The 57,583-nt window shown below is 40.3% G+C and carries 53 protein-coding genes, 2 tRNA genes, 2 rRNA genes, 2 pseudogenes and 2 riboswitches; of the genes and pseudogenes, 54 read left to right on the top strand and 5 right to left on the bottom strand.

The features are described 5' to 3' along the window. The first annotated feature begins 6 nt into the window (after positions 1 to 6). The 7 genes from rrf (at position 7) to tsaD (ending at position 3,341) form a co-directional block, all read left to right on the top strand. Positions 7 to 123 (top strand): 5S ribosomal RNA (gene rrf, locus DFO73_RS27000). Positions 124 to 321: 198 nt separating this feature from the next. Continuing rightward, positions 322 to 395: transfer RNA gene (locus tag DFO73_RS26995), tRNA-Met, on the top strand. 3 nt (positions 396 to 398) lie between these two features. Beyond that, positions 399 to 475 (top strand) — tRNA-Asp (locus DFO73_RS26990). Positions 476 to 688: 213 nt separating this feature from the next. Further along, positions 689 to 1,144 carry a tRNA (adenosine(37)-N6)-threonylcarbamoyltransferase complex ATPase subunit type 1 TsaE gene (gene tsaE / locus DFO73_RS26985; RefSeq protein WP_110067744.1) on the top strand — a complete coding sequence of 152 codons (456 nt, stop codon included), beginning with the start codon at positions 689 to 691 and terminating at the stop codon, positions 1,142 to 1,144. Then, entirely contained in the window at positions 1,141 to 1,845 is a 705-nt protein-coding gene (gene tsaB / locus DFO73_RS26980) for a tRNA (adenosine(37)-N6)-threonylcarbamoyltransferase complex dimerization subunit type 1 TsaB (RefSeq protein ID WP_110067743.1), read from the top strand. Before tsaE ends, tsaB begins: the two co-directional genes overlap by 4 nt. A gap of 18 nt (positions 1,846 to 1,863) precedes the next feature. Next, entirely contained in the window at positions 1,864 to 2,313 is a 450-nt protein-coding gene (gene rimI, locus DFO73_RS26975) for a ribosomal protein S18-alanine N-acetyltransferase (protein ID WP_110067742.1), read from the top strand. Further along, positions 2,310 to 3,341, top strand: a complete 1,032-nt coding sequence (tsaD, locus tag DFO73_RS26970; RefSeq protein ID WP_110067748.1) for a tRNA (adenosine(37)-N6)-threonylcarbamoyltransferase complex transferase subunit TsaD — start codon at positions 2,310 to 2,312, stop codon at positions 3,339 to 3,341. The genes rimI and tsaD overlap by 4 nt, the downstream gene beginning before the upstream one ends. A gap of 228 nt (positions 3,342 to 3,569) precedes the next feature. On the opposite strand, the gene DFO73_RS26965 is transcribed toward tsaD, so the two are convergent. Next, positions 3,570 to 5,492, bottom strand: coding sequence for an ABC-F family ATP-binding cassette domain-containing protein (locus DFO73_RS26965; RefSeq protein WP_110067741.1), 1,923 nt, complete (start codon positions 5,490 to 5,492; stop codon positions 3,570 to 3,572). Positions 5,493 to 5,746: 254 nt separating this feature from the next. On the opposite strand from DFO73_RS26965, the gene moaC reads away from it, so the two are divergent. The 4 genes from moaC (at position 5,747) to tatC (ending at position 7,917) form a co-directional block, all read left to right on the top strand. After that, complete coding sequence (gene moaC / locus DFO73_RS26960) at positions 5,747 to 6,229, top strand: cyclic pyranopterin monophosphate synthase MoaC (protein ID WP_110067740.1); 483 nt, start codon at positions 5,747 to 5,749, stop codon at positions 6,227 to 6,229. Between the two features lie 26 nt (positions 6,230 to 6,255). After that, complete coding sequence (locus DFO73_RS26955; RefSeq protein ID WP_110067739.1) at positions 6,256 to 6,900, top strand: redox-sensing transcriptional repressor Rex; 645 nt, start codon at positions 6,256 to 6,258, stop codon at positions 6,898 to 6,900. A 77-nt stretch (positions 6,901 to 6,977) separates the two neighbouring features. Then, on the top strand, positions 6,978 to 7,145 hold the full coding sequence (gene tatA / locus DFO73_RS26950; RefSeq protein WP_181396152.1) for a twin-arginine translocase TatA/TatE family subunit: 168 nt from the start codon (positions 6,978 to 6,980) through the stop codon (positions 7,143 to 7,145). A gap of 16 nt (positions 7,146 to 7,161) precedes the next feature. Further along, a complete protein-coding gene (tatC, locus tag DFO73_RS26945) occupies positions 7,162 to 7,917 on the top strand; it encodes a twin-arginine translocase subunit TatC (protein ID WP_110067737.1) in 756 nt (251 codons plus the stop codon). Positions 7,918 to 7,941: 24 nt separating this feature from the next. Here tatC and DFO73_RS26940 read toward each other — a convergent pair whose 3' ends face one another. Then, entirely contained in the window at positions 7,942 to 8,145 is a 204-nt protein-coding gene (locus DFO73_RS26940) for a YdiK family protein (protein ID WP_110067736.1), read from the bottom strand. 149 nt (positions 8,146 to 8,294) lie between these two features. Beyond that, complete coding sequence (locus tag DFO73_RS26935) at positions 8,295 to 9,029, bottom strand: CPBP family intramembrane glutamic endopeptidase (RefSeq protein WP_110067735.1); 735 nt, start codon at positions 9,027 to 9,029, stop codon at positions 8,295 to 8,297. 313 nt (positions 9,030 to 9,342) lie between these two features. On the opposite strand from DFO73_RS26935, the gene groES reads away from it, so the two are divergent. After that, positions 9,343 to 9,627 (top strand): co-chaperone GroES, encoded by a 285-nt coding sequence (groES, locus tag DFO73_RS26930; protein ID WP_009336289.1) that lies wholly within the window; start codon positions 9,343 to 9,345, stop codon positions 9,625 to 9,627. Between the two features lie 63 nt (positions 9,628 to 9,690). Further along, positions 9,691 to 11,322, top strand: coding sequence for a chaperonin GroEL (gene groL / locus DFO73_RS26925; protein WP_110067734.1), 1,632 nt, complete (start codon positions 9,691 to 9,693; stop codon positions 11,320 to 11,322). A gap of 590 nt (positions 11,323 to 11,912) precedes the next feature. Here groL and DFO73_RS26915 read toward each other — a convergent pair. Continuing rightward, entirely contained in the window at positions 11,913 to 12,104 is a 192-nt protein-coding gene (locus DFO73_RS26915) for a hypothetical protein (protein WP_110067733.1), read from the bottom strand. A gap of 714 nt (positions 12,105 to 12,818) precedes the next feature. On the opposite strand from DFO73_RS26915, the gene DFO73_RS26910 reads away from it, so the two are divergent. The 13 genes and pseudogenes from DFO73_RS26910 (at position 12,819) to DFO73_RS26855 (ending at position 25,469) form a co-directional block, all read left to right on the top strand. Beyond that, positions 12,819 to 13,556, top strand: a complete 738-nt coding sequence (locus tag DFO73_RS26910; protein WP_258309894.1) for a GntR family transcriptional regulator — start codon at positions 12,819 to 12,821, stop codon at positions 13,554 to 13,556. Between the two features lie 66 nt (positions 13,557 to 13,622). Continuing rightward, complete coding sequence (locus DFO73_RS26905) at positions 13,623 to 14,465, top strand: fructoselysine 6-kinase (protein WP_110067732.1); 843 nt, start codon at positions 13,623 to 13,625, stop codon at positions 14,463 to 14,465. Between the two features lie 106 nt (positions 14,466 to 14,571). After that, a complete protein-coding gene (locus tag DFO73_RS26900; protein WP_110067731.1) occupies positions 14,572 to 15,864 on the top strand; it encodes an ABC transporter substrate-binding protein in 1,293 nt (430 codons plus the stop codon). A 152-nt stretch (positions 15,865 to 16,016) separates the two neighbouring features. Continuing rightward, positions 16,017 to 16,904 (top strand): carbohydrate ABC transporter permease, encoded by an 888-nt coding sequence (locus DFO73_RS26895; protein WP_110067730.1) that lies wholly within the window; start codon positions 16,017 to 16,019, stop codon positions 16,902 to 16,904. 3 nt (positions 16,905 to 16,907) lie between these two features. Then, positions 16,908 to 17,807, top strand: coding sequence for a carbohydrate ABC transporter permease (locus DFO73_RS26890; RefSeq protein WP_258309878.1), 900 nt, complete (start codon positions 16,908 to 16,910; stop codon positions 17,805 to 17,807). A 158-nt stretch (positions 17,808 to 17,965) separates the two neighbouring features. Beyond that, a complete protein-coding gene (locus tag DFO73_RS26885; protein WP_110067729.1) occupies positions 17,966 to 18,799 on the top strand; it encodes a TIM barrel protein in 834 nt (277 codons plus the stop codon). Between the two features lie 161 nt (positions 18,800 to 18,960). Beyond that, positions 18,961 to 19,926, top strand: a complete 966-nt coding sequence (locus DFO73_RS26880) for an SIS domain-containing protein (protein ID WP_110067728.1) — start codon at positions 18,961 to 18,963, stop codon at positions 19,924 to 19,926. A gap of 95 nt (positions 19,927 to 20,021) precedes the next feature. Then, positions 20,022 to 21,035, top strand: coding sequence for an SIS domain-containing protein (locus DFO73_RS26875; protein ID WP_110067727.1), 1,014 nt, complete (start codon positions 20,022 to 20,024; stop codon positions 21,033 to 21,035). 12 nt (positions 21,036 to 21,047) lie between these two features. Continuing rightward, on the top strand, positions 21,048 to 22,061 hold the full coding sequence (locus DFO73_RS26870; protein WP_110067726.1) for an SIS domain-containing protein: 1,014 nt from the start codon (positions 21,048 to 21,050) through the stop codon (positions 22,059 to 22,061). Between the two features lie 215 nt (positions 22,062 to 22,276). Continuing rightward, positions 22,277 to 23,053 (top strand): annotated as a pseudogene (locus DFO73_RS26865) (ABC transporter permease); the annotation flags it as partial. Between the two features lie 151 nt (positions 23,054 to 23,204). Continuing rightward, a pseudogene (locus tag DFO73_RS29705) lies at positions 23,205 to 23,519 on the top strand (glycine betaine ABC transporter substrate-binding protein); the annotation flags it as partial. Next, on the top strand, positions 23,520 to 23,942 hold the full coding sequence (locus DFO73_RS29700; protein ID WP_309044532.1) for a glycine betaine ABC transporter substrate-binding protein: 423 nt from the start codon (positions 23,520 to 23,522) through the stop codon (positions 23,940 to 23,942). Between the two features lie 339 nt (positions 23,943 to 24,281). After that, positions 24,282 to 25,469 (top strand): M14 family zinc carboxypeptidase, encoded by a 1,188-nt coding sequence (locus tag DFO73_RS26855; RefSeq protein WP_110067724.1) that lies wholly within the window; start codon positions 24,282 to 24,284, stop codon positions 25,467 to 25,469. Between the two features lie 51 nt (positions 25,470 to 25,520). Here DFO73_RS26855 and DFO73_RS26850 read toward each other — a convergent pair whose 3' ends face one another. Beyond that, a complete protein-coding gene (locus tag DFO73_RS26850) occupies positions 25,521 to 26,147 on the bottom strand; it encodes a DUF421 domain-containing protein (RefSeq protein ID WP_110067723.1) in 627 nt (208 codons plus the stop codon). A 205-nt stretch (positions 26,148 to 26,352) separates the two neighbouring features. Between DFO73_RS26850 and DFO73_RS26840 the strand changes: the two genes are divergently transcribed. From DFO73_RS26840 to DFO73_RS26705, 28 genes are all read left to right on the top strand, one after another. Further along, positions 26,353 to 27,351: an ABC transporter substrate-binding protein gene (locus DFO73_RS26840; RefSeq protein WP_110067721.1), complete on the top strand. Its 999-nt coding sequence runs from the start codon at positions 26,353 to 26,355 to the stop codon at positions 27,349 to 27,351. Positions 27,352 to 28,048: 697 nt separating this feature from the next. Continuing rightward, the gene (locus DFO73_RS26835) at positions 28,049 to 28,852 is read left to right on the top strand and encodes a Flp pilus assembly protein CpaB (RefSeq protein WP_110067720.1); all 804 of its coding nucleotides are present in this window, start codon (positions 28,049 to 28,051) and stop codon (positions 28,850 to 28,852) included. A gap of 44 nt (positions 28,853 to 28,896) precedes the next feature. Further along, positions 28,897 to 30,057 carry an AAA family ATPase gene (locus tag DFO73_RS26830; protein WP_110067719.1) on the top strand — a complete coding sequence of 387 codons (1,161 nt, stop codon included), beginning with the start codon at positions 28,897 to 28,899 and terminating at the stop codon, positions 30,055 to 30,057. A 20-nt stretch (positions 30,058 to 30,077) separates the two neighbouring features. Continuing rightward, positions 30,078 to 31,421: a CpaF family protein gene (locus DFO73_RS26825; protein ID WP_110067718.1), complete on the top strand. Its 1,344-nt coding sequence runs from the start codon at positions 30,078 to 30,080 to the stop codon at positions 31,419 to 31,421. Continuing rightward, positions 31,421 to 32,347, top strand: coding sequence for a type II secretion system F family protein (locus DFO73_RS26820; protein ID WP_110067717.1), 927 nt, complete (start codon positions 31,421 to 31,423; stop codon positions 32,345 to 32,347). The genes DFO73_RS26825 and DFO73_RS26820 overlap by 1 nt, the downstream gene beginning before the upstream one ends. Before the next feature lie 3 nt (positions 32,348 to 32,350). Then, positions 32,351 to 33,289 (top strand): type II secretion system F family protein, encoded by a 939-nt coding sequence (locus tag DFO73_RS26815; RefSeq protein WP_110067716.1) that lies wholly within the window; start codon positions 32,351 to 32,353, stop codon positions 33,287 to 33,289. Positions 33,290 to 33,372: 83 nt separating this feature from the next. After that, positions 33,373 to 33,615, top strand: a complete 243-nt coding sequence (locus DFO73_RS26810) for a hypothetical protein (protein ID WP_110067715.1) — start codon at positions 33,373 to 33,375, stop codon at positions 33,613 to 33,615. A gap of 171 nt (positions 33,616 to 33,786) precedes the next feature. Further along, the gene (locus DFO73_RS26805) at positions 33,787 to 35,031 is read left to right on the top strand and encodes a vWA domain-containing protein (RefSeq protein WP_181396150.1); all 1,245 of its coding nucleotides are present in this window, start codon (positions 33,787 to 33,789) and stop codon (positions 35,029 to 35,031) included. 21 nt (positions 35,032 to 35,052) lie between these two features. Beyond that, positions 35,053 to 35,451 carry a TadE/TadG family type IV pilus assembly protein gene (locus DFO73_RS26800; protein ID WP_110067713.1) on the top strand — a complete coding sequence of 133 codons (399 nt, stop codon included), beginning with the start codon at positions 35,053 to 35,055 and terminating at the stop codon, positions 35,449 to 35,451. A 1-nt stretch (position 35,452) separates the two neighbouring features. Then, complete coding sequence (locus DFO73_RS26795) at positions 35,453 to 36,118, top strand: hypothetical protein (RefSeq protein WP_110067712.1); 666 nt, start codon at positions 35,453 to 35,455, stop codon at positions 36,116 to 36,118. 42 nt (positions 36,119 to 36,160) lie between these two features. Then, positions 36,161 to 37,423 carry a hypothetical protein gene (locus DFO73_RS26790; RefSeq protein ID WP_110067711.1) on the top strand — a complete coding sequence of 421 codons (1,263 nt, stop codon included), beginning with the start codon at positions 36,161 to 36,163 and terminating at the stop codon, positions 37,421 to 37,423. Between the two features lie 14 nt (positions 37,424 to 37,437). Continuing rightward, positions 37,438 to 38,292, top strand: coding sequence for a hypothetical protein (locus DFO73_RS26785; protein ID WP_110067710.1), 855 nt, complete (start codon positions 37,438 to 37,440; stop codon positions 38,290 to 38,292). 13 nt (positions 38,293 to 38,305) lie between these two features. Continuing rightward, positions 38,306 to 39,028: a hypothetical protein gene (locus DFO73_RS26780; RefSeq protein ID WP_110067709.1), complete on the top strand. Its 723-nt coding sequence runs from the start codon at positions 38,306 to 38,308 to the stop codon at positions 39,026 to 39,028. Positions 39,029 to 39,099: 71 nt separating this feature from the next. Then, on the top strand, positions 39,100 to 39,543 hold the full coding sequence (locus DFO73_RS26775; RefSeq protein ID WP_110067708.1) for a hypothetical protein: 444 nt from the start codon (positions 39,100 to 39,102) through the stop codon (positions 39,541 to 39,543). Between the two features lie 310 nt (positions 39,544 to 39,853). Next, entirely contained in the window at positions 39,854 to 40,657 is an 804-nt protein-coding gene (locus tag DFO73_RS26770; RefSeq protein WP_110067707.1) for a hypothetical protein, read from the top strand. A 24-nt stretch (positions 40,658 to 40,681) separates the two neighbouring features. Then, positions 40,682 to 41,038 carry a hypothetical protein gene (locus DFO73_RS26765; protein WP_110067706.1) on the top strand — a complete coding sequence of 119 codons (357 nt, stop codon included), beginning with the start codon at positions 40,682 to 40,684 and terminating at the stop codon, positions 41,036 to 41,038. 484 nt (positions 41,039 to 41,522) lie between these two features. After that, entirely contained in the window at positions 41,523 to 41,768 is a 246-nt protein-coding gene (locus DFO73_RS26760) for a hypothetical protein (protein ID WP_110067705.1), read from the top strand. A 74-nt stretch (positions 41,769 to 41,842) separates the two neighbouring features. Beyond that, entirely contained in the window at positions 41,843 to 41,974 is a 132-nt protein-coding gene (locus tag DFO73_RS29545; RefSeq protein ID WP_258309869.1) for a hypothetical protein, read from the top strand. Positions 41,975 to 42,015: 41 nt separating this feature from the next. Then, positions 42,016 to 43,716, top strand: a complete 1,701-nt coding sequence (locus tag DFO73_RS26755) for a transglutaminase domain-containing protein (protein ID WP_110067704.1) — start codon at positions 42,016 to 42,018, stop codon at positions 43,714 to 43,716. 408 nt (positions 43,717 to 44,124) lie between these two features. After that, positions 44,125 to 45,582 (top strand): esterase/lipase family protein, encoded by a 1,458-nt coding sequence (locus DFO73_RS26745; protein ID WP_142669547.1) that lies wholly within the window; start codon positions 44,125 to 44,127, stop codon positions 45,580 to 45,582. 271 nt (positions 45,583 to 45,853) lie between these two features. Next, positions 45,854 to 46,810 (top strand): AAA family ATPase, encoded by a 957-nt coding sequence (locus tag DFO73_RS26740; protein ID WP_110067701.1) that lies wholly within the window; start codon positions 45,854 to 45,856, stop codon positions 46,808 to 46,810. A 1-nt stretch (position 46,811) separates the two neighbouring features. Next, positions 46,812 to 48,029: a DUF58 domain-containing protein gene (locus DFO73_RS26735; RefSeq protein WP_110067700.1), complete on the top strand. Its 1,218-nt coding sequence runs from the start codon at positions 46,812 to 46,814 to the stop codon at positions 48,027 to 48,029. After that, positions 48,026 to 50,230 (top strand): transglutaminase TgpA family protein, encoded by a 2,205-nt coding sequence (locus DFO73_RS26730; RefSeq protein WP_110067699.1) that lies wholly within the window; start codon positions 48,026 to 48,028, stop codon positions 50,228 to 50,230. Before DFO73_RS26735 ends, DFO73_RS26730 begins: the two co-directional genes overlap by 4 nt. Positions 50,231 to 50,312: 82 nt before the next feature. Continuing rightward, a riboswitch (purine riboswitch) is annotated at positions 50,313 to 50,414 on the top strand. 193 nt (positions 50,415 to 50,607) lie between these two features. Next, positions 50,608 to 52,128 carry a glutamine-hydrolyzing GMP synthase gene (guaA, locus tag DFO73_RS26725; RefSeq protein WP_181396151.1) on the top strand — a complete coding sequence of 507 codons (1,521 nt, stop codon included), beginning with the start codon at positions 50,608 to 50,610 and terminating at the stop codon, positions 52,126 to 52,128. An 84-nt stretch (positions 52,129 to 52,212) separates the two neighbouring features. Next, positions 52,213 to 52,314, top strand: a riboswitch (purine riboswitch). Positions 52,315 to 52,460: 146 nt separating this feature from the next. After that, positions 52,461 to 53,789 carry an NCS2 family permease gene (locus DFO73_RS26720; RefSeq protein ID WP_110067697.1) on the top strand — a complete coding sequence of 443 codons (1,329 nt, stop codon included), beginning with the start codon at positions 52,461 to 52,463 and terminating at the stop codon, positions 53,787 to 53,789. 136 nt (positions 53,790 to 53,925) lie between these two features. Next, the gene (glcT, locus tag DFO73_RS26715; RefSeq protein ID WP_110067696.1) at positions 53,926 to 54,768 is read left to right on the top strand and encodes a glucose PTS transporter transcription antiterminator GlcT; all 843 of its coding nucleotides are present in this window, start codon (positions 53,926 to 53,928) and stop codon (positions 54,766 to 54,768) included. A 334-nt stretch (positions 54,769 to 55,102) separates the two neighbouring features. Then, a complete protein-coding gene (gene ptsG / locus DFO73_RS26710) occupies positions 55,103 to 57,163 on the top strand; it encodes a glucose-specific PTS transporter subunit IIBC (RefSeq protein WP_110067695.1) in 2,061 nt (686 codons plus the stop codon). Between the two features lie 355 nt (positions 57,164 to 57,518). Beyond that, positions 57,519 to 57,583 (top strand): 16S ribosomal RNA (locus DFO73_RS26705); the annotation flags it as partial.

Here is a 57,583-nt window from a genome sequence, read left to right as displayed (position 1 = left end):
AAATAGTCTGGTGGCGATAGCGAGAAGGTCACACCCGTTCCCATACCGAACACGGAAGTTAAGCTTCTCAGCGCCGATGGTAGTTGGGGGCTGTCCCCCTGTGAGAGTAGGACGCTGCCGGGCTTTGGTTTTCTAATTGCTATATATGGGCATGTTTTAAAATCAAATAAAGACTATTATCGCGGGGTGGAGCAACGAGCGTTGGTTCAAAGAATATTCTGCGAGTTGTACCGATCGAGACGCATCTTGGTTATGCTTCCTGAGATCGGGACAGTCCTTATGCTATATGTGAGCATAGAAAAATCACATAAATAATACTATCGCGGGGTGGAGCAGTCCGGTAGCTCGTCGGGCTCATAACCCGAAGGTCGCAGGTTCAAATCCTGCCCCCGCAATCCGGTCCGGTAGTTCAGTTGGTTAGAATGCCTGCCTGTCACGCAGGAGGTCGCGGGTTCGAGTCCCGTCCGGACCGCCATTTTTATAGCTTTAATTGAAAGAACGAAACAAGGTTTCGTCTTTTTTTATGTCTTTTTTGGTCTTCGCTCTAGTGCACCGACTAATGAAAGATGGCATGCTTTGCCCATTGATTTAAAATGATGTACACTACATATAGATTATTCTCCTTAGGATTTATCCTAAGGTTTTTTTGTTCATACGCAGATTAAACCATTAAAGGTGATGAAATAATATGAGTCAGTTTGAGTTTATCTCGAACCAGCCGGAGGATACCATTGGATTTTCAAAACGACTTGGCAGCTTGCTCCGGCCGGGGGATGTTCTTGCTCTGGAAGGTGATTTAGGTGCAGGCAAAACGACATTTACAAAGGGGCTGGCACAGGGCCTGGGTGTTACCAGGAATGTTAATAGCCCAACTTTTACGATTATAAAGGAATACCAGGGAAGGTTGCCTCTTTATCATATGGATGTGTATAGAGTGGAAGATTCCTTTGAAGATCTGGGGTTTGATGAATATTTTGAAGGCAATGGGGTCACAGTTGTAGAATGGGCTCATTTAATTAAAGACCAGCTTCCTGATGAATTGTTGACGGTTTATTTATATTTGGGAGACAACGGATCAAGAAGGCTGGTTTTGGAACCAACAGGAAAGAGATATGAGGAATTGTGTAAGGAGATTATGTCATGAAGGTGCTATCCATCGATACATCCAATTATCCTCTAGGAGTGGCCCTCCTCGATGGTGATAAGGTAATAGGCGAATATATTACAAATGTGAAGAAGAATCACTCTATCCGGGTTATGCCGGCTATTGATATGTTAATGAAAGATTGTGATGTCAAACCAGCTGATTTAGATAAGATCGTGGTTGCGAAAGGGCCTGGTTCTTATACTGGAGTCCGCATTGGTGTAACTATAGCCAAAACACTTGCATGGACATTAAATATACCGCTGGCAGGAGTATCAAGCTTGGAGATTTTTGCTGCTTCTGCAGGAAGGTATTTTGATGGGGTAGTATCCCCTTTATTCGATGCCAGGAGAGGACAGATTTATACAGGCCTGTATCAATATAAGGAAGGTCAGTTGGTTTCTCTCGTGAAAGACCAGCTGCTTCTTTCTAAAGATTGGGCTGAACAGCTTTCAGAACAAAATGAGAAGGTGCTTTTCATAGGAAACGATTTGCCGCTGCATCAGGGTGTCTTTGAGGATACACTCAAAGATCAAGCTATATATGCAGCACCCACGGAACACAATCCAAGGCCTGCAGAACTTGCTTTATTGGGCAGAGACCGAGAGGGTGAGGAAGTTCATTCTTTTGTTCCCAATTATATTCGTCTTGCGGAAGCCGAAGCCAATTGGATTGAAGCGAACAAAGAAAAAAAGCTATAGTGATAAGGAAGCGAAAGCATGAATAAGTCCTTAACTTTCCGTTTTATGAATGAGCAGGATATTGATGATGTTTTGGAAATTGAACAAAAATCGTTTGCTACTCCCTGGAGCAGGGAAGCCTTTTATAACGAATTAACACAGAATCAGTTTGCCGTATACGTAGTTTTAGAAGAAGAGGAAAAAGTGATAGGCTATTGCGGAGTTTGGATAGTAGTGGACGAAGCTCATATCACCAATGTTGCAATGCTGCCCGAATATAGGGGAAGGAAACTTGGTGAAGCACTAATGCGCAAGATAATTGAGGTTGCCGTTGAAATGGGTGCCAAAACGATGACCCTTGAAGTCAGGGTATCCAATTTTACAGCACAGTCCTTATACCGCAAACTCGGCTTCCAGGATGGGGCAATTAGAAAGAACTATTATACTGATAATCAAGAGGATGCTTTAGTAATGTGGGTGAATTTATGAATAAAAAAGATCAATGGGTCATGGGAATAGAGACGAGCTGTGATGAGACAGCAGTTGCCATCATTAAGAATGGCCGGGAGATTGCGGCAAATGTTGTTGCATCCCAAATAGAAAGCCATAAACGGTTCGGCGGAGTAGTTCCGGAAATTGCTTCCCGCCACCATGTCGAACAAATAACTATTATATTGGAAGAAGCATTAAACCAGGCAGGAATTACTTATTCGGATCTATCTGCAATTGCTGTAACTGAAGGGCCTGGCCTTGTTGGAGCACTTCTTATCGGTGTAAATGCTGCAAAAGCGATTGCTTTTGCCCATGGGATACCGCTTGTAGGCGTGCATCACATTGCAGGGCATATTTATGCTAACCGATTAGTTGCTGAAATGAAGTTTCCTTTGCTTTCTCTTGTTGTATCAGGAGGCCATACAGAGCTTGTCTATATGAAGGAACATGGCCATTTTGAAGTGATTGGCGAAACAAGGGATGATGCTGCAGGGGAGGCTTATGATAAGGTAGCAAGAACATTGAGCCTTCCCTATCCAGGGGGGCCGCATATAGACAGGCTTGCACATGAAGGGGAGCCTTCGATCAATTTGCCAAGGGCCTGGCTGGAAGAAGGGTCCTATGACTTTAGCTTCAGCGGTTTAAAATCAGCAGTTATTAACACTGTCCACAATGCTGAACAGCGTGGGGAGAAAATTGTCCCCGAGGATCTTGCGGCAAGTTTTCAGCAAAGTGTCATAGATGTACTGGTGACGAAAACGGGAAGAGCTGTGGAGGAATATAAGGTTAAACAACTTCTGCTGGCAGGCGGTGTAGCAGCGAATAAAGGATTGCGTTCAGCATTGGAGGACAAGTTTGCAAATAATCCGGGAATAGAGTTAATTATCCCTCCACTATCTTTATGTACAGATAATGCAGCCATGATTGGAGCTGCAGGCAGTATTTTATTTGTAAAAGGCATTCATTCGGGCTTGGATTTAAATGCAAACCCAGGCTTGGATATTGCTATCCACAATGATAAATAATATAGGTAAAAGTCCCCGGTTGTCCTGGGGGCTTTTTTTGTGGATAAAATGGTCATTTTCTGAATTTTATGTTGATAATGTGGATAAAACACCATGTTTCTGTGGACAATGTGGAAAACCCTGTGGAGACCGAATATAATCGACTTTTGTTTGTGGTTATCTTTGTGGATAATAAAAAAGACTGGCAGTGACTATCCTACCAGTCTAAAAGTTATGAATTTTCCCACATTACTCATCTGCTAAAACTGTCCATTCATCCATCAGTTCTTCCAGCTTTGCTTTCAAATCATCTTTTTCATTTGTTATTTCCAATACTTTTTCGTGGTCTTGATAAACTTCCGGATCGCAGAGAAGCTGATCATACTCTTCGATCCTCTTTTCCAAAGCTTCTATATGCTCTTCGATTTCTTCCATTCTTCTTTTTCTTTGTCTTTCGAGCTTTTTTGTTTCCTTATCAAGCTGATAATTGTTTTTTTCCTGTTTTGAAGGCTGTGCAGAATGAGCATTGTCATTTTGATCGAATGCCTGCAGTTCTTCTTGCTCCTGCTTCTTTTCAACAAAATAGTCGTAATCCCCAAGATATTCAGCTGCACCGCTGCTGGAAAGCTCTATCACCTTTGTTGTTATTCTGTTGATAAAATAACGGTCATGGGAAACGAAAAGAATAGTTCCCGGATAGTCAATTAAAGCATTTTCCAAGATTTCTTTGCTATCCAGATCAAGATGGTTTGTCGGCTCATCCAAAATTAAGAAATTAGCTTTCTGCATCATGAGCTTTGCCAGCGCCAGGCGGGCTTTTTCACCGCCGCTAAGAGTTGATACGGTTTTAAGGACATCATCACCGGAAAATAAAAAATTGCCTAAGATCGTGCGGATTTCCTTTTCAGGCTTAAGCGGATATTCATCCCATAATTCGTTGAGGACTCGCTTATTGCTAGTAAGCTCAGCCTGTTCCTGGTCATAGTATCCGATTGTTACATTGGATCCATATTGTATATCACCGGAAAGAGCCGGTATCTTTTTCACAATCGTTTTCAGTAAAGTAGATTTGCCGATTCCATTCGGCCCTACAAGGGCAATGCTTTCTCCTCTGGCAAGGCGGAAGGAAATATTTTCAGAAACTTTATCTTCATATCCGACAGCGAGTAAGTTTACATTTAAAACCTCATTGCCAGACTGCCTTTCAATATCAAAGCCAAAGGATGCGGACTTCTCGTCTCCAAGCGGTCTGTCCATCACTTCCATTCTCGCAAGCTGCTTTCTCCTGCTTTGGGCTCGTTTGGTTGTAGATGCTCGGGCAAGGTTGCGCTGGATAAAATCCTGAAGCTTTGAAATTTCCTCCTGCTGTTTTTCAAATTGCTTCATTTCGCGTTCAAAGTTTTCCGCTTTTTGGTCCAAATAGGAGCTATAGTTTCCAGGATATTTACGTATTTGGTGCCTTGAAATTTCGTATACCTGTGAAACCACTTTATCCAGGAAATAACGGTCATGTGAAACAATTAGAATGGCACCGTCATAGCTCTGCAAGTATTGCTCCAGCCATGATAATGTTTCAATGTCCAGGTGGTTTGTAGGCTCGTCCAATATGAGAATATTGGGCTTTGTAAGCAAAAGCTTTCCAAGGGCAAGCCTTGTTCTTTGGCCGCCGCTTAAGGATGAAATTTTCGTATCGTAGCTGAAAGAATTGAAGTTCAGCCCATGAAGAATGGAGCGAATATCCGCTTCATATTGGTAGCCGCCATTTTCTTTGAATTCTACCTGAAGTTTATCATAATCCTTTAAGATTCGATCGTATGCATCAGAATTATTCATGGCGTCAGGATCTGACATTTGTTCTTCAAGACGGCGCAGCTGTTTCTCCTGCTTCTGTAAATGCTCGAACACTGTCAGCATCTCATCCCAAATGGAAAGGTTGGATTCAAGGCCGGTATTTTGTGCCAGGTATCCAATCGTTACTTCCTTGGGTTTAATGATGTCGCCGGAATCATACGCCATATGGCCGGCTATTATCTTCAAAAGGGTAGATTTTCCTGCTCCATTCCGTCCGACAAGGGCAATCCGATCCCTAGTTTGTACTTCAAGCTTTATATTCGTTAAAATAGGATCAGCAGCAAAATTTTTGGTTAGCTGATTTACTTGTAAAAGTATCATTTTTTTCACCTCTATAGTATAGAGTAAGTGTAACTTATTCATATATGTTCGGCAATAAAGTGAAACTTCCATCAACGGAATGTTTTACACGTTGGTGGTTAGTTGAGGCCCGCCCGGAGGCAGGCCTTTTATCCTGCAGGTGCTGAATGGAAATATTTTATAGGAAAATAGTAAAGAAATATGTGAAGAAGCATACAAAGCACGTACAAAGATGGGGTAAAATAGTGTATGATTTTGGAGAGAGGTGTTTTTTGATGGCGGATTTTACCCATTTTAATCAAGAGGGCAGAGCAAAAATGGTGGATGTCAGCGACAAGCCTGAAACAGCGCGGACAGCCATTGCCCAATCAAGCATAACTGTTAATAAAGAAATATATGAAAAGATTACATCCAATACTATGAAAAAAGGGGATGTGCTTTCTGTTGCACAGGTTGCCGGCATCATGGCCAGCAAGAAGACATGGGATATTATTCCGATGTGTCATCCGCTGCCGCTGACTGGCGTGGATATTTCTTTTTCATGGAAAACCGGGCAGGAAGAATATATTCTGCTCATCACTGCTTCTGTAAAGACAAAAGGAAATACGGGTGTGGAAATGGAAGCGTTAACAGCAGCTTCTGTTTGTGCTCTAACTGTTTATGATATGTGTAAAGCAGTAGATAAAGGAATGATAATCGGACCAACCTTTTTAATAGAAAAAACAGGCGGGAAAAACGGAGATTTTAAAAGAGACTAATACATCATAGGGACGGAGATGTACGAATGGCCAATGAACCAATGAAAATACCGCAAGCCACAGCTAAACGGCTTCCTTTATATTATCGCTTTCTTAAAAACCTCCACTCCTCAGGGAAACAAAGGGTATCATCAGCGGAACTCAGTGAAGCGGTTAAGGTGGATTCGGCAACAATCCGCCGGGACTTTTCTTACTTTGGTGCGTTAGGGAAAAAAGGTTACGGCTATAATGTAAATTATCTGCTATCCTTTTTCCGTAAAACCCTAGATCAGGATGAACTGACTAAAGTCGCTTTGGTCGGAGTAGGTAATTTAGGGACAGCCTTTTTAAATTATAATTTTCTCAAGAATAATAATACAAAGATAGAAGTTGCTTTTGATGTGGACGAGAACAAGGTAGGGACAAAGATAGGAGATGTGCCTGTCTATCATATGGATGACCTGGTAAAGGTCATTGAAGAAAATGATATTCAGGTGGCTATCTTAACAGTTCCGGCACCGCCTGCCCAGGCGATTACAGATCGGATGGTTAAAGCTAAAATTAAAGGCATCCTGAATTTTACGCCTGCCAGGCTGACTGTGCCGTCGTCCATTCGGATTCACCATATAGACCTGGCTGTTGAATTGCAGTCACTGGTTTACTTCTTGAAAAATTATCCGGCAGAAACGTAAGCCCTGCATTCCAAAAGAAAATACTTGAAGATTGTTATGGATTCGCTATTATAGGTAAGGGGAGGTGTGCGGCAATGATGAATCTTGGACCTGGAAGCCTCATACTCATTATCTTAATTGCATTAGTGATTTTTGGCCCAAAGAAACTTCCGGAATTGGGAAGAGCAGCGGGGAGTACTCTACGTGAATTTAAAAACGCAGCAAAAGGCTTAGCGGAGGATGACGATAAAAAAGATGCTAAGTAAGTTAGGATGAATAGTTATGAGTCATAATGATATGACGATATATGAACATATAGGCGAGCTAAGAAAAAGGATTGTTATTTCAGTCATCTTTTTCTTTATCGCTGTGATATTTAGCTTTTTCCTGGCTGAGCCGCTGATTGTATATTTGCAAAAAGCGGATGAAGCGAAGGAACTGACGATGAATGCTTTCCGGTTAACCGATCCGGTTAAAATTTATATGCAATTTGCTTTCCTGATCGCTTTTATTATTACATCACCAGTGATTTTATATCAGCTATGGGCGTTTATCAGTCCGGGGCTATCAGATAAAGAGCGGAAAGTAACACTTAGTTATATACCCGTTTCTGTTATTCTATTTGTCGGCGGAATCGCATTCGCTTATTTTATTTTATTTCCATTTGTAGTCGAGTTCATGACTTCAATTGCCAATCGGCTGGATATCAATCAAGTAATCGGGATAAATGAATATTTTCAATTTCTTTTCCAGCTGACCATTCCATTCGGAGTGCTGTTCCAGCTTCCAGTTGTGGTCATGTTTTTAACAAGGCTGGGGATTGTCACGCCAATGTATTTGGTGAAAATACGGAAATATGCTTACTTTGTATTAGTAGTAATAGCAGCCTTTATTACACCGCCGGATCTTTTATCCCATATGATGGTCACGATACCGCTGCTGCTTTTATATGAAGTCAGTATTTTTATCTCTCGCATTTCCTATAAAAAAGTATTGGAAGCAGAGAAGCTGCAGGAAATCGAAAGCGAACAATCATAACAAAAAATGAGCCTTATTTCAGGCTCATTTTTTATTTTTATTCTTCAATTTAAAATGGAAGCCAACCATTCGCAGGCCGGTGCCAAAATCGAATGTGGCAATGATGATCAGAAAATAAGTGAAGAATCCCCATGCTTCTTCACGCTGTATATTCTGAATGGCTATAAAGGTAAAAAGACATCCCAGCAGAATGTAAACGATGCCCGAAAACAAAGGTGTGCTTCTCATTAAAATCCTCCAATAAAGTGAAACTTCACCCAGCGAAGCGTTTTTTTTCGCTGAGTGTTAGATGAACAAATCGGGCCTTTACGGGCAGTTGGCCATCATAATCGTACCTCGTCCTATTACCGAAATCGATAGTGTTGGCTTACTGCCCGTTAGACTGCGATAAAGCTGATAAAGCTTTGTACATTTTCCATTTCCTTCAACCACTTCTCCAGGTTGCCCTGATTAAGCTGAATGATTGCAACAAAAGTATTCATGGCGACGTGGGCAAAAATCGGTACGATTATCCGTTTTGTTTTTACATATAGGAAAGCAAAGGTAAAGCCCATGGCCGAATACAGAAGAATATGTTCAGGTTCAAAATGGGCAAGAGCAAAAATTACAGAGCTAATCAGGGCAGATAGGAAGAAGTTAAATCGTTTATAAAGAGAACCGAAAATAATCTTCCTGAATACGATTTCTTCCAGGATGGGCCCAACAACTGAACTAATCAAGATTACGACAGGGGAGGCTTCTATGATCCGGATGATTTGCTGTGTATTTTCAGATCCCATTTCAACGCCGATCATGTTTTCAATGCTTGCAGCTGTAGCTTGAGCAATTAACGCTAAAAATATGCCTCCAATTGCCCAGCCTACTGCACTTGCTGCAGAAGAAGCATCTCTTTGGGCCAAACCTATTTTCATCTCTTTTCTCAGCAAAAGAAGCGTAATAATCAACGTAATAGTGAAACTGATGACCAGCCAGTAGGCTACCGCCAGTATGTGCATGTTATCGGGACTCTGTCCCAGGAAGTCTGCAATTAACATGATCAGCGGAACGCCGAAAAGACTTGAAAGCTGCATAGCTATATAGGCTATTAAAATAATCCAGTATTCCTTCTTCAAAATGTTTACCCCTTAAGATTGATGGTTTTAAGACATGTACTAAAGCCATTTTACTCTTAAAAAGGAGTTGGTTTCAAATCTCAGCACTGCATTTGGGATTTTTTAGCAAAAAAGAATAGAAGTGAAGCATACTTAGGAGGTTGTTTGTGTCGAATTTTGACGTGTTTTGAACGGTGCAAATTTTTTTAAAAAATTTAAGCTTCACCCTTGCAAATAGAAATGAGATTCATTAATATAATAATTGTGTTAGCACTCGATTAGAGAGAGTGCTAATAATAAAAAATTTACATAATATTTGAGGAGGTTGTTTCACTTGTTAAAGCCACTAGGTGATCGAATTATTATCGAGCTTGTTGAAACTGAAGAAAAAACTGCAAGCGGCATTGTACTGCCGGACACTGCTAAAGAAAAACCTCAAGAAGGTAAAGTTGTAGCTGTGGGAACTGGCCGCGTTCTTGAAAATGGTGAGCGCGTTGCTCTTGAAGTTGCTGACGGCGACCGCATTATCTTCTCAAAATATGCTGGTACTGAAGTAAAGTACGAAGGCAAAGAATACTTAATTTTACGTGAAAACGATATTCTTGCTGTAATTGGCTAGTAGCCGAAATACGGTAGATTTTAAAAACGATAAAGAGCTAAAAATCAGAGGAGGTTTTTATAAATGGCTAAAGAGATTAAATTTAGTGAAGAAGCTCGCCGTGCGATGCTTCGCGGTGTAGATTCCCTTGCAAATGCAGTAAAAGTAACTCTTGGACCTAAAGGACGCAACGTGGTTCTTGAGAAAAAATTCGGTTCTCCGTTAATCACTAATGATGGTGTTACAATTGCGAAAGAAATCGAATTAGAAGATGCTTTTGAAAACATGGGCGCTAAGCTTGTTGCTGAAGTTGCAAGCAAAACAAACGATGTTGCTGGTGACGGTACAACAACTGCAACAGTTCTTGCACAGGCGATGATCCGTGAAGGACTAAAGAACGTTACTGCAGGCGCTAACCCAATGGGTATCCGCAAAGGTATTGAAAAAGCGGTTGCTACTGCTGTTGAAGAATTAAAAGCTATTTCAAAGCCAATTGAAAACAAGGAATCAATTGCTCAAGTTGCAGCGATTTCTGCTGCTGACAATGAAGTTGGCCAATTGATTGCTGAAGCTATGGAACGCGTTGGCAACGACGGTGTTATCACAATTGAAGAATCTAAAGGATTCACTACTGAGCTTGATGTGGTAGAAGGTATGCAGTTCGACCGCGGATATGCTTCTCCATACATGGTAACAGATTCTGATAAGATGGAAGCCGTTCTTGAAAACCCTTATATCTTAATCACTGATAAGAAGATTACTAGCATCCAGGAAATCCTTCCTGTTCTTGAGCAGGTTGTACAGCAAGGCAAGCCACTATTGCTTGTAGCTGAGGATGTTGAAGGTGAAGCTCTTGCTACATTGGTAGTTAACAAGCTTCGCGGAACTTTCAATGCAGTTGCTGTTAAAGCTCCTGGCTTTGGTGACCGCCGCAAAGCAATGTTAGAAGACATCGCTATTCTAACTGGCGGTGAAGTGATTACAGAAGAGCTTGGCCGTGACCTTAAGTCCGCTACAATCGACTCTTTAGGACGCGCTACTAAAGTTGTTGTTACAAAAGAAAACACTACAATCGTTGAAGGTGCTGGAGACAGCGCGCAAATCGGCGGACGTGTTAACCAAATCCGCACTCAAATGGAAGAAACAACTTCTGAATTTGACCGCGAAAAATTACAAGAGCGCCTAGCTAAGCTTGCTGGCGGTGTTGCAGTTGTTAAGGTTGGTGCTGCAACTGAAACTGAATTAAAAGAGCGCAAGCTTCGCATCGAAGACGCCCTTAACTCTACACGTGCAGCTGTAGAAGAAGGTATCGTTTCCGGCGGTGGGGTTGCCCTTCTAAACGTTTACAATAAAGTAGCTGCCATTGAAGCTGAAGGCGATGAAGCAACTGGTGTTAACATCGTATTGCGTGCGATGGAAGAGCCAGTCCGCACAATCGCTCACAATGCAGGCTTAGAAGGTTCTATCATTGTTGACCGCTTAAAGCGCGAAGCAGTTGGAACAGGCTTTAACGCTGCTACTGGCGAGTGGGTAAACATGATCGAAGCCGGTATTGTTGACCCAACTAAAGTAACTCGTTCAGCCCTTCAAAACGCTGGATCTGTTGCGGCTATGTTCTTAACAACAGAAGCTGTTGTAGCTGACAAGCCGGAAGAAAATCCAGCTCCTGCAATGCCTGATATGGGTGGCATGGGCGGAATGGGCGGCATGATGTAATTAGGTTTTAAAACCTAATTATATCAAGTCAAAAATATTAATATGCTTTTCTTGTTCTCGGATTTGTCCTCGTTTTCTAAACACCGAATCCAACAAGAAATGAAGCTAACTATAGGAGGAGGCCTTTCGTCAGTTTGCTAAACTGATGGGAGGCCTTTCTTCCATATTGGCGGTCATATGAGAATAGATATTCATCGTAGAATTAATATCCTTATATCCTAGCCGCTGTTGTATTTCTTTAATGCCGACTCCAGCTTTAATAATGAAGTGTGGGTATGTCTAAAAGAGTGTGGAGTAATGTTCTTTTTCTATTTCTGCTTTTTTCAGAAGCCTTTTAAGCCGGGTCTCAACAAACTTTCTTATTTGTGAATGTCCATCCTCTTAGGCGAAAATAAATCCGTTATCTTGATAAACAAGTCTGTTTTTAATTTAATCTCATTTTGTTTAAGTCGATGCTTCTTAAACATGTTTATTAGCATTTCATCAATCTTTATAGTACGGACAGAGCCCTTTGTCTTTGGTGTTAAAAGCTGATATTTTTTTAGGGTTATAAAGAGTTTTAGTAACTCGAATAGTACCTTGTTTTTCGTTTAAATCCCCCATTTTAAGGCCAATATTTCACAAATTCGTAAACCGGTATAGGAAAGTATTGTCAACACAAGTTGATCCATTTCAAGCCCGTCCATATACTTGAGAAAATGAGCAAGCTCTTCTTTTTCACGAAAGACAATATCCTCTTCTTCTTTCTCCAGTTCTTCAATACTTTGCTGCTTTTTGGGCATTTTTGAACTCCTCAGTAGGATTATTTTTTATGAGTTAATGCTTTCCGAAAAATCATTCTTCCACAACCATGAATACCATCCATATAATTTTGGCTGTACTTTTCGTTTAATTCCAGATACTTTTTCGTACATTTTCTTAGTGAAAAAAAATAATCGCAGCAACTATAAAAATTATTCCAGATTACTCTAATTTCTGTTAATGATATTACACTCTCATTTTAATGCACACGGAACCTGCCTTAGGGAAAATCAGGACTAATATCGACATTATTCTTATAAGACTAAAGGCAGAATTCTAGCAATGACAGGGGACAAGGTGAAATTACCAATCCTTAGTTAGGTCAATTTTACTAATATTGTAGATATTTGTTTAGTAGAAAATATATTGACAAGGAGGTGGAATTGAATTATTATATATTTAATTAATAATTCTGATAATTATAAAAACACTACACTGTTGTTCAGTTACTGACAAAATGAACCTCATTCTAAAAATCTCCTATGGTAAACATCATCCTAGAGCCTGTTTTTATTTCAAAACGATTGTAAGCGCTCTTAAAAATTAATTTCCTATTCTCTAATTCCTAGATAGAATGCCCTTAGCTTTTCTTCCAATGGTATATACCATTGGAAGAAACAAGATTTACAAATGAAGTAAAAATACTATATCCTTTGTATATAGATTAAATACGTGAATATACGGGAGAAATAGAGATGAACAGAATGATCAGAGATGAAGAGGATGTTCCTTTTTACAAACAATTAAAAAATAAAATTCTCGATGAAATTGAAAGCGGAAAGCTTAAGCATGGTGATAAGCTTCCTTCGGAACGGGAATTGGCTGAGCAGTTTCAAATCAGCCGGATGACAGCAAGACATACCTTGTCGATCTTGGAGCGGGAAGGTGTAGTGGAGCGGCGTGTAGGGTCGGGAACTTTTATCAACAATAACAAAATCCAATTGGATTTTGTTACGTTTAATAGTTTTACCAAGAACATGCTGAGTAAAGGATTAATACCTAGCACACAGATTCTGTCCATTCGTAAAATGGAAGCCACACCTAATTTAGCTCAAAAGCTTAAACTGCCCCTGGGAGAAAATATGATTGCTATTCAACGGCTTCGGCATGTTAATGAGACTCCGATTTCGATTGAAGAATCATTCCTGCCAGAGAAGCTTTGTCCTAGGCTCGATGAAATTATTACCGACAATGATTCTTTGTATGAAATTTTAGAAAGAGAATATGGGGTTGTGCTTGTCATGGCAAAGGAGTTTATGCAGATCACAGTTTCCGATGAAAGTGAGAGCAAGCTGTTGAAAATACGTTCCGAGAGTCCGTGTATCTTCCAAGAAGCAGTTGCTTTTGATACCAATGAAAAGGAAATAGAATTCTCCACGTCCTTAACGAGAAGTGATATAGTCAAGTTTTATTCTGAATTAAAGTTGAAATGATAGTTAAAATCATTTCAACTTAGTTTAAATGGTATATACCAAAAGTGAGATTTGGAGGTTTTTTTCATGAAGGTAATCGGTGTTGGAGATAATGTGGTTGATAAATATGTTTATAAAAAAACGATGTATCCAGGCGGAAATGCCTTGAATTTCAGTGTCTATGCGAAGCAGTTAGGGATTGAGGCAGCCTATCTTGGAGTGTTCGGCAATGATCGGGCCGCAGAGCATATTATTGCCACCTTAAAAAATTTGAATGTTGACATTTCTAACTGCCGGCAGCATGAAGGGGAAAATGGGTTTGCCGCAGTTGATTTAGTAGATGGTGACCGGGTGTTCATCGGTGGAAATGGGGGCGGTGTTCAAATGGATCATCCGATTGTCCTCAGCTCAGAAGACTTGGAATATATTAAAAGCTTTGATATTGCCCATAGCAGCATCTATAGTGAGATGGATTCAGAGTTAAATAAATTAAAAGAATCCGGGATCCTGGTATCCTATGATTTTTCGAGTGATTATAACGATGAATTGCTAGCGAAGAATTGCTCTCATATCGATATAAGCTTACTCTCATGCGGGCAATTGGCCGAAGAGGAAGTAGAGAATCTATTAAAACGTGCCCATTCCTATGGGAGTAAATTAGTATTGGGCACAATGGGCTCACGCGGCTCGATTGTCTATAACGGTCAATCCTTTTACCGCCAGGAGCCGCACTTTGTGCAGCCGGTTGATACACTCGGTGCCGGAGATTCCTTTTTTACTGCATTTATCTTACATTATCTTTCTGAAAAAAAAGAAAACCCTGAAATTCAGGAAGCCACCCTCCTCCAAAACAGTATGGAGGAAGGGGCCAAGTTTGCGGCAAAGACGTGTCTTGTAGAGGGTGCTTTTGGTTATGGGATTCCCTTTTAATTTCCTTAAAGGGATTAAAATATAAATCCATTCATAGAAGGTTGGGGGGTGAAGGAATACCGCTTTTGTATAGGTTGATTTTATAAAAATAAGGAGGGTTAATGAATTGAGAAGGAAAATAAACGTTTTATTAGCAGTACTGATGGTGTTCGCTCTTGTCCTGACAGGATGCTCTAGTTCCTCTTCTAGCAATGAAGAGTCGGGGAAAGTTGTATTAAAGTTTTTGCATAAGTGGCCGCAGCCAGAATACGCTCCTTATTTTGAAGAAGTAGTGGAAGCCTTTGAAAAGGAAAATCCAGATATCACCATTAAAATGGAAGCGGTTGCAGATGAACCGATTAAAGACAAACTCCGTGTAATTCTAGGCGGTAACGAAGTTCCAGATATTATGTTTTCATGGTCAGGTGAATTTGCCAGGAAATTCGTCCGTGCAAATGCAGCTTTAGATTTAACTCCTTATTTAAATGAAGATCCAGCTTGGAAGAACAGTTTTATTCCGGCATCTCTTCAGCCTTTTATATCAGATGAAATAAATTACGGGATTCCGCTTCGTTTCAATGGGAAATTTTTTGTTTACAACAAGAAGATTTTTGATAAATATCAACTGCAGGCGCCAACTACTTGGGATGAATTTATACAATTGCTAGACACCTTGAAAAAGGGCGGAGAAACGCCAATTATTCTAGGTAACCAAGGTCCATGGGCAGCAATCCATTACTTAACAGGCTTAAACCAAAAGATGGTGGCCCAGGATGTGAGAATGAAAGACTATAATCCGAAATCAGGTGAGTTTACAGACCCAGGCTATATAACAGCCATGCAAATGTTAGCTGATTTGAATAAGAAGGGTTACTTTATGAAGAATGTTAACTCTAGTTCTCATGATATGGGACAACAATTATTTGCAGCCGGTAAGGGAGCAATCTTCTATGTCGAATTAGAAGAATTTCAAACGATCGAGAATAATATGAAAGGAAACTGGGGCTTCTTCCCAATGCCGTCCATTGCAGATGGCAAGGGCAGTCAGAGTTTCATTACCGGAGCACCGGATGGATTTATCGTTTCTTCTAAAACAAAACATCCAAAAGAAGCGATTAAATTCTTGAAGTATTTAACAAGTAAAGATAACGCCTTAAAGCTTGTGGAGCAAATTGGCTGGCCAAGTCCTATTGATGGGGCTACAAACCAAGATACAGCTTTGAAGGAAGTGGCTGAAGGTGTTGAAGTCATGAAGAAGGCTGAAGGTATGGCTGAATGGCTCGACACAGATGTCCATGCGAAGGTAGCGGATGTGTATCTATCCAATATTCAGCTATTGCTTGATGGATCCAAATCTCCAGAAGAAATTATCAAAGATGTACAAGATGTAGCTAAGCAAGTACAAAGTGAAGTGGAATAAGAAAAGCGGAAGTACCCGTTAAGCGACTATTCCACTATCATCTGGGTTCAGGAGCTAGACAGTAATCTATATTACTACATGTTACATTTTTTATAAATGAGAAAGGGTAGGCAGGGCACACCAGCTTACCCCCTCCTAGGAGGAAGTTGGGGATGACAAAAACATTTAAAAACAGCCAAACTGCGATACTTTTTATTTTGCCAGCGCTTCTATTCATCCTTTTTTTTGTATTTTTGCCGATTGTATTAAATCTATATAACAGTTTGTTTCGGTGGAATTCATTTGAAGCTGGAAGAGTGTTTGTTGGCTTAGAGTATTATGGCAGACTTTTCAAAGATCCAATCTTTTTTACTGCATTGAAAAATAATTCTCTGTACGCTGTCATTTCATTGGTTTTTCAGGTAGGTATGGGCTTAATCATTGCAGCCATATTAGAAGATAAATTGATTAGAAGGTTTCAGCCATTTTTCCGGACTGTCTTTTTTATCCCCGCTGTTATTTCAATTGCGGTTGTTGGTTTGTTATGGCAGCTCCTTTATAATCCAGAAGTGGGTTTAGTGAACGGGGTGTTAAATGCAATCGGACAATCGGAATGGGCAATATCTTGGCTGGGTGACAGTAAGACGGCGATTTATGCTGTTGTTGCTGTTTCACAATGGCAGTACACCGGTTATATGGTGATGTTATTCTTACTCGCCATGCAAAAAATCCCTTTTGAATATTATGAAGCGTCTATGATTGATGGAGCTTCTAAGATAAAAACGTTCTTTTTCATCACCTTGCCGCAAATGAAAGAAATGATTCTGGTCGGTACGGTGATTACGGTAATCGGTGCGTTCAAAGTATTCGATGAAGTGTATGTAATGACAAATGGGGGACCCGGCCGTTCAACCGAAGTGTTAGGAACGATGCTTTATCGGGCAGCCTTCCGAAATGATGAAATGGGTTATGCTTCTACCATTGGGACTATTATTTTTGTAGTCACCCTTACTCTTTCCTTAATTCAGCTAAAAATAGGCAAATCGGGACAGGAGGCGTAGGCAATGGCGAATAACAATACGGTAGTTGAGACGAATGAAATAAAAGAAATCAAGACAGGAAGTTCCAAGCTGTCTTTGAAGGTGAAAAATAGAATTTTTCAAACGGTTGTGCTTATATGGTTTAGTCTCTTTGCATTGGTGATCATTTATCCGATCCTTTGGCTCGGCTTGAGCGGACTAAAATCTAATGCTGACTTTTTCTTAAATACTTGGTCGCTTCCGGAAAAATGGCTGTGGGAGAATTACCGGGCCGCTTGGGATGCCGGGATTGGCCAATTTTTCCTAAATAGTGTGTTCATTACGGTGGTATCGGTCGTAATGGTATTACTGCTGGGGTCGATGGCCGCTTTTGGGTTAAGCCGCTTCCAGTTTAAAGGACAGAATATTTTGCTTGTTATTATCCTAAGCGGGCTAATGCTGGCGCCGCAGGTCAGCTTAATTCCACTTTACAAATTACTGCAGGCGATTGGACTGTACAATACTTATTGGGCGTTAATTCTCCCATATGTTGCATTTCAACTGCCGTTTTCAATTTTCTTAATGCGCTCCTATTTTCTGTCGATTCCGAAAGAGCTTGAGGAGTCAGCGATTATTGATGGATGTAATAGCTGGAAGGTTTACCGACATATAATTGTTCCGATGGGAAAACCGATTATTGCCTCGTGTGCGTTATTAACGGGAATGAACGTGTGGAATGAATTTATGTTTGCGTTAGTTTTTGTGGAGGATTCTGCCCTAAGGACGATTCCGGTGGGTCTGATGAATTTGAGAAGTCAGTTGAATACCAATTTCGGAATCCAATTGGCGGGGTTAGCCATTTCGGCGCTGCCAATGATTATCGCGTATATTGTTTTCCAAAAGCAATTTGTGCGCGGTCTGTCGGCAGGTAGTGTAAAAGGATAATAGAAACTTGTAAAGAGTCATAGGGGAGTGAAAAGGAAAGGGTTGGTTCGCTTTCCTCTTCCCTCTCCGTCACTCTAGTTTCGTATGATTGGTTTGAATGGTATATACCAAATGTCATTTTTTAAAAACTACGTTGGGAACCGAAATGGAGGGATTGGATGGGCAAAATCAAGCGGTCGCAAATAACAGGAATGAACTTTCATTATCTGCACTATCCGCTGGACTATTTTTTAGCTGCGATGGTGAAGTATGAGTTTGAAAAAATTGAACTGTGGGGTGCTGCGCCGCACCTGTATGTGGAGGATTCTTCCTTAGTAGAAATCCGTACCATTAAGAAAGAAATCGACCGGCGTGAATTGGAGGTCGTTTGCTTTACTCCTGAACAGTGTATGTACCCGATCAATCTTGCCGCAAAAGAGTCGGCGATTCGTGAAAGAAGTGTCGCTTATTTTAAAAAATCGATCGATGCTGCGCTTGAATTAGAGGCGCCGATGGTGTTAGTTACGGCCGGCTGGGGATACCGCAATGAAAGCAGGCAGGAAGCGTGGAGCCGGACCCAAGATTCATTGGAACAGCTAACCGTTTATGCGGAAAAACAAGGAATCGTTTTAGCCCTGGAGCCATTACAAAAAATTGAGTCCAATCTGATTACTACCTTGCCTGAGTTAAAAGAAATCCTAGCTTCGATTGCTTCTCCTCATTTAAAAGGAATGGTCGATACCATTCCGCTTGCGGTAGAAGGGGAGGAACTGGCCAGCTATTTTCAGCAATTGCAGGGTGACTTGGTCCATATCCACTTTATCGATGGGAACCCGGGTGGACATTTAGCATGGGGGGATGGCAGCCTGCCATTGGAAACATATATGAAAACCTTAGGAAACTACAACTACGATCGTGCCCTTACGATGGAGTTTACTTCTTCACAATACTTGATTGACCCTAACAAGGCGGTTGAAAAGTCCCTGCGAAGTCTTACACCGTTTCTAGAGTAACGGACGGAGAGATTGTTCCGACTAGTGGGCCGTTGGTGCTACTGTATGGATGTATTTTTATTGGTGGATTCGCCTTGATTTGTTTTGGTACCTATCAAAGGCTCCAATATACGCAAAATGAAGTTTCATCTGACAAAGTCATAAAAAAAGGAGGATAAAAAATGTTAGCAGACGTACAAAAGGTTTTGGATGTCTTTAAAGAACGGGACATCGATCGTGTCTATTTCGTAGGCTGCGGTGGCTCTTTATCCCTTATGTATGCAAGTAAATACGTATTAGATCGGGAAAGTGCAACGATTGACTCGGACCTGTATAGTTCCAATGAGTTCGTTCATCGTAACCCACGGAGACTCAACGAGAAATCGCTGGTGATTTTGTGCTCCCACTTTGGAAAAACACCGGAGACGGTAGAGGCAGCCCGATTTGCACGGGAAAAAGGTGCAATTACTGTCTCGTTAACCTTTGACCCGGGATCACCGCTTGCCGAATCATCTGAGTATGTGATTGTTTATGAAGATGGGAAAGAAGCGAAGTATGTGAATGAGTCACCAGCCGTGATGCTGGAACTTGTTTTTGGACTTCTGGCTGCCAAAGAAGGGAATGAAAAGTTTTCTGATGTCGTTTCCTCCTTAGAGAATTTAGATCAAATATTGATACAGGAGAAAGCAAAGTATTTTGATCAGGCAAAGGAATTTGCTCAATCCTATAAGGATGAAAAAGTAATTTACACGATGGCGAGCGGTGCAAATTATGGAACTGCTTATTGGTTTGCGATTTGCCTGCTGATGGAAATGCAATGGATTCACTCCCACGCTCTCCATGCCGGGGAATATTTCCACGGGCCGTTTGAAGTCTTGGATCAAAACGTACCAGTAATTCAGCTGTTAGGTTTAGATGAGACCCGGCCATTAGAAGAACGCTCATTGGAATTTACCCAAAGATATGACGAAAGAGTCGTCGTCCTTGATGCAAAGGACTTTGATCTGACGGGTGTAGCAGAAAGCGTCAAGGGCTACATAGCCCCACTCGTCCTGCAAACTATCCTGCGCCAATACGCAGAAGAACTAGCAACAGTCCGAAACCATCCACTAAGCACAAGAAGATATATGTGGAAAGTGCCTTACTAAAAATGTTGGTGGTGTCATTTATGGTGTCAGGCACCAAAAAGGCACCATAAAAATGTAATCCTAATAATTCTAATAAAAATTTGGAGGTAGTGTACATGTTGAAATTTGATGCTGAGTTATTTTTACAATTGGTTGGAAAAGAGGCCATCGCGAAGAGAGAGGAAATTGAGAAGGTTGTTGATGGTATTTCAGCTAAAGGATTTAAAAACATTTTCCTAATCGGTTCCGGCGGGACGATTGCGATGATGTATCCATATGAGTATATCTTAAAGTCCAATTCCACACTGGAGGTACATGCGGAAATTGCAGCTGAGCTTATGGTAATGAATAATCGCCACCTGACCAAGGATTCTGTTTGTATCTTTGCGTCAGTTACTGGCACGACAAAAGAAACAGTAGCCGCTGCTGAGTTCTGTAAGAGCAAGGGTGCGACAACGATTGGGCTAGTTGCAGAACAAGGTACGCCATTGGCTGAGGCTGTAGATTATTGCATCTCCACTGGTCATGAGAAGCATTCGTTTGACACTTTCTTTATTCACCTGCAGCTGCTTACGTTCCGTTTTATTCATAACAATGATGAGTTCCCGCAATATGATCAGTTTGCAAAAGAAATTTCCCTCTTACCACAAGGTATCGTCGATGCGTTAGAGCAGTTCGACTCACAAGCTGAGCAATTCGCAATCAAACATAAAAATACTGATTACCACATGCTGGTTGGGGCCGGGAATCTGTGGGGGAATACTTATTCCTACGCAATGTGTATCTTAGAAGAAATGCAGTGGATCAAGTCTAAATCCATCCATGCGGCTGAATTCTTCCACGGCACACTTGAACTGGTTGAAGAGGATACAAGTGTGATTTTATTCAAGGGCGAAGATGAAACTCGTCCATTGGTAGAACGTGTTGAACGATTCGCAGAAAATATCACCAACGAATTGTTCATAATAGATACAAAGGATTACCGCTTGGAAGGAGTTAGTGATGAATTCAGAAAGCATTTTGCAATCTGCCTGAACTGGGCACTAACGGGCCGAATTAGTGTATATCTTGAGCGTGAAAGAAATCATCCGTTAGAGACTCGCAGATATTACCGTAAAATGGCTTACTAGGAGGCGACCAGCATGTATAACTTTGATGTGAAAAGATATTTAACCATTCAAAATGGCGCCTTATCTCTTAAAGATGAATTCGATCAGGTAATTGATTCAGTGATACAAAAAGGGTTGAAAAATGTATTCTTTGTTGGAACTGGAGGGGCGGCCATCCTGATGCGCCCGGTTGAATATATTTTAAAAACACATTCCAACCTGCCGGTTTATACAGAGATCTCTTCGGAATTAATGTTGATGGATCATCAGCACCTGGGTGAACATTCATTGGTTATCTTGCCTTCTTTGTCTGGTACAACCAAAGAAACAGTGGAGGCAGCAGCGTTTTGTAAAGAAAAAGGGGCGGTAACGATCAGCCTTGTGGGGCATGCCGCTACACCGTTAGCGAATGGAACCGATTATACTTTTGTCAATTATGCAGCTGATGATACCTCCTGTGAATCGTTCTATATCCAGTCTTATTTACTAGCGTTCCGTTTGATGTATAAGCGGAATGAATTTCCAGTCTATAAGCAATTTGTTGAGGAAATGCGACAACTGCCAAATGCCCTCGTTACGGTAAAGGAAGCGGTAGAACCGCGGGCGGCAGAGTTTGCCTGCAAACATAAAGATACACCGTACCATATCCTTTCAGGAACAGGGATCGATTGGGGTCAAACCTATTATTATGGCATGTGTATTTTAGAAGAAATGCAGTGGATTAAAACACGACCAGTTCATGCCCTTGATTTCTTCCATGGTACCTTGGAATTAGTGGAAGAAGATACGAGCATAATTCTATTAAAAGGGGAAGATCGAACCCGTAAGCTAGCGGAGAGAGTCGAGCGATTTGCTGAACATTACTCGAAGGAAGTAACCATTTTTGATACGAAGGAATATCCATTAGAGGGCATTTCCGAAGGTCTGCGTAGTCTCGTTTCTCCGATTGTCTTTGCGGCGTTACTTGAGAGAGTCAGCTGCCACTTGGAAGAGCAAAGGAATCACCCGCTGACAACGAGAAGATATTATAAAAAAGTACCATTTTAATAGAATCATTGGTTTGGGAGCGGCCTTCACAATAGTGTTGGCTGCTTTTTTATAGTTACTGACCAAAAGAGTACCGGATTTAGAAACTGTTTTGGATGAGAAAAATTAAGAGGGTCAAAATCATCATCTTGTTACTGGTTGTTTGTTCATTGTGGATGGGAAGCTGGCACCAAGTTTCTGCTGCGGCTGCCCCTGTTCAGCGGTAACGGCCAAATACCTTTGGCGGAATGTTTGATGGTATATCAACTGGTGTTGAATTTTTTGTTGAAGGAATAGTTGCAGGTTTAGGCTTTATACCTACTATTCTACTTATTATTCTAGTGTTGCTAGCTTGGAAGGTTTGTAATATAAGAATTGCTTTATTTGCATTATTAGGTTTATTGCTTATTGATAATTTAGGTTATTGGGGAGACATGTTAGAGACGCTTGCTCTTGTATTGACGGCGGTGTTGATATCCATTGTGATTGGAATTCCAGTTGGGATTTGGGCATCACAAAACGAAAGAGCAAGGCAAGTAGTTACACCTATTCTTGATTTGATGCAAACGATGCCAGCTTTCGTATACCTACTGCCGGCAATCTTTTTCTTCAGTATTGGGGTGGTACCAGGGGTTATTGCATCCGTTATTTTTGCAATGCCACCAACCATTCGTTTAACTGTACTTGGAATTAAGCAGGTACCAGCAGATTTAATTGAGGCAACTGAAGCGTTCGGCTCTACAACAAAGCAAAGGCTATTGAAGGTGCAGCTGCCACTAGCCATGCCAACGATTATGGCAGGGATTAACCAGAGTATCATGTTGGCTTTGTCAATGGTGGTAATAGCATCCATGGTTGGGGCTCCAGGGCTTGGTACAGAGGTTTATCGTACCGTTACACAAATTAAAACAGGTGTTGGGTTTGAGGCTGGTTTAGCAATAGTTGTTATAGCTATTTTACTAGACCGCATCACACAAAATATAGGTAGGAAAAAACAAGGGGAAACAGTGTAATGTTTAATAAATTAGTAGGAATCACATCTGCATTAGCACTTACTATTAGTTTAGCGGCATGTGGCGGAGGAGAGTAAACAAGTAGCTCATCTGATTCTGAAGGTGATCAGTTGATTATAAAATTATCGGGATTGATCCAGGTGCAGGATTAATGAAGTTAACAATCAATGATGTTATACCTGAATACGGACTAGAAGACTGGGAAGTAGTAGAGGGTTCAAGTGCTGCTATGACAGCTGCATTAAAAAAGGCATATGATAAAGAGGAGCCAATCATTGTAACAGGTTGGAGTCCACACTGGAAATTTGCAAGCTTTGACTTAAAATATCTAGAGGATCCAAAAGGTATTTATGGTGGAGCTGAAGATGTTAACACGGTTGTTCGTTAAGGATTAAAGGAAGATCATCCTGATGCGTATAAGCTTCTTGATCAATTTAACTGGGAGCTAGAACATATTGAAACAGTTATGAATTTAGTTCAAGAAGGTAATGATCCAGCTGATGCAGCAGCACAATGGGTAAGCGAAAATGAAGAGTTAGTCAGTACTTGGACTGAAGGAGTTGACGAGGTAGACGGAGAAGAGTTAACGATTCTTTATGTAGCATGGGAAGATGTAATCGCAAGCTCACATGTAGTTGAAAATGTTCTTGAAAGTGTTGGATACGAAGTAGATTTAGTGCAGGTGGATGCAGGTCCAATGTGGGCTGGTGTTGCAGACGGTAGTGGTGACGCAATAGTAGGTGCTTGGTTACCTACAACTCATGCTGACTATTACGCTGAATACGAAGGGAAGTTTGAAGACCTAGGTGCAAACCTTACTGGAACTAAGCTAGGATTAGTCGTACCAGCATATATGGATATTGACTCAATTGAGGATTTAAAAGAATAAATATTTAACTAGGGAGAAGATAGCTAGCGTAACTAGCTATCTTTTCTTTTTCTAATATGAGCTGTGCAATGTCGGTTAATCTATGTATAAAAACACCCCCCGAAGAAGGGTTAATTCCTAACTAAAAAGGGCAGCGGAAATTTCCGAAGTCCTTTTTTATGTGATCAAAGACTTATTAAATAAGGAAAATGTAGGATATTAATTTGTCTGAATATTAATTCTTTTAGCAGATTTACAATCTTCATTTTAAAAGGCATGATATTAATAATTCGGATTTCGAATTAAATTGCCGGCTTATGGTTTTTGCTTTAGTAAACATTTAAATTAGGAGGTTTGAAAATGAAGAAAAAGACATTATGGAAAGTCCTAAGTTCAGCAGCACTGGCAGCATCAATCCTTGTTCCCCAAGTGAGTTTTGCTGAGGGTGCAAAACCTGTTACAGAAGAAAATGTATCAATCAATGGTTTTGTTGATTATGAAGAAATGAAGCAAAAGTTAAACCAGATCGAAAAATCATCCAATGGGCTAGTCGAGGTGGAAGCAGCAGGGAAAACCAATCAGGATAGAGATATCTTTACTGTCCGGGTAGGTCATGGGGATAAGGTTATACTGGTACAGAGTGAAATCCATGGAAATGAAAAGACAGGTACTGCTGCATTACTAAATATTCTTCAATTTTTAGGCTCAAGCCAATCAGAGGAAGCAAAAAGAATTAGGGAAGAATTAACGATTGTAGCTATTCCGATGATGAACGCTGACGGATCTGAATTGGACAGGCGCGGGAATGTCATGACCTGGGAAGAAGTTCAAGAGCAGTTCCCTCAATTACATAGTGCACAGCCAACATGGAACTATTATAACCGTACCCTGCAAGGGGATGACTACTCAGCAGCTCCTGGATTCGATGTAAACCGTGACTTCAATCCGGATCTAAATTATGTACCGAAACCGGAGGATTTCCCTGGCAAATCAAGTGCACCTGGCTGGTATATAACACCTGAGTCGCAAACCGTCCGAGATGTTTATAAGAGTTTACAAGATGAGTTTGGAAATGTAGAAGTATTTCTGGACCTTCATCATCAAAACTTTTATAAAATAGAAGGAACAGATGAAGAGGTGACAATGTCCATCTCTGCAGATTTTGTTCCGGACCCAAGTTCGCCAGAGGGATCAAAGTATAGCCAATATGCAGAGAATTATCGCTTTGATTTTTCCCGCCAGCTAAATGTGGCTCTTTATAATACACTTCAGGAAAAAGGCAATTCTGTATTTACAAACATTTCATTATATGACCAGGACTTAGACCTACCTGGAACTGCATTGGGATCCTTCGCCTTGAACGGAAGCGGGGTTGTCTTATTTGAGGTAAAGGGCCAAACGCAGAACTATGGCCAAAAGATGAAGGGGCAGCTAGTTAAAACGGTAGAAACTGGTGTTATGGGAATCATTAATAGTGTAGCAGATGGGAGTGTTTATGATTTAAATCCAGAGGAATATAATGAAATTCCGAACAGGGAACGTTATTAAGTAAACTAGTAAAAAGCTGATGATTCTGAAAAGAACATCAGCTTTTTATATTTACTGCAAATGTCCAGGTATATTGTCTTTGGGAAATTCTTCAGCTACTTCTGTAAAAATATCCTCTTTATTTTCGGGAAGGATATGAATGGAGAAACCCTTAGCAAATGCGGGTTCTAATAAATTAATCAGCTGTTGGACATCGGCCTGAAGCTGCTGGAATTCCTTTTTTGTGACAGGCTGGGCCTCTTCCTTTAATTCATAGCCAACCTGGCCATTTGGCTCCAGGGTTGCCCATCTTACGTCACTGATTACGGCCACATTATGCTGTCTCAGCTTCATTTCCAGCTGGTCAACTGTAAAGCGCAGTTTTCTCAGGTTTTCCTCATTTAGTTGTCCTTCCTCAATAATAATTTTGGATTGTCCTGTAATGAATTTCTCAAATTTATCGGATTTGATTTGTACGTATTCCATGATGATTAATGTAAGGACAAGAATGAGGCCAACAGCAAGAGTAGTCCAAATGCTGTCTCCTGAAACAGGCTCAATTAATAAAGAACCGATGCCGATCATGATAACGACTTGAGCCAAAGTCATTTGCGAAATGGACTTTCTGCCTGCAAGCCTTAACAGCAAGGTACCGCCAATCACAACAAGGATTGGTTCCCAGATCCAGTCGAGTTGCATTATTATCCTCCTTTGCATGTTTTTTTTATAGTCTCCCACAAAAGGCTGCTGCTTATTGGCTTTTATATATTTATTTAACTAATAATAGATTTCCTATTGTTTCAAAGTTGTTGAACGTGTTATTATCAAAATATTATAAAATTTTCGAAACGCTTACAAGATTACATCATAGGTACATAAGAAAAATTTGCCGGGGGGATTAGGGATGAAGAAGATTATGGCCATTTTAGTATGCGGAGCCTTATTATTGCTGGCTGCATGCGGATCAGGAAACGAGGAAAGCAGCGGGGAAGCTGCTGAAAAGAAAACGGTGAAAATCGGGATAACCCAAATTGTTGAACATCCGTCTTTGGATTCAGCGAGAGAAGGCTTTATAGCAGCATTAAAGGATGCTGGCTATGAAGAGGGAAAGAACCTTAAAATAGACTTCCAAAATGCACAGGGAGATATGAACAATAACATGTCCATTGCCCAGAATCTTGTTGCAGATAAAAATGATTTAATCCTGGCTATCGCCACTGCAAGTGCCCAATCTGTGGTTCAGTCTACAAAGGATATTCCAATCCTGTTTACAGCCATTACGGATCCGGTAGGCGCGGAACTTGTACAAAGCATGGAAGAGCCAGGGGGGAATGCTACGGGGACATCTGACACACATCCAGATGCCATCAAGAATACGATCAACTCGATTAAAACATTCGTTCCAGATGCCAAAAAGGTTGGGATCATATACAATGATGGAGAACCTAACTCTGTTGTCAATGTAAAACACGCGAAGGAAGCAATCGAAGAGCTTGGCCTTGAAGCAGTAGAAACAACTATTTCTACAAGCTCCGAAGTAAAGCAGGCTGCTGAGTCTTTAGTTGGCCGTGCAGATGTATTTTATATTCCTAAGGACAATACAGTTGTATCTGCTCTTGAATCTGTACTGAACGTAGCCAACGAAAAAGATATACCAGCTTTTGTGGGTGAAAGCGATTCTGTAAAACGAGGCGGATTTGCGTCTTATGGCTTTGAATACCATGACCTTGGATATACAACCGGCCAAATGGCCGTTGAAATCCTTGAAGGCAAAAAGCCAAGCGAAATCCCAGTAGGATACCCGGAAAGCCTGGAACTTGTGATTAATAAAAAAGCTGCGGAAGAACAGGGCATTACTTTGACGGAAGAGATGCTGAAAGATGCTAAGGTGGTAGGGGAATAAAATAAACGATACAGCCAGAAGGAGTTGGCTGTATCGTTTTTTTATTAAGATAGACATGATCTGGCATATGTAAAAAACTGTCCTATAACAGAAGGCAGTTTTTTTTGATTGTAGATAAGCCATTCTGACTACTTAAGGGAAAAAGAAAGTTTTAAAAAATTTAAACAGGGGCTGTTTGCAAATCCGACTATCTGCAGGCATTATTTTAAACCTATAGTGAAATAAATTATATAGTGGTGAAATATTACAATAAATTATTAAGTAGATTTGGACTTTTATACCATCAAAAAATACCTAAGAGAGTATTAGAGGGGATGATTAAATAGAATATAGGAAAAAACAAGCCTAAAGATCTATAAATTGTAATATTTGTAATAAAACTCCGTGGGAATTAAAAAAAAATTTACGAATACTTATTCCAAATAATTACAAAGACTCTATGGTTATAATTCTTTTTTCCTATAAGAAAATCTTGGTTTTGAGATATAAATAGGAATAAAATCACAGACAAAATTCGACAATTGTTGAGGCGGGTTTGACGGAATTGTGAACGACATGATAGTAAATATATAGTATAAAAAAAGGAAAATTTTTAAAAATTGGTTTTACATAAATTTAACTGAGTGTTTATTAGGAGAAATTATGTCTATTTTTTATTTTAATAAAATATATCCAAGTGTAGGAGAGAAGATTTAGGATGTTAGAGTCGAAGAGGAGAGCCATTATTTTTATTACGATATCTTTATTACTAGCAAGCGCAGCCGGTTTTTTAGCCTTAAGAAAAGTTAGTGATTTAAATTCAGAACTAGGGGGAATGACAAAGATTTATGTAGCTGCTTCTGATATTCCCTCTAGAACACTTATCAAGCCCGAACAGGTTACGACAAAGGAGATTCCTAATCGTTTTGTAAATGAGGATTCCCATGTAACAGATATAAAGGATTTTTATAATAATGTCTTAGTCGTGCCATTAGGAGAAGACGATATTATTACCAAACAAATGATTAAACCGGTTTCTAATATAGCTAATGAAAATAATAGGTTAGTAGCTATACCGTTATCGGACAGGGTGAATTTTGACCAGCCTCTGGAGTCTTTGGACAGGGCAGATATTGTCGTCTCTCATAAATTTGAGGATAAACCAGTGACAGAAACGTTCATGAAAGATGTCCCTGTTGCATACCCAATGAAAGAAGGCAAAAAGTTTACTGGAATCGTAGTTGAAGTATCTGCTGAAGATGCCCCTAAGATCATCCACATGGAAAATTATGCAGATAGTATGCGCGTTCTTAAAGCGAATGTTGGCAAAAAGGAACAGGCTGATGCTTCAGAGGAAGGTAAACAGGCAGAAGCAAGTTCCCCTAAGAAGGCCGAAAAGAAAGATACTTCTTCAGAACCTAAAAAAGAACAGCAGTCTCAGCCTAAAACAACCGAACAAAAGCAAGCGGAGCAAAAAAAGGCTGATCAAAAGCCAACCGAACAATCAAAGACAAATAATTAGAACTCAAACAAAGCGGAGTTCCAACGAGAATGATGGAGGACAATATGAGTGACCAGATTAAAATTTTACTAGTAAGTGATGAGGAGCAATCACTCAATAATTTAGCCGGTTTTTTTAACGATTTTAAAAACGTTGAGACAGTAAATTATAGAGAATTAAGATCTGAATTAGACCGTCTGGCTCCAGATCTAGTATTTTTAATAGAATCTGAACAAAATTCCTCTGTTGATTCGATTGATTATATCCATACGGTCAGCCCTTACTTGCCGATTGTATACATCGCTTTCTCCCAAGATTTTGATATGCTGCGGAATGTCACAAGGGCGGGTGTAGTAGACTATTTTGTTCTTCCTGACGAAAACACCATGCTCTATGGCCGGATGGACAGTATCATCCTAATGGCCACGCAAAGGAAGCTGCAAATGGCTGAAACGGCTTCGGCTAACCAGTCTTTTAAAAGGGGAAGAGGAAAAATATTTTCCTTTTACAGCGGAAAAGGCGGCAGTGGAAGAACATTACTCTCAAGTGCATTTGCTCAGACATTAAAGCTTGAATCAACTGCACAAGTCATCTTAATAGATTTAAACTTGCAGTTTGGCGGAACAGAAACTTATTTATCTATTGAATCTAACCGCTCTGTTGCAGATTTGCTGCCAGTTATCGATGAGTTAAACGAAAGCCATATAAGAAATGTTTCTGAGAAAGAAAAGTACTCAAAACTGGAAGTGCTCTTAAGTCCGCGGGATGCTGAGGTGGCGGAGAACCTGCCTGAAGGTTTTGTGTCCAAGCTATTGCGTACATGCAGAAGAAGCTATGATTTTGTTCTTGTGGATTTGCCGACTGTAATGAATGAACACACATATGCAGCTTTAGAAGAATCAGATAAAATTTTCTATTGCTTAAATCTGGATGCACCTTCCATCAGTATGCTTAAGCAAGTCGATGGGTTATTTCTTAGACTAGGAATTGAAACAGAGGGAAGAATGGAGCTGCTTTTTAATGAGGTAGGCCGGGAAAATGAAATAAAGCCTGGTGATCTTAAAGAAGTTCTAGCTTATCCGGTGGCTTATAAAGTGCCTCGCGATATTAAGGGTGTCCAAGCCCATATAAACAGAAGCGAACCATTTCGGAAAGAAGCGGGTGAAAAGAAGCTTATTCCATTTGCTAAAAGCATAAAAAAATGGGTCAGCAAAATTCTGGAATAATCATAAAGGATTGATGACCAATGTCATTATTCATAAGAAAAACAGAGAAGAAGCTAAACGATTCACAACTGGGCAGCAGATCTGCTTTAGAGAATCAATATATTAATGAACTGGTTGAACATTATAAGTCTAGAATTCTAAAAGAAGCGAATCTTGAATTGCTGACGAGCCTGCCGCAGGGCGAAATGAGATTAAAGATTGAACAGCTCATAAGCCAATTCATGAGTGAAGAGAAAATCATTCTTCCGAGGCATGATAAAGAAATCTTATTAACAAGAATAATAGATGAATCTATTGGTTATGGTCCGTTAGAGCCGCTATTAAATGACCCTACCATTACGGAAATATTAATAAACGGCCATAAAGAAATTTATATTGAGAAATTGGGGAAGCTGCAGCAGGCGCAAATCAGATTCAGAGATGATAGCCATGTCAGGCATGTTATTGACCGGATTGTTGCTCCTTTAGGGAGAAGGATTGATGACAGCTCTCCAATGGTAGATGCACGTCTGCCAGATGGAAGCCGTGTTAATGCCGTCATTCCGCCCATCAGTTTAAATGGCCCGCTGGTATCGATAAGAAAGTTTAGAAAAGACCCATTTAAGATGGCAGATCTACTGAACTTTGGGACATTAAGCGATGAAATGTCGCTATTTTTAGATGCGGTCGTAAAAGCAAAAATGAATATCCTTATATCCGGCGGAACTGGAAGCGGTAAAACAACTCTTCTAAATGTATTGGGGAATTCAATTCCAGCAAAGGAAAGGGTCATTACGATAGAGGACTCTGCAGAGCTAAGGCTCGATAAGCCGAATGTAGTTGGTATGGAAGCACGTCCTGAGAACGTTGAAGGTAAAGGAGAAATTACAATCCGCCATCTTGTGAAAAACTCCCTGAGGATGAGGCCTGACCGAATTATTGTAGGTGAGGTCCGCGGAGCGGAAGCTTTCGATATGCTGCAGGCCATGAATACCGGCCATGAAGGTTCCATTACGACAGTCCATGCCAATACTCCATTTGATGCGATGCGGCGTGTAGAAGGCATGGTGATCATGGCGGGAATGGATCTCCCTTCCCATATTATTAGGGAGTATATCGTGGGGGCATTGGATATCATCGTCCAAAGTTCACGTTTGACTGATGGAACGCGAAAAATCACTTCTATTTGTGAAATATACAGAGATGAAAATAGTGACGTGGATATTAAAGAAATTTTTACTTTTAAACGGCTGGGACTTAAGAAAAATGGCCAGGTAGACGGATATTATACATCAACTGGCATAGTGCCAAAATGTCTGGATAGAATAAAAGTCTTTGGCATTGAACTTCCTCCCGATTTATTCACCGCTTCGGAGGTGTCTTAATGGAAATATCCGTATTGTTCGGAGCATCTTTTTTGATGCTTATATGGGGGATTTACAATTATCTCGGCTTTAGAAAAGAAAAGCGGGAAGTTAAGAAAAAGTTTGAGCAGCTTTTTAGAAGAAAGAATGAGCGTAAAAGCTTCATTGCAAAGATTGGAGACCGCTTTGATCAAACAGAATATGCAGGTGAATTCAAGAAAAAGTTGATGTACGCGAATATTGCTCTTCTGCCTTCTGAATTCTTCGCTATTTTGTTATTCAGTGCTTTTACATTAACAATTTTACTGTTTGGGTTTTTTAGTGTTCCTGTATTGTATAGCATTGTTATTTCTTCCGTTATCTGTTTGTTTGTATACTGGATGATCTTTCTGGTCAGACGTAATAAGTATATTGACAAGCTTAATAACCAGCTATCAGAAGTATGCAGATTACTTGGAAATGGGACAAAGGCAGGGATGACCATCATCCAAGGCTTAGAAGTAGTAGCCGCTGAGATTGATTCTCCTGCCAGGGGTGAATTTAAAACACTCACTCAAAATATCAGACTCGGTGTGGATTTTGAAAGAGCCCTCAAGGAAATGGAAAAGCGTGTTCCGACAAGAGAATATAAACTTTTTATATCGGCTCTTTTAATCCAAAAAAGGGCTGGAGGCAATTTAACCAAGGTGTTGCATGAAATGGCACATACGCTTGAGGAACGAAAGATTCTTAGGCAAACCATTAAAACAGCCACTGCCGAACAGCGCTTTATTTCATACATTCTACCAGCTATGCCGATTTTTCTATTATTTATGCTGAACAGCATCATGGATGGCTTTTTAGAGTTAATTTTCACAGTTCCAGGTGCAATCTTAATGATTATATTTATAATCGGAATGGCAATTGCTCTACTACTCGTAAGAGCAGTTACGAATATAAAGGTGTAGATTATGGATTCTCTTATACTTATATCAATCATAGTCTTTTGGCTGTCTTTTGCCTTTGGGATGGGAAATTTATATTCATATGCAAAACAGAAGGAAGTTCTAAAATTGCATATGACTGAAATAGCTGTAACTTCCAGCTTAACGAATATAAAAAAGAAAAGCCTGTCAGATAGAATCATTGCCTTTCTCTCAAGGTATGCAGATGATTTTTCATCTCTGGGAGAACGAATAAATTTTTTTAGTGAATCGGATGAGGTGGAAGTGCTGCTGAGAAAAGCCGGAAACCCTTTTAATTTGTCTGTATCCCGATTTCAGGGATTTAAAATTGTCTGCGTATTATTGGGTTTTATGACTGGGGCTTTTATGGTTATTATAGGGTTCCCTTTGGCTAATATTGCCTTTGTTACATTGCCCTTTCTAGGATTCTTTGTTCCGATCATGCTTATCAGATCAACAGCGAAAAAAAGGCAGGAGCAATTGAGAAGTGACCTGCCTGACTTTCTGGATACCGTTAGTATTAGCCTCCAGGCGGGGTCTAATTTAGACAGTTCCATTAAAGAAAGCATCCACTATTTTACCGGTCCCATTCAGGAGGAATTTTCCAAATTCATTCAGGGAATTGAATTGGGTGTACCAAGAGAAAAAGCTTATTTGGAATTATTAACAAGAAATGATAACGAGGAATTCCAAAGCTTTATAAAATCTCTCATTCAAGCTACAAGACTGGGTGTTCCGATGGCTGCCACATTTAAGAGCCAATCAGAAGATATAAGAAAAATCAGCTTGGAGCAAGTAAAAGAAAAGGCTGCAAAAGCTTCACCTAAGGTAACTCTCATAACCTCATTCATAATAGCTCCCCTAATCATGCTTTTGATTATTGGTTTAGTAGTTCTTAACATGATTTATGGAGAAGACAGCATTGTCAGATTCTTCACAAGCTGACCTTGAAAGGGGTAATAGGGGAGGTAGTTTATTAATTATCGGTAGTTTATTAAATTAATATATAAAATTTAGGAGGAAAGAAGATGAAAAACATGATGAAAAACGTAATGGATAAAGTTAATTTTGGAATGGAAGCTTTACTGGTAAGAGCAAAAAATAGTGTAGCAAACGAAAAAGGAGTGTCAACCATTGAGTGGGTTGGACTGGCAGCTGTAATTGTAGCTCTTATGTTTGCGGTGGCAACGGCTATGAGCGGGCAAGGTGCAGGTCTTGCGGGTGCGATTGTTGGTAAGATTTCTAATATGATTGCAAGTATAGGGAATTAGTAAGGGTTTGTTTCTTATAATAGGAGGGTTCAAATGCTACGTAACATACAAAGATTCGCTTTTCTTTTATTATGCTTATTAATTATTGCTGGCTGTTCTTCTACGTCAAATGAAGGAACGAATAGCGAAGATTCAATAAAAGATAAAAAGAATAGCGGAAAAGCAGAACAAGTGGAAGAAGTTGCAGATAGCAAAAAAGCAGAACAAATTGAAATTGACGCTCCTAAGCTTCCAATTAATTTAGAAGAAATTATAGCTTATCCAACAGGTCAATTTGCTTCTAATGAATTTAAAATTGAGGATGAAGAAGTTCAATCAGCATTGGATTCTCTCCCTGCTTTTCCAGAGGATGCTTCAGATGCTGAACTCCAAATGTTATTTGAACACTTATATTCTCTTTACAAAAAGGAATATCAAGACCCTAAAGAAATGTTCACAAGTAGTACGGTTAGTGAACCTGATCAAAATGAAGCAATAGTTGAAAAAATCGAAACTGTTAATGTTGAAATTATCTTAGATTCCAGTGGAAGCATGGCTAATCTAATGGGATCGAAATCAAGAATGGAGCTCGCCAAGGAGTCAATAAATAAGTTTGCTTCGTCCCTTCCAAAAGAAGCAAATATTAGCTTAAGAGTTTATGGGCACAAGGGGACAGGTTCAGATAATGATAAGAAACTATCCTGCTCATCCAATGAACTCGTTTATCCGATGCAGCCGTATAATCAGGGAGGATTGGCACAGGCACTCAGCAAGTTTAAGCCTGCGGGATGGACACCTCTTGCTCAAGCAATTAAGGAAGCACAAAAGGATCTTAGCCGATATAAAGGCGAAAATAATAAAAATATTATTTATGTCGTGAGCGATGGGATTGAAACATGCGGGGGAGATCCAGTAGCCTCGGCGAAAAGCCTAAAAGATTCTGGTATTGCCCCTGTTGTTAATATCATTGGCTTTGATGTAGCAGGCAAAGACCAGCAGCAGCTGGAAGAAGTTGCAAAAGCTGCGGAGGGCACATACGTAAACGTAAATAATCAAGAACAATTGCAAAATGAATTTACGAAAACGGTTGAAGAATCAGCAAAATGGCTCAATTGGAAAAATGAACAGGATATTGATGTAATTTATAATTCTAACATTCAAATGATGGATATCTATGCAGTAACAGATGGCTGGCATATGAAAAATAATTTAGAGAAACCTATGATATTGTTTTCTTTAAATGAGTTGCAAAACAAAGGAAAAATAACAAATGCTCAAAACAATAAGATCATTGATATGGTAGAAGCCTTTTATATGGAACAAATGAATTCTATAGAAGAATTGGAAAAGGTTTTAGTGGATGCAACCCAAGAAGATTTAAATGCGACTTTAGATAAGATTGACAAAATCTATCAGGAAAATGTTTCTCAAAACTAATAGCAGGCAGGGGGGCCATTGATGAAACTAAGAAAAAAACTAACAAATGAACAGGGATCAGCCACCATTGAATTTCTTGCAATGGTACCCCTTGTCCTGTTAATCATGATGATTTTTTGGCAATTTCTAGTCGCTGGCTATGCAGTGATTATTTCGCAGTCAGCTTTAAATGAGGCTGCCAAAACGTATGCTATAACTTCAGGTGATCTTGGCGAGGCGAGTTCAGCGGCAAGTGAATTCATTAACGAAGCGGGAGGGAATCTTGACTTTGTGCGAGTTGAAGAATCTTATCGAAACGGGAATAACTTCGGACTTACCCTTCATGTAAATCTGAATCTGATTTTTATTCCTGATAAGTATGTAGGGAAGCTGCCAAAAGTATCTTTCCAAAAATCAGTAAGCGGCAGGGTGATGGATTAAAGTGGGCAGGCTAAAAAATGAAAATGGAAACACAACTCTTTTTATTATTGGCCTTTTTAGCGTTTTTACGTTAATGTTCCTCCTAATCATTAGCTTTGCCAATGTTTTTGTTGAGAAGGAGCATGCTTCCAGTAATGCCGAGCAGGCCAGTATTGTAGCATCCGGAATCGTTCTGGATAGTCTTGAAGATGCGATAAGCGAATATGACAGCTGGCTGATTCTTGAGCTGGGAAAAGTGCCAGATTCTCCTGAATTGATAGATTTAAGACCCCTAGGAGAAAAAGTGGAAGAGGAAAAGAATCAGCTACCTGGTACTTTAACAGATTCAGAGAAAAAGCATAAGGCGATTAATAAAGTAATAAAAGATGAACTGAATAATGGAAACCGATTCCTGCGGCCTATAGTTAACCGTGAACTAAGTTATGCGGAAGCGGCTATCCGTAGCCAAGTTATGGACAATATTAGCCAAAACAATGGAGAAATTAGTCAAACAAAAGTCTATTTAAATAATGAAAATCGTATTGAAGTTGAAACCGCGACCAAATATAAAGCGTTTAAATTTGATGAGTATTTTTCTGACAGCCAGCGGCTTGTTAAGCAAAAGGGACAAGGTCCATCTTTTGAATTTGCAGAGGCTCTCAGCTGGAATTTAAATATTAGCTTATAGATTAACAGGAATATATACTATAAATGAGAGGAAGAGAGAAAGATGAAAAAGTTAAAAAGAACTTTTCTCTCTCTGGCTGCTATAGCTGTACTTTTGCTGATGAATCCAGGATTTCTTGCAATTCAGGTGCATGCTTGGGATAATTGGACATCTCAGCCCCAATGGAATAACCCGGCGTGGAGTCAGCCAGGATGGACAACACCGCCAGATTGGAAAGATCCTGCTTGGACAACGCCTCCAGAGTGGCAAGATCCTTCATGGAAAACATCGCCTGAGTGGAATGATTCCAATTGGAAAAATGCACCTGAATGGAACAATACGACACAATGGAATAATTCACCGTGGCAAACACGACCTGAATGGAGTAAAGATCCAGCAAATCCAGACCAAACTGGACCAGGTGTCAATCCAAACAATCCTTCAACATCCCCTGATGGAACGAATAGCCCGAATCAAGATCGCAAACTTCCAGGACCTCCATACAATCCAGACTATAAGAACCCAGGACTTGAAACCTTGGATCAGATTGACCAAACGATAAAACAGCCTTCAGGAAAAGATGAGAAAACAGCTTCAGAGGATGAGTCTTTTTTCAATTTTGAAAATATGAAACCCAAAGATGCCATATCGTTTGCTGTTAAGGATGTAATTGGTGGAACCGCAGATCTGGCAGTTCAGGTAGTGACTGAAAATAAAGAATTAACATTAAAGGATCTGCTGAATAATAGAAAAAGCATCTATCTTTCTGGCTTTAAAAGCTTGACTAAAGGTGATACAACGGTTGATTTCCTTTATAATTCAGCAGATGCAGTGACAGGTGCTAAAGGAGTATATGATAGTTTTAATACATTCAAAGGTTACAAAGCTTATCAAGACTTAATGAAGACTGGGAACGTCATTGCAGCGGCACAAAAATATGATGAACTGCTGCAAGCAGGTAAAACTTTTACTCCGGCGAATGCAGTGGTATCTGCAATAGCAATGCCCTTTACCATTATGGATACAGTTGAGAACGTTGGTAAATTTAATGAGGCCAAGAATACAGGCGAGAAAGTTTCAGTAGGTATGGACCTAGTTGGAAATGCGGGCGGTATCATTTCAGGGGCAGCTGCCGGTGTGGCATTAATACCAGGTGCACAGCCAATTGCTGCAGGTATGCTAGTTGTAGGGGGAGCATTGAGCTTAGCTAGTTTAGGGTATAAAATTTATAGTAATCGTGAAAAAGTTGTAAAAGATGTTAAGAAGAAATTCAAAAAAGCCAAAGAGAAAGTCACTGGATTTTTTAAATCAGTCTTTGGCGGATGAGGTGTCAGCTAACGATGATTAATACAAAACCAACACCGAAACACATTGAAAATATTAAGAAATATAAAAAATTCCTTGAAAAATGGGATATGTGGGATTTTGCATATTTTGATGGATCGGAATATTATTTTTTAAATCAATATAGAACTTCTATTAAAGGGATAAGTGGGTACCTTATACTAAATAGTCAGGGTAGCGCAGTCCCTTTCTCACAAGCAAAGGAGTATTTTAGGTATTTAATCAATTATAATACGATGCTAGCTCAGACTATATCAGATATCTTGCCTCAAATGAAAAAAAATATGTCGCCTTTTCAAGAAAGAGTTCAATTACTGAGCAAATATAGGGGAGCTTTTAATAACCTGACAACAATAGAAGCGGCATCGGCGGATCGAATCATAAATGAAACTAATAAAACGCTTGAAATGCCAAGCCTCCTAAATGATATTTATTATTCTATAGGTGACTATCAACGCAAAATAATGGAGGAAAAGGGATATTTTGACCTGGAAATTTTAAAAAAGATTAGAAGTACATTCAATAAATATAGAGAAGTAATGTATAAATATGGAATAAGAGAAAGAGATTTAATGAAGGATTACGACACAGTAGTCGATTGCTTGGACAAACTTGGAGCACAAATTCCAGTACAGGATAAGAGGAATATAAAGAAGTTATTGATTGCTGCTAAACAATCTAATCAAGGAGCTTTAGAAAAATCCATGCGGGAATTTGAGCTTGATGAAGATGGGAATGAAATTACTATTGATCCAACTAGATTGAGTGAATCCCTTGAAGAAAAATTTGAAAAAGAGGGTTCAAAGTATTTTAATGAGAAAATGGTAACAAAATTAAGAAATCCAAAATAAAGCAGGAAAAGAAATGAAAAATATTATTTCAGATTCATTCGGCATATTTTATAGGGAGTTCACAAAAATATTTTTGCTATCGATTTTAACTTATGTTCCGCTGCTCTTAATTCATGCGTTTTTAGTTAATTATATTTATCTTGAAACGCAATTTACTGAATATCCTGGATTATTAGGAGATGCCGCCAACGGTATATTTATGTTAGTGTTTTTAACCATTGCACAAGTTCCGTTTATTAAGTTTACGCTGCTGGAAGTGGAAGGCGAAGATGATCCATTGAAAAGATCTCTTTCATTTTCGCTGGATAAAGCAATTCCGATATACCTATTTGGGTGCATATATGCGTTGCTTGTTTTTTTAGGCGGCCTTTTATTTGTCATCCCAGGGCTGGTCATTCTTCTCATGCTTTATTTTGTCCCGTTTTTTATCGCTGACAATGCAAAAAGCTTTAGAACGGCTATTAAAAAGTCAGTAAGATTTTTTAGAAAGAACTGGCTGAAAGCGTTTCTTTTGATTATTTTACTGACAATTATTCAGTTATCATTTGAGAACATCCTGCTGTTCTTTCTGTCGTTTTATACAAATGCTTATTTCACTTTGCTTATCACGAAAATTATTTTGCTGATGCTTTTGCTGCCTCTCCAAACTATTATAATGACAAATGTTTTCAACAAATGGAAGGCGATGCCTGTTCGGCGGGTGAGGAATTCAAGGAATCTATATTTAAAGTCATAAGAATACTAGCTTATGGCTTTTTTTATGGAGTAAGCTAGATTCAGCAGAATTTAAGAAAGGAACTTAAGGTGGTGAAAAATTTTTCCGGGCTGGTTCTGATAGTTGGGATTATTAGAAGGAACTTTTACAGGAAGTATCAGTCATTACAGCCTGCTAAAATGATAGAATACTATTTTTCACTGGTTCAGTATGAAGACCTTATAAAGTCTTCTTTTACCCACAATCCTTCTCAAGATAACCAATCTCAAAGGAAGAAAACTTCCAGCGAACCAAAACAGGGAGTTGAGAAATTTTCATTAAAAAGAGGATTTCCGTTCTTTGGGAAAGGTAATCTGGCATTATTAGTAGCCATTTTGTTTTTCTATATCAACAAGTCCAGCTGGAGTGAAGAAGGCGGCCCTGTAGTTCTCTTATTTGCATTTGCATGGGAGGCAGCGATTATTTTATTGTCATTTTTCGCATGCTTTAAAGAGAGGGAAGAATCCTCTCCTGTAAAGAAGGTCAGACCGGCATAATTAAGGGAAGGTGTGTGTAGAACCCCGACAACTATGCTGTCGGGGTTTTTCTAATCTTGGAAAGGAAAAATTCAGCACCTCCGAGATTATTTAATACAAAAATATCTTTTAATTCTTTTTATGCAGGGAAAGAACCACATTTTGCATCTTAGGGTGGAAGAGTCGGTTAACAAACCGATATTTTTAATGAGTAAAGAGTGCCAATTACATTATCAAAACAGTGCAGACCATTATAAGGATTTTCTGCAAGATACTTTACTAAAAAGGTAGAAGACTATTTGGATAAAGAAGTTAAGTAGGGGGAGTATTAATGATAAGAATGCACAATATACCAGAATCAATAAAAGAGTCTTTAAAACCATACTATAAGGAAAACGAAACGCCGGATGTGTTTCCTGCCAAGTTTAATATTGGCGGGAAACTGTACTATTATTTTACATTTGCTCCTGCTGAGGAACAGTTAATTATGGAGAATGATGGTACTGTTCCTCGTGTGGATGAAGTGAAAAATACAGCAGTTATCACTAGTAGTTACAATGGATGCATAGAAACATTTGTAAATATCGGGTCTAAATGGGTTAAGGCTAATCGAATAGAGAATTATGAAAAGTTAAAGGATATTTTGCGAGACATAGAAAGCAAGCTAGGGCCATTTCCACAGGATGTCGACAGTGCTTATAGAGTTTTTGAACCAGTACCGGATAAAATCATTGATAATCAGAAGGTAATAGATGAATCTGTTAAAAAGGCTGATCAGCTTTGGCAGAGGGGTAGGGAAAGCCTACTGGTAACAGAGGAAGATGAAAAGGAAATGCACGGATACCTTGTGGAAATGATCAGGGCCCAGGTCCGTCTAAATGATATTCAGCTTCAAACAGAAAATGAAAGAAAAATAATCTATGACTATGTTTCTTCCAAGAAAGGGCTGTTAAACTTTACTGCTCTAAATTTGGCCAGAAAATTAAAACCATACAAGAAACATATGTTTAGCAGTAACTCAGAGGATGCTAAAGGCTGGAGTGAACTTAGACATTCTGTATTTAACGATGATCTCGAGGCAGAGCGGCAAAAAAACGCAGAGATATTATCAAGAAAGTTGCGTAACCCAAGATAATAAACCTAAAAGGGGGAATTTGCTTTGCTGCAAGCAATAAAAGAGGGCAGTGAATTATATAAAAAATACTTCCTCCGTGTAATTCTGATTGGCATTACAATTATTCTTCCAATTCAAGCCATATATACAATAGCCATTAACTTTATTGCCATGCCTTTTGAGGTTTTTAATCTGTCTTTATGGACTTCAATTTTCCAAAGCGTTTTTATGTTAATGAGCCTTTATATCATCCTTCTCCCCATGATTAGCTTGGCTAGCCAGGATACAAGAAACCATACAGTAAAAACAGGCAAAATCTATGGAGATACGATTAAATATGCTTTTTTTGCGTATTTAATCAAAGAAGATGAGTTTCAGCAACAGTTGGAACAATACCGATAGAAGTCATTTGCAAGAAGAGATGCTTGAATTGTCTAAATAAAGAGAAAAACTGGAAGCTATTTTACTTATTTAACCGCTCTTCTTTTACGTCGTTTCTCTTTCAGTGGCAGAATGGAAGTTTTCAGATGGAGGGATTCCATTAACGGCTATCGTTGTTAGCTATGCTTTTCCAGTTAACAGAATGTCTATGTCACTTTGCTCATCATGAAAATTATTTTGCTGCCGCTGCCTCTCCAAACAATCTCATGACAAATGCCCTTAATAAATGGAAGACGATGCCTGTTCGGCGGGCGATGAATTCAAGGAAGCTAACTTTAAAGTCATAAGAATACTAGCTTATGGCTTTTTTTTATGGAATAAGCTAGATTCAGCAGAATTTAAGAAAGGAACTTAAGATGGTGAAAAATTTTTCCGGGTTGGTTCTGATAGTTGGGATTATTAGAAGGAACCTTACAGGAAGTAGCAGTCATTACAGCCGGCTAAAATGATGGAATACTATTCTTTACTGGTTCAGTATGAAGGCCATATAAAGTCTTCTTTTACCCACAATCCTGAAAAGCTTAAAGGACTGATTGAGAAGTTAACCTCAATTAACAGTGTAAATGATGAAGAGCAAATGGTATGGGACGATCTGAACACAGCAATGCCTTATTCAGAGGAGCAAGTGACAGAATTAGAGAATCAGCTTACAGCTTTCATTAGTAATTACACTCAAAAAATAGAGGAGTAGCAGGATGCCATTGAAATATTAAGCATTTATTGGTAACGGCTAAACAATCTAATCAAGGTGCTCTAGAAAAATCCATGAAGGAATTTGAGCAGGATTACGAAGGGAATAAAGTGTTTGTTGATCAAACAAGACTAAAGGAATCCCTTGAAGAGAAATTTGATAAAGATGGTCAAAATATTTTGAAGAAAATATGCTCGTTAAATTAAGAAATCCAAAATAAGAGATAACGTTACATATGGAGGACCTCATGACTCAAAAAAATCACCTACTTATAATCTTTATATGTTTAGTTAGCAGTTGTCTGTTCCTTTCCGCCTGCAGCAATTCCGACACAAGCAATACGGAGACAAAGGCAACAAAGAAGGAAGAGGACAAATTCGAAAAGCTTGCTGAAGAAAAAAACAAGGAACTGGAGCTGGCGCCACTGGAGTTGACATCTTATAGCCAGGAAGTCCAGGCAACTTTAAAAAACCCTGAATATAAGGAATTTGCTGTGAATGGCAAGGTGACTGTGGAAGGAGAGGTCGAGAAATATTCTGAATTAAAATCTGAGTATGCCTGGATAAAGGTTCGTTCCACAGAAGAGGGACCCGCCGGCTATGATCATGAGTATTTTGCTCCAATCAAGGAAGGGAAGTTCAAACAGCCAATTCGTTTCTTTAATGGGGAAGGTGAATATCGGGTAACCGTTCAGCTTCCAAGCATGGACAGCGATAATTATTACTACGACACTGCCGCTTTTACAGTCCACAACGTCAGCTCTGAAGTGGAGCGGGATATAACCTTTACTCCGTTTGGACAGGAAGCAGAAATAAATTTGGACTTGAATTCGAGTTATGTGAAGGAGAACGAAGTTTTCACATTGAAAGGAGAAGCAGGGAACCTGGCAGATAGTGATACAATCATGCTCAAATTAAACAAGGATGCTGAAACGTGGAAGCATGTTATCCCCATTAAGGATGGAAAGTTCTCGTATAAGGTTCCTTTATTCTACGGAAATGGAATCCATAACCTTGAAATATTGATACCCGATAAGGAACGTGAAAATTATTACCAGACTGCTACAATTCTTTTGATAGATAACGAGTCTGATAGAATAATGAGCCCAATTGAATACTCTAAAACCTATGAGGAACGAGGAGTAACATTGGAGTATCCGCAGTATGGCGGCGAAGAATCGGATGGCACCTTTACTGTTAAAGGAAAAATTGATCCAAAGGCGGAATTTGGCTCTGAAACCACACACATCTATATCACCACTAAAAAAGGCGAGGACGAGGCGCTGGATGTAATCCCTGTTGAAGACTTCATATTTGATGATTCATTTTATTTAAGGTTCGGTCCCGGTACATATGAAGTAACGCTAAGTGTTCCGGAAATAAAAGAAGAAAACAGTGATTATTTCAGGTTTTATGGCTTTGCCAAGTTCGAGGTTGAGTCCACTGGCGAAGATAAACGTGACTTGCTCCCATCAAGGGGAATCCAATCACATGCCCAGCCCATTACAGAATTGGCTACAGAGATAACAGAAGGTAAGAGCAGTGACCGGGAAAAAGCTAAAGCCGTTTATGATTATGTGGCAAAAACCATTTCCTATGATGTTGAAAAACTAGAAACAGATGATTTTAACTGGGATGATAGCGCCCTGAAGACCCTGGATTCTAAGACTGGTGTCTGCCAGGATTACTCCTATCTCACTATTGCCTTGCTGCGGGCAAGCAACATGGAAGCCCGTTTTGTGGAAGGCACTGCCTTTAGCGGATTCTGGCCTCAAAGGCACGCCTGGGTGGAAGTAAAAGTCGATGGCAGCTGGCTGACCATGGATCCAACATGGGGAGCGGGATATATAAAAGATGATAAATTCGTAGCGGCTTTTAATGACAAATACTTTGATCCGAATAAAGCTGAATTTGAAAAAACACATAACCGCACAGGAGTTTCTTATTAAGTTTATAAACTTAATTAAAGTCATGAAGCTTGATCCTATGGTGTGATGGAGGCAGTTTTTTTATCCCTTGTATTTCCTGGGTTAGGGCAGTTTTATAATTTGAAAATCCTGAAAGCCTATATCCTTTTATCTCCTACTATAAAAGAAATGAAGATTAAAAATCTGTTGCTGAAAATTTCCTATTTAGACAAAGTTTTGAACTTAGGAGGGAGGATGTTGAGACAATTCAAGGACTGTCATACTTAAAAGAGTTTAATAGGTAGAAGTGCTTGTAATATGCAGGCGCTTTTTTCTTTTGGGAATGAATTTACAAAAAAATTCAAATACTCTTTCTTTTATTTTCTGAAAATTATAAAATTACATAGAATGGGCTTTTTTGTCAGAGATCTTTCTGAAGGAGGGAAAGGTTTGATAATACAAATGGCAGGAGTTGTATTTTGTGTGATGCTGATTTTTCCTGGAATGGTGAAGGCCGGCGGTTCTGGAGGAGATGACAGGGGGGCTCCAGGCTATTGGTACTCTGGAGACACTCCAGGCTTAATTGATCCGGCAAAGTCTCCTCTCGTTTTTGTTCATGGCTATAATAATTCATCAGCAGTATGGCATGAAGGAAATGACATGTACGAAGTTGCGTTGGCCAATGGCTATGAAACTGCTTTCATCGACCTTCATCCTGATCGGGACATGTGGGCGAATGGCGTCATGCTGGCCGAAAAACTGGAGGAAATATACAATCATTTTGGCGGGAAAAAGCTTGTAATTATCGGCTACAGTAAAGGCGGGGTGGATACGCAAACAGCACTTGTTCATTATGGAGCGCATCAATATGTTTCAAATGTCATTTCCTTATCATCTCCGCATCATGGAACCCAGCTCGCAGATCTCGCACATAGCAGTGCAGCCTGGTGGCTGGCTGCTCTCCTTGGAAACAACAATGAAGCAACCGAATCCCTGCAGACAGGCAATATGCAATACTTCAGGACTATAACGGATACTCATGTAAATGCCGCAAAAAATCAGTATTATACACTTGGCGGTACAAGATGGGGTTCCTTTGGAAGCCCTTCCTATTGGGGCGGCTTATACTTAAGCCAGTACGGCAAAAATGATGGCGTTGTAACTACAATTAATTCCCGTTTACCCGGTGCCGCTATTGCACAGGAAGGCAGCTGGAACCATACGACCATCCGGGAAGGATCCTACACATTCCAGGCATTTAGGCCATATACAACGGTTACCCATCCTTCTAGTCTGGCATCGGCAAGCAAGGAAACTCCAACATATAAGCCGAGTATACACTCGATTGTAAAAGGCGGCAAAGCAGTGAATGCTTTAAACGACCATTTTGCCGTTGAAGAAAATGTTAAATCCATGACTGTATCCTTCTTAAGCAATAGGAATTTGTCTTCATTAAAATTGACCGGTCCGGACGGGAAGGCGTTTAAAACAAAAAAGATCTATAAAGAGGCATCGGAATTTTTTAAGGGAGCATGGGTTCACCAGTTTGAAATGGATGCACCTGAAGCAGGGACCTGGTCATTGGAGGGACCTGGAAAGGCCTCTTACCTCTATACAGTCTCTCTCGATAGCCCTTTAAATGAGACACTCCAGAAAAAGGCCGGCATTATGAACAGCAATAAAACTTATAAAACAAAATGGACTCACTTCGGATTCGATTCAACCGGGAAAAAGCTGCAAAAAAAGAAAAAGGGTGAGAAAGACGGACTTATCGCGGATAGCGATTTCAAACAGGAAGGCGTATACAACGTTACAACTGAAGTAAGAGGGGTAACCTCTAATGGGAAGCCTTTCGAGAGAACGATCATTGAATCTTTCTATGTAAATAAGCATGGTGAACGTCAATAAGTATTTTTTGGGCTGCTGGGTGGCAGCCTTTTTTAATTGGGAGATATGCAGTATGAAGCTTCATTCCTTCCGCAAAAAAATTCCAATAATTTTATGAAACCTTTTACCAGTTTAACCGTTAATAGTATTATGCCAATTTTTTCAAAAAGACAGAAACGTATCGTCAGGTGACAGGACTTTTAGACGAGATATCGAATATATAAATGGTTGAAGTAATTTTATTAGATTTAATAAATGCAAAACGCATGAGATAGATAAGGAGAGGTTTTACATGGATCGGAATCATATGCACCCTACGATAGAGAGGGTATTGGGGAATATTGAGAAAGTAATGATCGGTAAACGGGATGTAGCTGAGTTAAGCTTGGTGGCGCTTCTCGCGGAAGGCCATGTATTGCTGGAGGATGTTCCAGGTGTCGGAAAAACGATGATGGTGCGTGCGCTAGCGAAATCTATTGGTGCAGCATTCAAGCGTATACAGTTCACACCTGATTTACTTCCTTCAGATGTAACAGGTGTATCCATCTATAATCCAAAGGAAATGGAATTCCAATTCAGGCCAGGTCCAATCATGGGCAATATCATTTTAGCAGATGAAATCAACAGAACTTCTCCCAAAACGCAATCCGCGCTTCTCGAGGGAATGGAAGAAAGCAGCGTCACAATTGATGGGGTAACACACGGCCTTGAAAAACCGTTCTTTGTTATGGCGACACAGAACCCGATTGAGTATGAAGGAACATATCCGCTTCCGGAAGCACAGCTGGATCGTTTTTTATTAAAAATGAAGATGGGCTATCCCGGGGTTTCGGAGGAAATGGAAGTGCTTAACCGGGCGCAGCGGATTCCGCCAATTGAAGAACTGGAGCCCGTCATAGATTTGGCGGAGCTCCGTGAGCTGCAGAATGAAATCAAGGAAGTCCATGTTGATGATACAATAAAACGATATATTGTGGATATTGCCAGCCGGACTAGAACGCATAGCAGTGTGTATTTAGGGGCGAGTCCGCGTGGTTCGATTGCTTTAATGAAAGCGGCCCAGGCATACGCATTTATGTATGGACGCGATTATGTACTCCCGGATGATATTCAGTATTTGGCACCAGCTGTGTTTGTCCACCGGATTATTTTAAAATCCGAGGCAAAGTTTGAAGGCATTACGGCGGATGAAGTAGTGGAACGTGTTATTGCCAGGGTTCCAGTCCCTGTTCAAAGGTTAGTGAAGTAATATGAACCTGGTGTTTAATACGCTAAAAGGTGTTTGGAAACTAATCATTTTATTCGTTCTTATTCTCCTCACCTTTTCCTATGCCATGTTTCAGGGAGGGTTTGTGAGCTGGTTTCTATTTTACAGTTTTCTTCCTTTTGCTTTATATGCGCTCGCTTTATCTTTTTATTCCTTAAACGACTTTCAAGTGGAAAGGGTACTGCCTAAAACGGAGTTCAATGCAGGTGAAAATGCTGTCATCACATTGAAAATAAGGAGGAAAGCTGCAGTTCCATTATTATATTTGGTTATCGAGGATGGGATGAGCGAGCAGCTCCTTTATTCAAAGCAGGGGAAAAGGGCAAAGCGGTTTTTGTTTCCCGGGTTCCAAAAGGAAATTTCCGTGCAATATCAAATAGATAGTTTGCCGAGGGGGGAGCATTTCTTTACCTCTATTCGCATTATAACAGGGGATTCGCTTGGTTTAATTGAAAAAGAAAAACAGGTTCGTGCAGAGAATCGAATGATTGTTTATCCGGCTTATGAGGAGATCATCTATAAGCCTTTGGCACATCATTATGATCAGGGAATGACTGCCTCAAAAGAGCGGGTGCAAAGGGATACCTCCATGGCGATCGGCATAAGGGAGTATCAGCCGGGAGATCGGTATTCCTGGATTAACTGGAAAGCGACCGCTAAGAGAAATGATATTATGACAAAGGAATTTGAACAAAGACAGTCTCATGATGTCTTTATTCTCATGGATTGTGAACCGGATAGCCGATTTGAAGCCGTTGTTTCTTTTACTGCATCCATTATAAGAGCCATTCTTCGAAAAGGAGCTCAAGTTGGCTTTCTGTCTACTGCAGCAGAACGGACTAATTTTCAGGTCAAGGGCGGAGAAGCGCAGCAGCTTCAGCTGTTTTATCATTTGGCCAAAATAAAGGGTGATTCTTCTGTACCGTTAGACCGTGTACTTGAAGCTGAAAGCTTTCTCTTGCAGCAAAACAGCCAGCTTATGCTCGTTACATCCAAATTATCAAAGGCTCTGATTGAGAAAGCCGGATTTGTCGCTTCAAAAAATGGCTCAATTACAGTCTTTTTAATAAAAGACATGCTTGAATCCCCTCTGCAGGAGGAAATTGCGCTAAAAGCATCAGCCAATTCAAGGGGAGTCCGGGTAATCATGGTTCATAACGGACAGTTTTCAGATGTATTTACGGGGGTGAGCAAAGGATGACATCTCAAAAGGTTCAAAAAGATCTTGCCACCTTCCTTCTTTATGTTTTGGGATTTTTACTATTATGGGAATGGCTGAGGCCACTTGAACAGCTAACAGATACATCGAATATAACAGTGTTTCTGGTATTTTTGATGTTATCTCTACTCATGTCTTTTTACAGTGTTTCCCCTTTATTAAGCGGCTTTATAAAAGTGCTTTATGTGGTTTATGTACTGCACTTTCTGTATTTTGAAGGTGCTTTCTTTCAAACATCCTGGATTTCGCCATTTTGGGAGGACCTGAAACACAATTTTAGTCTTATTGCTGATAGAGATTGGCCAAGTATAACCAACCTGTTCAGGAGTTTATTATTTTTTGTTTTGCTTGGGCTGATGACCTATTTAATTCAATACTGGCTCATAAGCCGCAGGCAGATTTTTATCTTCTTTTTCATGACGCTGATTTATATAACCGTTCTGGACACATTCACCCCGTATGTGGCAAATGGGGCAATTGTCAGAACAGTTATTGCGGGCTTTGCTGTCATGGGGATATTGACTTTTTATCGCCTTCTGGACAAGGAAGGGATTAAGAAAGAAGTCTCCCTATCCCGCAAATGGATGGTTCCACTTGCATTGCTGATAGCTGTAAGCGCCGGCTTGGGCTTTGCGGCTCCAAAGGCAGAACCAATGTGGCCGGATCCGGTGCCATTTATAAAATCTTACGGACAAAACAGCGGCGGAGATGGATCGGGTATCCAGAAAATCGGGTATGGTGAAGATGATTCACGTCTAGGCGGCCCTTTTATTGGGGATAGCGGGGTGGTTTTTAGAGCAGAAGTGGAGTCACGCCACTATTGGAAGGTGGAGACGAAGGATACATACACTGGTAAAGGGTGGGTTACCTCTCAGCCGGAAGAAGAATTCCTTCCATTTGGAATGGGTGAGGATATTCCTGTCTCATCGTTTATCGACAATGATGCAATTGAGACAACCGAAGAAACGAGCTCTGTGTATACTTTTATGAATTACCCACACGTGGTTTATCCATTAGGAGTTAAAAGTATAGATGCTCCTCCGTTTATTACGTATGAACTCGAAACGGCTACTGAAAAAATCCGTACTCTCGATGGCGGCCGTCCTGTCGCGTTAGATCAATACAAACTGAGGTTCGAAGTGCCGAAATACAGTGTCACCGCCCTAAAGTCAGCAGAAACTAACGCAGGGGTGCTGCCTGATGAATTTTTGGCAAGATACACACAGCTGCCTGATGAACTGCCAAATAGAGTCAGGGAATTGGCGCTTGAAATCACCCAGGATAAAACCGATTGGTTTGAAAAAGCCAGAGAGCTGGAAAGGTATTTCCGCAGGTCGGAATACAATTATGACCAGCAGGACGTGGCTGTCCCGGATGAAGATGAGGATTATGTTGATCAATTCCTTTTTGATACAAAACAGGGCTATTGCGATAATTTCTCCTCTTCAATGGCGGTCATGGCCAGGTCGATTGGATTGCCTGCCAGATGGGTCAAGGGCTATACCGAGGGAGAATTCCAACAGTCTACTGGTTCGGGGCTTCGTTTGTTTGAAGTGACAAATAATAATGCCCATTCATGGGTTGAAATTTATTTTCCTGAAATCGGCTGGGTTCCGTTTGAGCCTACCCAGGGCTTTAGCAATAACATTCAATTTAATTTTGATAATGCAGGCCAAAATACGAACCAGGCTGAAGCAGAAGAGCCGAAAGAGACAGAAACGCCTGTTAAGCCAGAAAAGCCTGAAGAAAAAGTCGCGGATGAATCCTCATTCTCCATAAAAGAGGTTTGGGAGTCAGTGAAGGCTTTCTTTGCTGACAACTTGAAAGTAATCGGAATAGCGATATTGACTGTGGCATTACTGATCTTTATGCTTTACCAAAAGCGCGGCAAATGGCTCCCGCATTATTTTGTCTTGAGATTTAAACAGACGGAAAAGGATGAACACTTTCCTAAAGCATATTTAATTCTTTTAAAGGAATTGGACCGTTACGGCCTAAAGAGGAAAAATGGCCAAACCTTAAGAGAGTATGCCAAATATGTGGACAGCTTCTTTTCTACGAAGGAAATGAGCCGATTAACATCACGCTATGAGGAGCTTATTTACCGGGGTGTCCTGAAAGAAGGAAGCTGGACTGAGACGAAGGAATTGTGGGAAAATTTAATTAAAAAGACAATGGCTTGACCAGAAATTAAGCGTGTTGTTACAATAGGCAAATAAGACAGCGGCCAAAAATCCTGCACAATGTTCGGTTTTTGCCGTTTATACAACTAAATCATGCAACCTTCATATATCCTCGATAATATGGTTCGAAAGTCTCTACCGGATCGCCGTAAATGATCTGACTATGAAGGCAGAATATGCTTTTTGCTAAATGTAAAAACCGGAATTCTGCCTTCACTTTTTTTTGTGGGGAGAGTTTCGGTTTTTTTTATATGTTGGATTGCAGGAATTTATTTTTTTCTAGATATTTTATATGCAGGAGAGAACACTAAAGGTAATATCACAAATTTAATGAGGTGAACAGCGTGACGGGGAAAACAGAACTTCAAAATCAAGAGATGATCGTAGTGCTGGATTTCGGAAGCCAGTATAATCAGTTAATCACACGCAGAATCCGTGAATTGGGCGTATACAGTGAATTGCATCCGCATACGATTACTGCTGCAGAAATTAAAGAGATGAATCCAAAGGGAATTATTTTCTCCGGCGGCCCTAACAGTGTCTATGGGGAGAATGCTTTCCGCTGTGATGAAGAGATTTTTGAACTGGGCTTGCCGATCTTCGGGATTTGCTATGGCATGCAATTAATGACGATGCATTTTGACGGTAAGGTGGAGCCGGCCAAGCACCGTGAATACGGCAAGGCAGTTCTTAAGGTTGAAAATGAATCAAAACTATTTGCAGACCTGCCTAGGGAACAGACTGTTTGGATGAGCCATGGGGACCTGGTAGTGGAAGCCCCGGCAGGCTTTACTGTTGACGGAACAAACCCTTCTTGTCCGATTGCTGCAATGAGCAATGAAGAGCGCGGGTTATACGCTGTGCAATTCCATCCGGAAGTACGCCATTCCGTTCATGGAAATGATATGCTGAAAAACTTTGTATTTGGTGTTTGCGGCTGTAAAGGCGATTGGTCCATGGAGAATTTTATTGAAATTGAAATGGAGAAAATCCGCCAGGAAGTCGGCGATAAAAAAGTTCTTTGCGCTTTAAGCGGCGGTGTTGATTCCTCGGTTGTTGCTGTTCTCATCCATAAGGCAATTGGCGACCAGCTGACATGTATCTTTGTTGATCATGGTTTGCTGAGGAAAGATGAAGCGGAAGGCGTCATGAAGACGTTTGCTGATGGCTTTAATATGAATGTTATAAAAGTGGATGCCCAAGAGCGTTTCATGAACAAGCTTAAAGGTGTCAGCGACCCGGAACAAAAACGTAAGATTATTGGCAACGAATTTATTTATGTATTTGATGATGAAGCAACCAAGCTGGAAGGCATCGACTTCCTTGCACAGGGAACACTTTACACAGATATTATTGAAAGTGGTACGGCTACTGCTCAAACAATTAAGTCTCACCATAATGTTGGCGGCCTCCCAGAAGATATGCAGTTCAAGTTGATTGAGCCGCTGAACACATTATTTAAAGATGAAGTGCGTGCGCTCGGAACAGAGCTTGGAATTCCGGATGAAATTGTATGGAGGCAGCCATTCCCTGGGCCTGGCTTAGGCATCCGTGTACTTGGAGAAATTTCTGAAGATAAGCTTGAAATCGTACGAGAATCTGATGCAATTTTGCGTGAAGAAATTAAAAAAGCCGGACTGGACCGAGACATTTGGCAATATTTCACTGTCCTGCCTGATATTCGCAGTGTTGGTGTTATGGGCGATGCCCGGACATACGATTACACAATTGGCATCCGTGCTGTTACGTCCATTGATGGCATGACATCCGACTGGGCGCGTATCCCGTGGGATGTACTTGAAATCATCTCTACAAGGATCGTCAATGAAGTATCACATGTAAACAGGGTTGTTTACGATATTACAAGCAAGCCGCCAGCAACAATTGAATGGGAATAAATACGAACGATATGAGAAAACGAACATTAAATTGTTCGTTTTTTCTGTTGACTAGGACTTTTTGAGGTGTTAAGATAAAGATGAAGTAAATATGTCGTATTACGTCGTATAATCTTGGGGATATGGCCCAAAAGTTTCTACCGAGCTGCCGTAAATAGCTTGACTACGAGGTAAGTGTTGCAAATAGGGACTCTGATTTTAGCTATTATACCTTTTCCTATTTATCCCTATTTGTCCACGAACCCTGTTGTCAACGCTCCGGTAACCCTCGGAGCGTTTTTATTTGGTCAATTTGGTAACCATATAAACAGACATTTTTAGGGGGAAGAGCAATGAAGAAGTACTTCCAGTTTGATGAACTTGGAACAAACTATCGCCGTGAATTTATCGGCGGCCTTACAACGTTTTTAGCCATGGCATATATACTAGTGGTTAATCCGATTACCTTATCGTTAATGGATATCCCAGATCTGCCAGATGCCATGAGAATGGATTATGGTGCTGTATTCGTCGCCACTGCTGTCGCAGCAGCGATTGGTTCTTTATTGATGGGAGTAATAGCAAAATACCCAATAGCGCTAGCGCCGGGAATGGGCTTAAATGCGTTCTTTGCCTATACAGTTGTTTTAACAATGGGGATCCCTTGGCAGCATGCTTTAGGCGGCGTCTTGATTTCAGGAGTTATTTTCATCCTATTAACGCTCACAGGCTTACGCGAAAAAATTATCAATTCAATACCAGCGGAATTGAAGTATGCAGTTAGTGCAGGTATTGGTTTATTCATAACATTTGTTGGTGCTCAAAGTGCTGGGCTAATTGTAAATAATGATGCTGTCCTTGTTGGACTAGGAGATTTTACTGATGGGAATGTACTGCTGGCTATTTTTGGTATAGCAGTGACAGTCGTTTTAATGACAAAAGGAATTAACGGCGGAATTTTTATCGGTATGGTCATCACAACGATTGTGGGAATGATTGCAGGGTTGATTGATATTCCTGGCAAGATTGTGGATTCCGTTCCAAGTGTGGCTCCTACTTTTGGAGCAGCGTTTGAAGCTTATGGAGATCCTTCCTTCTTTTCAACAAGCATGCTGGTTGTGGTATTAACATTTTTATTTGTCGATTTCTTTGATACAGCGGGAACATTAGTAGGAGTAGCGAACCAGGCAGGCTTAATGAAAGACAACAAATTGCCGCGGGCAGGAAAGGCTTTATTCGCGGATTCTGCCGCAACTGTAGTGGGAGCAATCTTTGGAACATCTACAACAACATCATTTATTGAGTCATCATCTGGGGTGGCGGCAGGTGCAAGAACAGGTTTTGCTTCGGTTGTAACAGCAGGACTTTTCCTGTTATCACTATTCTTCTTCCCTCTTTTGGAAGTCATCACTTCAGCTGTTACAGCTCCGGCATTAATTATTGTAGGTGTATTAATGGTCGCTTCATTAGGGAATATCGATTGGAATAAATTCGAGGTTGCAGTCCCTGCTTTTCTAACGATTATTGTGATGCCATTGTCTTACAGCATTGCTACAGGCATTGCGGTCGGATTCATTTTCTATCCGATTACAATGATTGTAAAAGGAAGGACTAAAGAAATCCATCCGGTTATGTATGTTTTGTTCGTAATCTTTATTCTGTATTTTATTTTCTTAAAATAATTATTTGATTTGGAGATCCGCGTCTTAAAAATGCGGGTCTTTTTTTATTTAGCCAAATAAATAATTCAATCGTTGACTTCCCGGACAGGCTTTAATACCATGAGAGTACATTTGTTTAATGGGCGGGGAGAAAAGAATGGGAGAGTATAAGGTAAAAAAGGTACTTAATAATAATGTCTTAATCGGCAGCCATGAATCGTTCGGCGAAGTCGTCCTTATTGGGAAGGGCATCGGCTTTAATCAGAAACCTGGGCAGCCAATCGATTCTGCTTTGGTAGAAAAGCTCTTTGTGCTAAAAAATGAAAAAGAGCAGGAAAATTACATTAAACTGATGCCATTTGTTGATAATGAATTGCTCGAGGTAATCATCTCCTCTATTGAATTGATTAAACAACGATCAAGCTCGGTACTTAATGAGCATATCCATGTTGCTTTAACAGACCACCTGATGTTCGCCATAACACGCTTAAAAAAAGGAATGGAAATGAAAAACCCTTTTCTTATTGAAACAAAAGCCTTATATCCCTTTGAATACGAGGTTGCCCAGGAGGTTGTAGGCCACATTGGACAGCGAACAGGCATCTATTTGCCTGAAGGAGAGGTAGGCTTTATTGCCCTTCATGTTCATAGCGCTGTCATGAACCGCAATCTATCCGAGGTCAATCAGCACTCCCAGCTTGTAACCCATCTAGTCAATATGATTGAGGATCAGTTAGATATTAAAATTGATAAAGATAGCATAGATTATATGAGGCTTGTTCGGCATATTCGTTTTACTATTGAACGTGTTAACAAAGGTGAGCAAGTAGAAGAACCAGAAAAAATAACTTCTCTCTTGAAAGAAGAATACCCGGTATGCTACAATCTCTCATGGAAGCTCATTAAGGTAATGCAGCAAACATTAAAAAAACCAGTTTATAATGCGGAAGCGGTTTACTTGACCATGCATCTGCAGAGACTTCAAAAGAAAATAAATTAGTCATTATTGTGTCTTGTCTAGCTACAGGCGCCAACGGCTCGAGGTCATAAGCCAATCGGTCAAGAAGGTAAAGAACAACATCATGCCCGCTTGTCTTATGCTTGTCTTATGCTTGTCGCTGTTAAGCGGGCGCCTTACGCTTTCGTCTTTACGTGTTACTGATTCGATCAGGCATGAGTGAAGAAAGGTAATTGAATTTAGGCAAATAGGGTAAGATACCCTTGTATACGCCTAAGTTCTATCCTTTTTTCCTCATGCCTTTTTTATTTGTTTTTAATGCTTGCGGCAATGAAATGAAAACGCTTAATGAGTAAAAATAATAGGGGGTTAACTTATGTTTAAAAAAGTATTTGGCGTCCTGCAAAAAGTCGGGAAAGCTTTAATGCTTCCGGTGGCGCTATTGCCCGCTGCGGGAATCTTGCTTGCTTTAGGTGCGGCGCTGCAAAACCCGGCGCTGCTTGAATTGGCACCTTTCCTGGATAACAGCGGGGTCTCGATTGTCGCTCAGGTCATGCAAAAAGCGGGCGATATCGTCTTTGCCAACTTGCCTGTGCTATTCGCAGTCGGTGTAGCTGTTGGATTGGCTGGCGGTGAAGGGGTAGCGGCACTGGCTGCCATCATCGGATATTTAATTATGAATGTCACAATGGGTACAGCGGCAGGGATTACTGCAGAGGATGTAAATGGACTTAACTATGCGAATATCTTGGGAATTCCAACTCTGCAAACTGGTGTGTTCGGCGGTATCATCGTCGGTATTATTGCCGCAGCTCTTTATAACAGGTTTTATGAGATTGAACTGCCATCTTATTTAGGGTTCTTCGCCGGTAAGCGTTTCGTTCCGATTATCACAGCTGCAACAGCGGTGGTCCTAGGATTGCTAATGCTTGTAATCTGGCCGCCAATCCAGTCTGGATTGAATGCTTTTTCGCAAAACATGGTTCATGCAAACTTAACACTTTCAGCATTTATCTTCGGTTTAATTGAACGTTCATTGATTCCTTTTGGATTGCACCATATTTTCTATTCTCCATTCTGGTATGAATTTGGCCAGTATGTAACAAATGCGGGTGAAACTGTCCGCGGTGACCAGCGTATCTTCATGGCGCAGATCAGCGATAATGTTCAAGAATTGACAGCCGGTACCTTCATGACTGGTAAGTTCCCGTTCATGATGTTCGGTCTTCCGGCAGCTGCGTTAGCGATTTATCACGAAGCACGTCCTGAAAAGAAAGTTGTAGTTGGCGGACTTATGGCTTCTGCAGCATTGACTTCATTCTTAACAGGTATTACTGAACCGCTTGAATTCTCATTCTTATTCGTTGCGCCTGTACTATTTGCCGTACACGCAGTGTTTGCAGGTCTTTCTTTCATGACTATGCATCTATTGGATGTTAAAATTGGTATGACGTTCTCGGGTGGTTTAATCGACTACATTTTATTCGGCTTAATCAACCCTCAAACAAATGCTTGGATCGTTATTCCGGTTGGATTAGTATTTGCGGTTATTTATTATTTCGGTTTCCGATTTGCCATTCGCAAATTTAACCTGAAGACTCCAGGCCGTGAAGAGGTAGAAGATGAAGAAGAGATTGCTTCCGGCAAAGGGGGAGACCTTCCATATGACGTTCTTGAAGCAATGGGCGGACAAGAAAACATTTCTCACTTAGATGCTTGTATCACTCGTCTTCGGGTATCGGTAAATGACATTAACAATGTAGATAAGGATCGTCTGAAGAAATTGGGCGCTTCCGGTGTATTGGAAGTCGGAAATAACATACAGGCTATCTTTGGACCGAGGTCTGAGACTATTAAAGGGCAAATGAAAGATATTATGAGCGGCAAAAGACCGCGAGTTGTTGAAAAGGCTCCTGAAGGCGGAGTTGAACAGCAAATTGAAGAAGTAAATCCTGAAGCGCTCCAAACCGAGCACAAGGAAGACCTTTTCGTTGCTCCAATCAAGGGTGAAATCAAACCTATTACAGAAGTTCCTGACGCGGTATTCTCAGGAAAAATGATGGGTGATGGATTTGCAATTGTGCCTACAGAAGGAACAGTAGTTTCACCTGTAGATGGAAAAATCGTTAACATGTTCCCGACCAAGCATGCAATCGGCATTCTCTCAGATTCTGGCCGTGAGATCCTCATCCATGTGGGTATTGATACCGTTAATCTAAAAGGCCAAGGCTTTGAAACGCTGGTGGCTGAAAACGATCGTGTTGAAGCGGGGCAGCCACTATTAAAAGTAGATCTTGATTACATCGAGAAAAACGCTACTTCTAAAATCACGCCAATCGTATTCACGAACCTTGAGCAGGGTGAAGCAGTAACGATTAATAAACCAGGAGCTGTAGACCTGAAGGATAAAGACATTATTACCATCTACAAGCAGTAATATATTATATAGAAGAAACCAGCCGTAGATTTGTGGCTGGTTTCTTCTACTATAAAGGTGAAAGTGCATTGGGCTGAATTTCGCATGGTTAAAATAACCAATTACTTTTTATAAATATTTTGTTGACCATCTGGGCACATGGGTGTTAGTATATATAAACAGTCGCTGACTTGTTAGCAACGATTTAAATAAATTTAAAAAAGTTGTTGACGACGCGATTAAGAAATGATATATTAATAAAGTCGCTTTTGAGCGGTAGAGTAAAACTTGCTCTTTGAAAACTGAACGAACAAAAACGTCAACGTTAATTCTTTAGTCTTTTTTAAAAAGACAACTTATGAGCTTAATCAACTCTTATATGGAGAGTTTGATCCTGGCTCAGGACGAACGCTGGCGGCGTGCCTAATACATGCAAGTCGA

Source organism: Cytobacillus oceanisediminis (assembly GCF_003182355.1).
GTDB lineage: Bacteria > Bacillota > Bacilli > Bacillales > Cytobacillaceae > Cytobacillus > Cytobacillus oceanisediminis_A.
The sequence above is the reverse complement of the archived record's forward strand: the minus strand, read 5'-3'. Positions and strand labels throughout refer to the sequence as shown.

What these genes read in the sequence shown, in the direction of transcription:
- DFO73_RS26955 (WP_110067739.1), top strand. Translation starts at nt 6,256, where the DNA reads ATGGCCAATGAACCAATGAAAATACCGCAAGCCACAGCTAAACGGCTT.
- DFO73_RS26785 (WP_110067710.1), top strand. Translation starts at nt 37,438, where the DNA reads ATGATTAATACAAAACCAACACCGAAACACATTGAAAATATTAAGAAA.
- DFO73_RS26825 (WP_110067718.1), top strand. Translation starts at nt 30,078, where the DNA reads ATGTCATTATTCATAAGAAAAACAGAGAAGAAGCTAAACGATTCACAA.
- DFO73_RS26885 (WP_110067729.1), top strand. Translation starts at nt 17,966, where the DNA reads ATGGGCAAAATCAAGCGGTCGCAAATAACAGGAATGAACTTTCATTAT.
- DFO73_RS26760 (WP_110067705.1), top strand. Translation starts at nt 41,523, where the DNA reads ATGATGGAATACTATTCTTTACTGGTTCAGTATGAAGGCCATATAAAG.
- DFO73_RS26810 (WP_110067715.1), top strand. Translation starts at nt 33,373, where the DNA reads ATGAAAAACATGATGAAAAACGTAATGGATAAAGTTAATTTTGGAATG.
- guaA (WP_181396151.1), top strand. Translation starts at nt 50,608, where the DNA reads ATGATCGTAGTGCTGGATTTCGGAAGCCAGTATAATCAGTTAATCACA.
- DFO73_RS26815 (WP_110067716.1), top strand. Translation starts at nt 32,351, where the DNA reads ATGGATTCTCTTATACTTATATCAATCATAGTCTTTTGGCTGTCTTTT.
- DFO73_RS26965 (WP_110067741.1), bottom strand. Translation starts at nt 5,492, where the DNA reads ATGATACTTTTACAAGTAAATCAGCTAACCAAAAATTTTGCTGCTGAT.
- DFO73_RS26895 (WP_110067730.1), top strand. Translation starts at nt 16,017, where the DNA reads ATGACAAAAACATTTAAAAACAGCCAAACTGCGATACTTTTTATTTTG.
- DFO73_RS26880 (WP_110067728.1), top strand. Translation starts at nt 18,961, where the DNA reads ATGTTAGCAGACGTACAAAAGGTTTTGGATGTCTTTAAAGAACGGGAC.
- DFO73_RS26780 (WP_110067709.1), top strand. Translation starts at nt 38,306, where the DNA reads ATGAAAAATATTATTTCAGATTCATTCGGCATATTTTATAGGGAGTTC.
- DFO73_RS26820 (WP_110067717.1), top strand. Translation starts at nt 31,421, where the DNA reads ATGGAAATATCCGTATTGTTCGGAGCATCTTTTTTGATGCTTATATGG.
- DFO73_RS29545 (WP_258309869.1), top strand. Translation starts at nt 41,843, where the DNA reads ATGAAGGAATTTGAGCAGGATTACGAAGGGAATAAAGTGTTTGTTGAT.
- DFO73_RS26730 (WP_110067699.1), top strand. Translation starts at nt 48,026, where the DNA reads ATGACATCTCAAAAGGTTCAAAAAGATCTTGCCACCTTCCTTCTTTAT.
- DFO73_RS26720 (WP_110067697.1), top strand. Translation starts at nt 52,461, where the DNA reads ATGAAGAAGTACTTCCAGTTTGATGAACTTGGAACAAACTATCGCCGT.
- tsaB (WP_110067743.1), top strand. Translation starts at nt 1,141, where the DNA reads ATGAAGGTGCTATCCATCGATACATCCAATTATCCTCTAGGAGTGGCC.
- rimI (WP_110067742.1), top strand. Translation starts at nt 1,864, where the DNA reads ATGAATAAGTCCTTAACTTTCCGTTTTATGAATGAGCAGGATATTGAT.
- DFO73_RS26905 (WP_110067732.1), top strand. Translation starts at nt 13,623, where the DNA reads ATGAAGGTAATCGGTGTTGGAGATAATGTGGTTGATAAATATGTTTAT.
- DFO73_RS26875 (WP_110067727.1), top strand. Translation starts at nt 20,022, where the DNA reads ATGTTGAAATTTGATGCTGAGTTATTTTTACAATTGGTTGGAAAAGAG.
- tsaE (WP_110067744.1), top strand. Translation starts at nt 689, where the DNA reads ATGAGTCAGTTTGAGTTTATCTCGAACCAGCCGGAGGATACCATTGGA.
- DFO73_RS26800 (WP_110067713.1), top strand. Translation starts at nt 35,053, where the DNA reads ATGAAACTAAGAAAAAAACTAACAAATGAACAGGGATCAGCCACCATT.
- DFO73_RS26755 (WP_110067704.1), top strand. Translation starts at nt 42,016, where the DNA reads ATGACTCAAAAAAATCACCTACTTATAATCTTTATATGTTTAGTTAGC.
- moaC (WP_110067740.1), top strand. Translation starts at nt 5,747, where the DNA reads ATGGCGGATTTTACCCATTTTAATCAAGAGGGCAGAGCAAAAATGGTG.
- DFO73_RS26890 (WP_258309878.1), top strand. Translation starts at nt 16,908, where the DNA reads ATGGCGAATAACAATACGGTAGTTGAGACGAATGAAATAAAAGAAATC.
- tsaD (WP_110067748.1), top strand. Translation starts at nt 2,310, where the DNA reads ATGAATAAAAAAGATCAATGGGTCATGGGAATAGAGACGAGCTGTGAT.
- DFO73_RS26740 (WP_110067701.1), top strand. Translation starts at nt 45,854, where the DNA reads ATGGATCGGAATCATATGCACCCTACGATAGAGAGGGTATTGGGGAAT.
- DFO73_RS26770 (WP_110067707.1), top strand. Translation starts at nt 39,854, where the DNA reads ATGATAAGAATGCACAATATACCAGAATCAATAAAAGAGTCTTTAAAA.
- DFO73_RS26735 (WP_110067700.1), top strand. Translation starts at nt 46,812, where the DNA reads ATGAACCTGGTGTTTAATACGCTAAAAGGTGTTTGGAAACTAATCATT.
- DFO73_RS29700 (WP_309044532.1), top strand. Translation starts at nt 23,520, where the DNA reads ATGAATTTAGTTCAAGAAGGTAATGATCCAGCTGATGCAGCAGCACAA.
- groL (WP_110067734.1), top strand. Translation starts at nt 9,691, where the DNA reads ATGGCTAAAGAGATTAAATTTAGTGAAGAAGCTCGCCGTGCGATGCTT.
- DFO73_RS26840 (WP_110067721.1), top strand. Translation starts at nt 26,353, where the DNA reads ATGAAGAAGATTATGGCCATTTTAGTATGCGGAGCCTTATTATTGCTG.
- DFO73_RS26940 (WP_110067736.1), bottom strand. Translation starts at nt 8,145, where the DNA reads ATGAGAAGCACACCTTTGTTTTCGGGCATCGTTTACATTCTGCTGGGA.
- ptsG (WP_110067695.1), top strand. Translation starts at nt 55,103, where the DNA reads ATGTTTAAAAAAGTATTTGGCGTCCTGCAAAAAGTCGGGAAAGCTTTA.
- DFO73_RS26835 (WP_110067720.1), top strand. Translation starts at nt 28,049, where the DNA reads ATGTTAGAGTCGAAGAGGAGAGCCATTATTTTTATTACGATATCTTTA.
- tatA (WP_181396152.1), top strand. Translation starts at nt 6,978, where the DNA reads ATGAATCTTGGACCTGGAAGCCTCATACTCATTATCTTAATTGCATTA.
- DFO73_RS26790 (WP_110067711.1), top strand. Translation starts at nt 36,161, where the DNA reads ATGAAAAAGTTAAAAAGAACTTTTCTCTCTCTGGCTGCTATAGCTGTA.
- DFO73_RS26915 (WP_110067733.1), bottom strand. Translation starts at nt 12,104, where the DNA reads ATGCCCAAAAAGCAGCAAAGTATTGAAGAACTGGAGAAAGAAGAAGAG.
- glcT (WP_110067696.1), top strand. Translation starts at nt 53,926, where the DNA reads ATGGGAGAGTATAAGGTAAAAAAGGTACTTAATAATAATGTCTTAATC.
- DFO73_RS26830 (WP_110067719.1), top strand. Translation starts at nt 28,897, where the DNA reads ATGAGTGACCAGATTAAAATTTTACTAGTAAGTGATGAGGAGCAATCA.
- DFO73_RS26855 (WP_110067724.1), top strand. Translation starts at nt 24,282, where the DNA reads ATGAAGAAAAAGACATTATGGAAAGTCCTAAGTTCAGCAGCACTGGCA.
- DFO73_RS26910 (WP_258309894.1), top strand. Translation starts at nt 12,819, where the DNA reads ATGAACAGAATGATCAGAGATGAAGAGGATGTTCCTTTTTACAAACAA.
- DFO73_RS26850 (WP_110067723.1), bottom strand. Translation starts at nt 26,147, where the DNA reads ATGCAACTCGACTGGATCTGGGAACCAATCCTTGTTGTGATTGGCGGT.
- DFO73_RS26870 (WP_110067726.1), top strand. Translation starts at nt 21,048, where the DNA reads ATGTATAACTTTGATGTGAAAAGATATTTAACCATTCAAAATGGCGCC.
- tatC (WP_110067737.1), top strand. Translation starts at nt 7,162, where the DNA reads ATGAGTCATAATGATATGACGATATATGAACATATAGGCGAGCTAAGA.